This is a genomic window from Mesorhizobium hawassense (assembly GCF_003289945.1).
Taxonomy (GTDB): Bacteria; Pseudomonadota; Alphaproteobacteria; order Rhizobiales; family Rhizobiaceae; genus Mesorhizobium; species Mesorhizobium hawassense.
Genome location: NZ_QMBP01000014.1, coordinates 57,672 through 113,353, shown reverse-complemented (window position 1 = coordinate 113,353; position 55,682 = coordinate 57,672). Strand labels below are relative to the sequence as shown.

The 55,682-nt window shown below is 63.9% G+C and carries 53 protein-coding genes, 1 tRNA gene and 1 riboswitch (1 of these 55 only partly in view); of the genes, 26 read left to right on the top strand and 28 right to left on the bottom strand.

Annotation, left to right across the window (positions count from 1 at the left end; genetic code table 11):
• Positions 1-92: 92 nt before the first annotated feature.
• On the bottom strand, positions 93-2,195 hold the full coding sequence (locus tag DPM33_RS25350; protein ID WP_112100134.1) for a bifunctional rhamnulose-1-phosphate aldolase/short-chain dehydrogenase: 2,103 nt from the start codon (positions 2,193-2,195) through the stop codon (positions 93-95).
• A 189-nt stretch (positions 2,196-2,384) separates the two neighbouring features.
• On the opposite strand from DPM33_RS25350, the gene DPM33_RS25345 reads away from it, so the two are divergent.
• The 7 genes from DPM33_RS25345 to DPM33_RS25315 all read left to right on the top strand — a co-directional run bounded on the left by DPM33_RS25345 (position 2,385) and on the right by DPM33_RS25315 (position 9,530).
• The gene (locus DPM33_RS25345) at positions 2,385-3,194 is read left to right on the top strand and encodes a DeoR/GlpR family DNA-binding transcription regulator (RefSeq protein WP_112100133.1); all 810 of its coding nucleotides are present in this window, start codon (positions 2,385-2,387) and stop codon (positions 3,192-3,194) included.
• A gap of 55 nt (positions 3,195-3,249) precedes the next feature.
• Entirely contained in the window at positions 3,250-4,245 is a 996-nt protein-coding gene (gene rhaS, locus DPM33_RS25340; RefSeq protein ID WP_112100132.1) for a rhamnose ABC transporter substrate-binding protein, read from the top strand.
• An 84-nt stretch (positions 4,246-4,329) separates the two neighbouring features.
• Complete coding sequence (locus DPM33_RS25335) at positions 4,330-5,883, top strand: sugar ABC transporter ATP-binding protein (protein WP_112100131.1); 1,554 nt, start codon at positions 4,330-4,332, stop codon at positions 5,881-5,883.
• The gene (locus DPM33_RS25330; RefSeq protein ID WP_112100130.1) at positions 5,880-6,857 is read left to right on the top strand and encodes an ABC transporter permease; all 978 of its coding nucleotides are present in this window, start codon (positions 5,880-5,882) and stop codon (positions 6,855-6,857) included. Before DPM33_RS25335 ends, DPM33_RS25330 begins: the two co-directional genes overlap by 4 nt.
• The gene (locus DPM33_RS25325; protein ID WP_112100129.1) at positions 6,854-7,855 is read left to right on the top strand and encodes an ABC transporter permease; all 1,002 of its coding nucleotides are present in this window, start codon (positions 6,854-6,856) and stop codon (positions 7,853-7,855) included. Before DPM33_RS25330 ends, DPM33_RS25325 begins: the two co-directional genes overlap by 4 nt.
• Positions 7,855-8,169, top strand: a complete 315-nt coding sequence (gene rhaM / locus DPM33_RS25320) for an L-rhamnose mutarotase (RefSeq protein ID WP_208648451.1) — start codon at positions 7,855-7,857, stop codon at positions 8,167-8,169. Before DPM33_RS25325 ends, rhaM begins: the two co-directional genes overlap by 1 nt.
• The gene (locus DPM33_RS25315; RefSeq protein WP_112100127.1) at positions 8,166-9,530 is read left to right on the top strand and encodes an FGGY-family carbohydrate kinase; all 1,365 of its coding nucleotides are present in this window, start codon (positions 8,166-8,168) and stop codon (positions 9,528-9,530) included. Before rhaM ends, DPM33_RS25315 begins: the two co-directional genes overlap by 4 nt.
• Positions 9,531-9,538: 8 nt before the next feature.
• On the opposite strand, the gene DPM33_RS25310 is transcribed toward DPM33_RS25315, so the two are convergent.
• Both DPM33_RS25310 and galE read right to left on the bottom strand, forming a co-directional pair.
• Complete coding sequence (locus tag DPM33_RS25310) at positions 9,539-10,795, bottom strand: D-amino acid dehydrogenase (protein WP_112100126.1); 1,257 nt, start codon at positions 10,793-10,795, stop codon at positions 9,539-9,541.
• A gap of 99 nt (positions 10,796-10,894) precedes the next feature.
• Positions 10,895-11,890 (bottom strand): UDP-glucose 4-epimerase GalE, encoded by a 996-nt coding sequence (galE, locus tag DPM33_RS25305; RefSeq protein ID WP_112100218.1) that lies wholly within the window; start codon positions 11,888-11,890, stop codon positions 10,895-10,897.
• A gap of 279 nt (positions 11,891-12,169) precedes the next feature.
• Between galE and hemA the strand changes: the two genes are divergently transcribed.
• Complete coding sequence (hemA, locus tag DPM33_RS25300) at positions 12,170-13,447, top strand: 5-aminolevulinate synthase (protein WP_112100125.1); 1,278 nt, start codon at positions 12,170-12,172, stop codon at positions 13,445-13,447.
• 12 nt (positions 13,448-13,459) lie between these two features.
• On the opposite strand, the gene DPM33_RS25295 is transcribed toward hemA, so the two are convergent.
• Both DPM33_RS25295 and mscL read right to left on the bottom strand, forming a co-directional pair.
• On the bottom strand, positions 13,460-14,626 hold the full coding sequence (locus tag DPM33_RS25295) for a pyridoxal phosphate-dependent aminotransferase (RefSeq protein ID WP_112100124.1): 1,167 nt from the start codon (positions 14,624-14,626) through the stop codon (positions 13,460-13,462).
• 102 nt (positions 14,627-14,728) lie between these two features.
• A complete protein-coding gene (mscL, locus tag DPM33_RS25290; protein WP_112100123.1) occupies positions 14,729-15,151 on the bottom strand; it encodes a large conductance mechanosensitive channel protein MscL in 423 nt (140 codons plus the stop codon).
• 244 nt (positions 15,152-15,395) lie between these two features.
• On the opposite strand from mscL, the gene DPM33_RS25285 reads away from it, so the two are divergent.
• Positions 15,396-18,881, top strand: coding sequence for a PAS domain-containing hybrid sensor histidine kinase/response regulator (locus DPM33_RS25285; RefSeq protein WP_112100122.1), 3,486 nt, complete (start codon positions 15,396-15,398; stop codon positions 18,879-18,881).
• Between the two features lie 197 nt (positions 18,882-19,078).
• Here the strand turns inward: DPM33_RS25285 and DPM33_RS25280 are convergent, their stop codons facing one another.
• A complete protein-coding gene (locus DPM33_RS25280) occupies positions 19,079-19,738 on the bottom strand; it encodes a response regulator transcription factor (protein ID WP_112100121.1) in 660 nt (219 codons plus the stop codon).
• Positions 19,739-19,924: 186 nt separating this feature from the next.
• Positions 19,925-20,359, bottom strand: a complete 435-nt coding sequence (locus tag DPM33_RS25275) for a hypothetical protein (RefSeq protein WP_112100217.1) — start codon at positions 20,357-20,359, stop codon at positions 19,925-19,927.
• A 110-nt stretch (positions 20,360-20,469) separates the two neighbouring features.
• On the opposite strand from DPM33_RS25275, the gene DPM33_RS25270 reads away from it, so the two are divergent.
• Positions 20,470-20,817, top strand: a complete 348-nt coding sequence (locus tag DPM33_RS25270; RefSeq protein ID WP_112100120.1) for a DUF952 domain-containing protein — start codon at positions 20,470-20,472, stop codon at positions 20,815-20,817.
• Entirely contained in the window at positions 20,814-21,893 is a 1,080-nt protein-coding gene (locus DPM33_RS25265) for a quinone-dependent dihydroorotate dehydrogenase (protein ID WP_112100119.1), read from the top strand. Before DPM33_RS25270 ends, DPM33_RS25265 begins: the two co-directional genes overlap by 4 nt.
• On the opposite strand, the gene DPM33_RS25260 is transcribed toward DPM33_RS25265, so the two are convergent.
• Complete coding sequence (locus DPM33_RS25260; protein ID WP_245442366.1) at positions 21,886-23,220, bottom strand: MATE family efflux transporter; 1,335 nt, start codon at positions 23,218-23,220, stop codon at positions 21,886-21,888. The two genes, DPM33_RS25265 and DPM33_RS25260, sit on opposite strands and share 8 nt — an antisense overlap.
• A 126-nt stretch (positions 23,221-23,346) precedes the next feature.
• On the opposite strand from DPM33_RS25260, the gene DPM33_RS25255 reads away from it, so the two are divergent.
• A complete protein-coding gene (locus tag DPM33_RS25255) occupies positions 23,347-24,249 on the top strand; it encodes a histone deacetylase family protein (RefSeq protein WP_112100118.1) in 903 nt (300 codons plus the stop codon).
• Between the two features lie 12 nt (positions 24,250-24,261).
• On the opposite strand, the gene DPM33_RS25250 is transcribed toward DPM33_RS25255, so the two are convergent.
• The gene (locus tag DPM33_RS25250) at positions 24,262-24,525 is read right to left on the bottom strand and encodes a DUF6460 domain-containing protein (RefSeq protein ID WP_112100117.1); all 264 of its coding nucleotides are present in this window, start codon (positions 24,523-24,525) and stop codon (positions 24,262-24,264) included.
• Positions 24,526-24,667: 142 nt separating this feature from the next.
• On the opposite strand from DPM33_RS25250, the gene DPM33_RS25245 reads away from it, so the two are divergent.
• Together DPM33_RS25245 and DPM33_RS25240 are read left to right on the top strand one after the other, a co-directional pair.
• Positions 24,668-24,741 (top strand) — tRNA-Gly (locus DPM33_RS25245).
• Positions 24,742-24,789: 48 nt separating this feature from the next.
• The gene (locus DPM33_RS25240; RefSeq protein ID WP_112100116.1) at positions 24,790-25,023 is read left to right on the top strand and encodes a hypothetical protein; all 234 of its coding nucleotides are present in this window, start codon (positions 24,790-24,792) and stop codon (positions 25,021-25,023) included.
• Between the two features lie 210 nt (positions 25,024-25,233).
• Here the strand turns inward: DPM33_RS25240 and DPM33_RS25235 are convergent, their stop codons facing one another.
• On the bottom strand, positions 25,234-25,608 hold the full coding sequence (locus tag DPM33_RS25235) for a protamine-2 (modular protein) (RefSeq protein ID WP_245442363.1): 375 nt from the start codon (positions 25,606-25,608) through the stop codon (positions 25,234-25,236).
• A 79-nt stretch (positions 25,609-25,687) separates the two neighbouring features.
• Positions 25,688-26,677 carry a LysR family transcriptional regulator gene (locus tag DPM33_RS25230; RefSeq protein ID WP_112100115.1) on the bottom strand — a complete coding sequence of 330 codons (990 nt, stop codon included), beginning with the start codon at positions 26,675-26,677 and terminating at the stop codon, positions 25,688-25,690.
• A gap of 292 nt (positions 26,678-26,969) precedes the next feature.
• Between DPM33_RS25230 and chvE the strand changes: the two genes are divergently transcribed.
• The 5 genes from chvE (at position 26,970) to DPM33_RS25205 (ending at position 32,726) form a co-directional block, all read left to right on the top strand.
• Positions 26,970-28,040, top strand: a complete 1,071-nt coding sequence (gene chvE / locus DPM33_RS25225; protein WP_112100114.1) for a multiple monosaccharide ABC transporter substrate-binding protein — start codon at positions 26,970-26,972, stop codon at positions 28,038-28,040.
• Between the two features lie 185 nt (positions 28,041-28,225).
• The gene (gene mmsA / locus DPM33_RS25220) at positions 28,226-29,761 is read left to right on the top strand and encodes a multiple monosaccharide ABC transporter ATP-binding protein (protein WP_112100113.1); all 1,536 of its coding nucleotides are present in this window, start codon (positions 28,226-28,228) and stop codon (positions 29,759-29,761) included.
• Entirely contained in the window at positions 29,758-31,050 is a 1,293-nt protein-coding gene (mmsB, locus tag DPM33_RS25215) for a multiple monosaccharide ABC transporter permease (RefSeq protein ID WP_112100112.1), read from the top strand. The genes mmsA and mmsB overlap by 4 nt, the downstream gene beginning before the upstream one ends.
• A 206-nt stretch (positions 31,051-31,256) precedes the next feature.
• Positions 31,257-32,249, top strand: a complete 993-nt coding sequence (gene araD1, locus DPM33_RS25210) for an AraD1 family protein (protein WP_112100111.1) — start codon at positions 31,257-31,259, stop codon at positions 32,247-32,249.
• A gap of 24 nt (positions 32,250-32,273) precedes the next feature.
• Positions 32,274-32,726 (top strand): hypothetical protein, encoded by a 453-nt coding sequence (locus tag DPM33_RS25205; RefSeq protein WP_112100110.1) that lies wholly within the window; start codon positions 32,274-32,276, stop codon positions 32,724-32,726.
• Between the two features lie 125 nt (positions 32,727-32,851).
• On the opposite strand, the gene DPM33_RS25200 is transcribed toward DPM33_RS25205, so the two are convergent.
• On the bottom strand, positions 32,852-33,946 hold the full coding sequence (locus DPM33_RS25200) for a 2'-deoxycytidine 5'-triphosphate deaminase (RefSeq protein ID WP_112100109.1): 1,095 nt from the start codon (positions 33,944-33,946) through the stop codon (positions 32,852-32,854).
• A gap of 117 nt (positions 33,947-34,063) precedes the next feature.
• Positions 34,064-34,141, top strand: a riboswitch (SAM riboswitch).
• Positions 34,142-34,197: 56 nt separating this feature from the next.
• Between DPM33_RS25200 and DPM33_RS25195 the strand changes: the two genes are divergently transcribed.
• Positions 34,198-35,388 carry an O-succinylhomoserine sulfhydrylase gene (locus DPM33_RS25195; protein ID WP_112100108.1) on the top strand — a complete coding sequence of 397 codons (1,191 nt, stop codon included), beginning with the start codon at positions 34,198-34,200 and terminating at the stop codon, positions 35,386-35,388.
• Positions 35,389-35,420: 32 nt separating this feature from the next.
• Here the strand turns inward: DPM33_RS25195 and DPM33_RS25190 are convergent, their stop codons facing one another.
• Positions 35,421-36,566 carry a ceramide glucosyltransferase gene (locus DPM33_RS25190; protein WP_112100214.1) on the bottom strand — a complete coding sequence of 382 codons (1,146 nt, stop codon included), beginning with the start codon at positions 36,564-36,566 and terminating at the stop codon, positions 35,421-35,423.
• A 221-nt stretch (positions 36,567-36,787) separates the two neighbouring features.
• On the opposite strand from DPM33_RS25190, the gene apaG reads away from it, so the two are divergent.
• A complete protein-coding gene (gene apaG / locus DPM33_RS25185) occupies positions 36,788-37,180 on the top strand; it encodes a Co2+/Mg2+ efflux protein ApaG (protein ID WP_112100107.1) in 393 nt (130 codons plus the stop codon).
• Between the two features lie 87 nt (positions 37,181-37,267).
• Here apaG and DPM33_RS25180 read toward each other — a convergent pair whose 3' ends face one another.
• From DPM33_RS25180 to DPM33_RS25170, 3 genes are all read right to left on the bottom strand, one after another.
• Positions 37,268-38,299 (bottom strand): Hsp33 family molecular chaperone, encoded by a 1,032-nt coding sequence (locus DPM33_RS25180; protein ID WP_112100106.1) that lies wholly within the window; start codon positions 38,297-38,299, stop codon positions 37,268-37,270.
• Between the two features lie 113 nt (positions 38,300-38,412).
• On the bottom strand, positions 38,413-39,324 hold the full coding sequence (gene argF, locus DPM33_RS25175) for an ornithine carbamoyltransferase (RefSeq protein ID WP_112100105.1): 912 nt from the start codon (positions 39,322-39,324) through the stop codon (positions 38,413-38,415).
• Positions 39,325-39,340: 16 nt separating this feature from the next.
• Positions 39,341-40,540: an aspartate aminotransferase family protein gene (locus DPM33_RS25170; RefSeq protein WP_112100104.1), complete on the bottom strand. Its 1,200-nt coding sequence runs from the start codon at positions 40,538-40,540 to the stop codon at positions 39,341-39,343.
• A gap of 357 nt (positions 40,541-40,897) precedes the next feature.
• Between DPM33_RS25170 and DPM33_RS25165 the strand changes: the two genes are divergently transcribed.
• Entirely contained in the window at positions 40,898-41,416 is a 519-nt protein-coding gene (locus DPM33_RS25165; protein WP_112100103.1) for a GcrA family cell cycle regulator, read from the top strand.
• Between the two features lie 57 nt (positions 41,417-41,473).
• Here the strand turns inward: DPM33_RS25165 and DPM33_RS25160 are convergent, their stop codons facing one another.
• From DPM33_RS25160 to DPM33_RS25150, 3 genes are all read right to left on the bottom strand, one after another.
• On the bottom strand, positions 41,474-42,484 hold the full coding sequence (locus DPM33_RS25160; RefSeq protein WP_112100102.1) for a magnesium and cobalt transport protein CorA: 1,011 nt from the start codon (positions 42,482-42,484) through the stop codon (positions 41,474-41,476).
• An 86-nt stretch (positions 42,485-42,570) separates the two neighbouring features.
• Positions 42,571-43,293, bottom strand: coding sequence for a phosphate signaling complex protein PhoU (phoU, locus tag DPM33_RS25155; protein WP_112100213.1), 723 nt, complete (start codon positions 43,291-43,293; stop codon positions 42,571-42,573).
• 109 nt (positions 43,294-43,402) lie between these two features.
• Positions 43,403-44,668, bottom strand: a complete 1,266-nt coding sequence (locus DPM33_RS25150; RefSeq protein ID WP_167449206.1) for an ATP-binding protein — start codon at positions 44,666-44,668, stop codon at positions 43,403-43,405.
• Between the two features lie 202 nt (positions 44,669-44,870).
• Here DPM33_RS25150 and ppk2 point away from each other — a divergent pair, with 202 nt between their 5' ends.
• Positions 44,871-45,776, top strand: a complete 906-nt coding sequence (gene ppk2 / locus DPM33_RS25145) for a polyphosphate kinase 2 (RefSeq protein WP_112100100.1) — start codon at positions 44,871-44,873, stop codon at positions 45,774-45,776.
• A 114-nt stretch (positions 45,777-45,890) separates the two neighbouring features.
• Here ppk2 and DPM33_RS25140 read toward each other — a convergent pair whose 3' ends face one another.
• The 3 genes from DPM33_RS25140 to DPM33_RS25130 all read right to left on the bottom strand — a co-directional run bounded on the left by DPM33_RS25140 (position 45,891) and on the right by DPM33_RS25130 (position 48,295).
• On the bottom strand, positions 45,891-46,640 hold the full coding sequence (locus DPM33_RS25140) for an enoyl-CoA hydratase-related protein (RefSeq protein WP_112100099.1): 750 nt from the start codon (positions 46,638-46,640) through the stop codon (positions 45,891-45,893).
• An 11-nt stretch (positions 46,641-46,651) separates the two neighbouring features.
• Positions 46,652-47,290, bottom strand: a complete 639-nt coding sequence (locus tag DPM33_RS25135; RefSeq protein WP_112100098.1) for an acyl-homoserine-lactone synthase — start codon at positions 47,288-47,290, stop codon at positions 46,652-46,654.
• 273 nt (positions 47,291-47,563) lie between these two features.
• Complete coding sequence (locus DPM33_RS25130) at positions 47,564-48,295, bottom strand: LuxR family transcriptional regulator (protein ID WP_112100097.1); 732 nt, start codon at positions 48,293-48,295, stop codon at positions 47,564-47,566.
• A gap of 282 nt (positions 48,296-48,577) precedes the next feature.
• On the opposite strand from DPM33_RS25130, the gene DPM33_RS25125 reads away from it, so the two are divergent.
• A complete protein-coding gene (locus DPM33_RS25125; protein ID WP_112100096.1) occupies positions 48,578-49,399 on the top strand; it encodes an ABC transporter substrate-binding protein in 822 nt (273 codons plus the stop codon).
• Here DPM33_RS25125 and DPM33_RS25120 read toward each other — a convergent pair.
• Positions 49,396-49,809, bottom strand: a complete 414-nt coding sequence (locus DPM33_RS25120) for a tellurite resistance TerB family protein (RefSeq protein WP_112100095.1) — start codon at positions 49,807-49,809, stop codon at positions 49,396-49,398. The genes DPM33_RS25125 and DPM33_RS25120 overlap by 4 nt on opposite strands.
• Positions 49,810-50,021: 212 nt before the next feature.
• Here DPM33_RS25120 and DPM33_RS25115 point away from each other — a divergent pair, with 212 nt between their 5' ends.
• Complete coding sequence (locus DPM33_RS25115; protein WP_112100094.1) at positions 50,022-51,671, top strand: lysine--tRNA ligase; 1,650 nt, start codon at positions 50,022-50,024, stop codon at positions 51,669-51,671.
• Here the strand turns inward: DPM33_RS25115 and DPM33_RS25110 are convergent.
• From DPM33_RS25110 to DPM33_RS25100, 3 genes are all read right to left on the bottom strand, one after another.
• Positions 51,634-52,551 (bottom strand): thermonuclease family protein, encoded by a 918-nt coding sequence (locus DPM33_RS25110; protein ID WP_245442362.1) that lies wholly within the window; start codon positions 52,549-52,551, stop codon positions 51,634-51,636. The genes DPM33_RS25115 and DPM33_RS25110 overlap by 38 nt on opposite strands.
• A gap of 10 nt (positions 52,552-52,561) precedes the next feature.
• On the bottom strand, positions 52,562-53,203 hold the full coding sequence (locus DPM33_RS25105) for a S24 family peptidase (RefSeq protein ID WP_112100093.1): 642 nt from the start codon (positions 53,201-53,203) through the stop codon (positions 52,562-52,564).
• A gap of 123 nt (positions 53,204-53,326) precedes the next feature.
• Positions 53,327-53,629 carry a hypothetical protein gene (locus DPM33_RS25100; protein WP_112100092.1) on the bottom strand — a complete coding sequence of 101 codons (303 nt, stop codon included), beginning with the start codon at positions 53,627-53,629 and terminating at the stop codon, positions 53,327-53,329.
• Between the two features lie 205 nt (positions 53,630-53,834).
• On the opposite strand from DPM33_RS25100, the gene DPM33_RS25095 reads away from it, so the two are divergent.
• Entirely contained in the window at positions 53,835-54,458 is a 624-nt protein-coding gene (locus tag DPM33_RS25095) for a flavin reductase family protein (protein ID WP_112100091.1), read from the top strand.
• Positions 54,459-54,472: 14 nt separating this feature from the next.
• Here the strand turns inward: DPM33_RS25095 and DPM33_RS25090 are convergent, their stop codons facing one another.
• Together DPM33_RS25090 and DPM33_RS25085 are read right to left on the bottom strand one after the other, a co-directional pair.
• Positions 54,473-55,015, bottom strand: coding sequence for a thioesterase family protein (locus DPM33_RS25090; RefSeq protein WP_112100090.1), 543 nt, complete (start codon positions 55,013-55,015; stop codon positions 54,473-54,475).
• Between the two features lie 12 nt (positions 55,016-55,027).
• Positions 55,028-55,682, bottom strand: partial view of a 3-hydroxyacyl-CoA dehydrogenase NAD-binding domain-containing protein gene (locus DPM33_RS25085; RefSeq protein ID WP_112100089.1) — the 3' portion only. It continues 1,565 nt past the right edge of the window; 655 of the gene's 2,220 nt are visible here — the last part of the coding sequence; its start codon lies off the right edge, out of view; it ends in the stop codon at positions 55,028-55,030.

The following is a 55,682-nucleotide window of genomic DNA, read 5'->3' as shown; positions in this document are numbered from 1 at the left end:
CAATTCCTCCCAGTACTCGTTCGGCCGGCGCCGCCCCTCATCCGCCCTTCGGGCACCTTCTCCCCGTGAAGCGGGGAGAAGGAAGCGCGCGCCTATCGCGTAAAGCTTTGCGCGTTGCCGGCGTCGACGTTGACGATGTTGCCGGTCGACTTGGCCGACATGTCGGAGGCGAAGAAGTAGATCGCCTCGGCGATGTCTTCGGGGAAAACCGAGCGCTTCAGCATCGAGCGCGAACGGTAATGCTCCTCGAGATCGTCGGTCGACATCTTGTAAGCGGCGGCGCGCTGTTCCTTCCACTCGCCGGTCCAGATCTTGGAGCCGCGCAGCACGGCATCGGGATTGACGACATTGACCCTGATCTGCGCCTCTGCGCCCTCCAGCGCCAGGCAGCGCGCGAGATGGATCTCGGCCGCCTTGGCCGTGCAATAGGCGGCGGCGTTGGGCGAGGCCGCAAGCCCGTTCTTGGAGGCGACGAAGACGACGTTGCCGCCGATCTTCTGGGCGCGAAACAGCCGGAAAGCCTCGCGCGAAACGAGGAAATAGCCGGTGGACAGGATGTCCATGTTCTTGTTCCACAACGCCAGCGTCGTCTCCTCGATCGGCGCCGACGAGGCTAGGCCGGCGTTCGAAACCAGGATATCGACGCCGCCGAATTCGACCGACGACTCGGCGAAACCGGCGACGACCTGGTCCTCCGAGGTGACGTTGATCACGACAGGTCGGACGAAATCCTTGCCGTAGGCTTTGGACAGCTCCTCGTTGGCGCTGGCGAGCGCCGCTTCGTCGATATCGGCGAGCACCACGCAGGCACCCTCGCGCAGCAGCCGGTTGGCGGTGGCGCGGCCTATGCCGCCGGCGCCGCCGGTGACCAGCGCGATCTGGCCGGCCAGCGCCTTGGGCTTCGGCAGCCGCTGGAGCTTGGCTTCCTCGAGCTGCCAATATTCAATGTCGAAGGCTTCCTGCGCCGGCAGGCCGACATAGGACGAGACCGTCGAGGCGCCGCGCATGACATTGATGGCGTTGACGTAGAATTCGCCGGAGATGCGGGCCGTCGCCTTGTCGCCGGCGAAGGTGAACATGCCGACGCCCGGCATCAGATAGACGACGGCGTTCGGATCGCGGATGGCGGGCGAATCCGGATGCTTGCAGCTGTCGTAATAGGCCTGGTAGCCGACCCGATAGGCGGCAATGTCGTCGGCGAGGCGCGCGATGACGGCGTCGACATCCGGACCCTTCGGATCGAACTCGATCACCAGTGGCCTGATCTTGGTGCGCAGGAAATGATCGGGGCAGGACGTGCCGAGCGCCGCCAGCGGCCGCAGATCCTTCGAATTGACGAATTCGAGCACCGCCGGCTGGTCGTCGAAATGGCCGAGCTTGTGGCTTTTTTCGGAGATCAGCCCGCGGATCCTCGGCATCAGCTTGGCGGCGATGGCGCGGCGGGCGGAGGCGTCGAGCGATTGCACCGCCTCGCCGCCGAAGATCGCCACGCCTTCCGACCGGCGCTCGAACCACTCGATCGCCTGGTTGATCACCGAGATCGTGGTTTCGTAGCATTCCTTCGGCGTGTCGCCCCAGGTGAACAGGCCGTGGCTTTCCAGCACGACGCCCTTGGCATCGGGATTTTCGACGCAGAACTTCTCCAGCCACAGGCCAAGCTCGAAGCCCGGCCGCTTCCAGGGCAGCCAGCCGATGGCGTCGCCGAAGATCTCCTTGGTGATCGCCTTGGAGTCCTTGGCGGCGGCGATGGCGATGATGGCGTCGGGATGCATGTGGTCGACGCAAGCCTTGGGCACGTAGGCATGCAGCGGCGTGTCGATCGAGGCCGCGCGCGGATTGAGATTGAAGGTGCAGTGGGGCAGATAGCCCACCATCTCATCCTCATGCGCGAGCCCGCGATAGAGACCCTTCAGCGCGCGCAATTTGTCCATGTAGAGCGTGGCGAAGCCGTCGAGCTTGATCGAGGCGCTGTCGCCGCCCGAGCCCTTGACCCACAGCACCTCGACATCCTCGCCGGTCAGCGGGTCCTTCTGCCAGACCTTGGACGAGGTGTTGCCGCCGCCGTAGTTGGTGACGCGCTTGTCCGAACCCAGAGTGTTCGAGCGATAGACCAGGAGCTCGGGACCGCTCATCCCTTCGGCTTTTGCATCGTCCCACAGATTGGCGAGGCGCGAGCCGGAGCGCTTGTCGAGCATAGGTATCCTCCCTTGAAGCGCGAAGGGTGCGCTCCTCATTTCTCGCTCGGGAATGTCTACGCAAGCGCTCCGCTTGTCAATCATAAACGATCAAGACCGATCATATTGCACTGCACAATGAAAATATATGATCGGAAATGATTGACACTGCGCGTTTTCTAAGGCCTGATGGTCAGGCAGGGAGGAGCCATGCACGAAAAAGAGCGCCACAGGATCATTCTGTCCGCCGTCCAGGAAAAGCCTGTGGTGACGGTGCAGGAGATGGTCGAGCTGACGGACTCGTCCGAAGCGACGATCCGGCGCGATATCGCGGCGCTGCATGTGCAAAAACGCCTGCGCCGGGTGCGCGGCGGCGCCGAGGCGATCTCGCCGCCGCAGTTCATCGGCCTTGCCGGCCGGCCCTTCTCCGTCAACGAGACGCTCAACGCCGCGCAGAAGCGGGCGATCGCGCGGGAAGCAGTGAACCTTTGCCAGGACGGCGAGCCGATCATCATCAATGGCGGCACCACCACTTTCCAGATGGTGCATTACCTGACCGGGCGCCGGATGCCGATCTTCACCAACTCCTTCCCGATCGCCGAGCATCTGCTCAAGCATTCGAAGAACACGGTGATGCTGTCCGGCGGCACGATCTACCGCGAGCAGAACATCATCCTGTCGCCCTTCGACAATGACGTGACACGCAATTTCTATGCGCGCCGCATGTTCATGGGCGCGCAGGGGCTGGGGCCGCTCGGGCTGATGGAAGGCGATCCGCTGCTGATCCAGGCCGAGCAGAAATTGATCGACCAGGCCGACGAGCTGGTGGTGCTGGTCGATTCCTCGAAATTCCGCATGCGCTCCAGCCTGATCCTGTGCGGGCTGTCACGCATCGCAACCGTGATCACCGACGACGGCATAGAGGACCGCGAGGCCAAGATGCTGGAGACAGCGGGCGTGGCGCTGATCGTCGCCCGCAAACAGTCAAACGACAAGGAAGAATCTTCACTGCAGGCCTGAGGAAGACTCACGCCCGCAGCGGCGATGGAATGCAACGCTCAAGGGAGGATGTTCGATGAGCTTTTTGAAGAAACTGCTGGTTACGGCGGCCTTTTCCGCCGCCATGTTCGTGAATGCCGCCTATGCCGATAACGTCAAGATCGCGCTGGTCGTGAAGTCGCTCGGCAACGGCTTCTTCGACGCCGCCAACAAAGGCGCCGAGGAAGCGGCCAAGGAACTGGGCGATGTCGACGTCATCTACACCGGCCCGACCAAAGCGACCGCCGAAGCGCAGATCGAGGTGATCAACTCGCTGATCGCGCAAAAGGTCAACGCCATCGCGGTTTCGGCCAATGACGCCGACGCGCTGGTGCCGGTGCTGAAGAAGGCGATGGAACGCGGCATCACGGTCATCTCGTGGGACTCCGGCGTCGCCAAGGAAGGCCGCCAGCTCCACCTCAACCCGTCCGACACTGGCCTGATCGGCGAGACCATCATCAAGCTCGCCGCCGACTATCTGCCCGAAGGCGGCGACGTCGCCATCCTGTCTGCATCCTCGACCGCCACCAACCAGAACGCCTGGATCGAAGCGGCCAAGAAGGTGCTGCCGGAGAAGTTCCCGAAGATCAAGCTGGTCGCCACCGTCTATGGCGATGACGACTCGGCCAAGAGCACCGACGAAGCCAAGGGCCTCTTGAAATCCTATCCGAACCTCAAGGCGATCATCGCGCCGACCACGGTTGGTGTTGTTGCGGCTGCGCAGGTCGTCACCGACGAGAACCTGATCGGCAAGGTCAATGTGACGGGTCTCGCGCTGCCGTCGGAGTTCAAGAAGTTCATCGACAACGGTGCCAGCCAGGCGGTCGCGCTATGGAACCCGATCGACCTCGGCTATTCGGCTATCTATCTCGCCCATGACCTGGCGGTGAAGAAGGAAGAGGCCAAGCCCGGCGCCACGCTGTCGATCGGCCGCGTCGGCAAGGTGACGCTCGACGACACCAACTCGGCCGCGATGGCGCCGCCCTTCCAGTTCGACAAGACCAACATCGAGAAGTTCTCCAAGATCTATTGATCCTGGTCGACTTCAAGCTCATGCGGCGGGACAATTGTCCCGCCGCATCTTCAAACGGACCTTCTTTCAGGGCCTGATACGGATATGGACACGACAGCCCAGCGCAAAGTGGAAACGGAGCAGTCACAGGCTTCACACCCGGCTCTGAGCGCTCGCCTGACACTCGCAGGCATTTCCAAGAGTTTCCCGGGTGTCCGCGCGCTGCACAATGTCAGCCTGTCGCTCTATCCGGGTCAGGTGACGGCGCTGATCGGCGAGAACGGCGCCGGCAAGTCGACGCTGGTCAAGATCATGACCGGCATCTACCAGCCGGATTCCGGCGAGATCGGCATCGACGGCCAGGTCACGACACTGCCCAGCGCGCACGCCGCCTTCGGCCACGGCATCACCGCCATCCATCAGGAAACCGTGCTGTTCGACGATCTGTCGGTCGCCGAAAACATCTTCCTCGGCCACGCGCCGCGCAGCCGCTTCGGCACCATCGACTGGCGCACGATGCGAAAAAATGCGCGCGAGGTGCTGGAGACGATGCGCGCCGGCCATATCGACGCCGACGCGCGGCTGAAGGATCTCGGCATCGCCAACAAGCATCTCGTGGCCGTCGCCCGCGCGATGTCGATCGACGCGCGCATCGTCATCATGGACGAACCGACGGCGGCGCTCTCGATGAAGGAGATCGAGGAGCTTTTCCTCCTGATCGAATTCCTGAAGAGCGAAGGCAAGGCGGTGCTCTTCATCAGCCACAAGTTCGACGAGATCTATCGCATCGCCGATCGCTACACCGTGTTCCGAGACGGCGAGATGGTCGGCGAGGGAATGCTCAAGGACACCGGCCAGAACGAGATCGTGCGCATGATGGTCGGGCGCAATGTCGACCACATCTTTCCGCAGCGCGAACCGAAGATCGGCGCGCCGGTGCTTTCCGTCTCGGGCCTGTCGCATCCGACCGAATTCGACGACATCGGCTTCGAGCTGCGCAAGGGCGAGATCCTCGGCTTCTACGGTCTGGTCGGTGCCGGGCGAAGCGAAGTCATGCAGGCGATCGCAGGGATCACCCGCACGAGCCGAGGCGCGATTTCCCTCGACGGCAAGGCGATCGCGCCGAAATCGGCGGCGGATTCGATCGAGGCCGGCATCGTCTATGTGCCGGAGGAGCGCGGCAAGCAGGGTGTGGTGATCGGCCTGCCGATCTTCCAGAACGTGTCGCTGCCATCGCTTGCGCGCACCTCGAAATCCGGCGTGCTCAAGCACGCGGAAGAGTTCTCGCTCGCCCGCTCCTACACCGAGCGGCTCGATCTGCGCGCCTCTTCGCTCAGCCAGGATGTCGGCACGCTGTCGGGCGGCAACCAGCAGAAGGTGGTGATCGCCAAATGGCTGGCGACGACGCCGAAGGTGATCATCCTCGACGAGCCGACCAAGGGCATCGACATCGGCTCCAAGGCCGCAGTGCACGGCTTCATGGCCGAGCTTGTCGCGCAAGGGCTGTCGGTGATCATGGTGTCGTCGGAACTGCCCGAGATCCTCGGCATGTCGGACCGGGTCGTGGTCATGCGCGAAGGCCGTATCGCGGCGACCTACGACAACAAGGGCCTCGATGCCGAGACGCTGGTTCGAACGGCAGCGGGGATCGCGGCATGAAGAGCTTCCTCAAATATCGCGAAATCTGGCTACTTGCCGGTATCGTCGTGCTGATCGGCCTGATCTCGACACGCTTCCCAGGCTTCGCCGACCCCAGCAATCTGCGCCAGGTGTTCAACGACACGTCGATCCTGATGATCCTGGCGCTGGGACAGATGGTGGTGATCCTGACGCGCTCGATCGACCTCTCGATGGCGTCTAATCTCTGCTTCACCGGCATGGTGGTGGCGATGCTCAACGCCGCGCATCCGGCGATCCCGATCCCGGTGCTGATCGTCGTCGCCCTCGCCGTCGGGTTGGTGCTCGGCGCGATCAACGGCTTCCTGGTGTGGCGGCTGAACATTCCTTCCATCGTGGTGACGCTGGGCACGCTGACCATCTATCGCGGCACCACCTTCGTCGTCTCCGGCGGCGCCTGGGTCAATGCCGACCAGATGAGCCCCGACTTCATCAATTTCCAGCGCGTCGCCTTCCTCGGCCTGCCGGTGCTGTCCTGGATCGCGATCATCGTGATCGCGCTGTTCTTCCTGGTGATGACGCGGACCGCGATCGGCCGCTCGATCTACGCCATCGGCGTCAATCCGACCGCCTCGGTCTATGCCGGCATCGATGTCGGCCGCACCAAATTCATCGTCTTTTGCATCTCCGGCATGATCGGCGGGCTCGCCGGCTATCTTTGGATTTCGCGCTACGTGATCGCCTCGGTCGAAGTCGCCAATGGCTATGAGCTCAACATCATCGCCGCCTGTGTGATCGGTGGCATCTCGATCGCTGGCGGCATCGGCTCGGTCGGCGGCGCGGTGCTCGGCGCGCTGTTCCTCGGCATCATCTCCAACGCGCTGCCGGTCATCAACATCTCGCCGTTCTGGCAGATGGCGATCTCGGGCAGCGCCATCATCCTGGCCGTGGTGCTCAACGCACGCGGCGAGCGCCGGCAAGGCCGCATCATCCTGAGAAAGGCGGAAGCGGCATGACCGACACCCCTGCCCCGCGCCACATTCCCGACCGGCTCGACAAGCCGCTGTCTTCGGCCATCTTCTCCTGGGAAGCGCTGCTCGTCATTATCGCGGTTGCCATCTTCGCGGTAAACAGCGTCGCGTCGCCCTATTTCCTCGACCCGTGGTCGCTGTCGGACCTCACCTTCAACTTCACCGAAAAAGGCCTGATCGCGCTTGCCATGGCGCTACTGATCATCTCCGGCGAGATCGACCTGTCGGTCGCCGCCATCGTGGCGCTCGCCTCGACGATGATGGGCATGGCCGTGCAGGCCGGCGCCGGCACGCCGGTGCTAGTGGCGATCGGCGTCGTCGTCGGGCTTGGCTGCGGCGCGTTCAACGGGCTGTTGGTCACCCGGCTCGGCCTGCCGTCCATCGTCGTCACCATCGGCACGATGAGCCTGTTTCGCGGCATCGCCTTCATCATCCTCGGCGACCAGGCCTATAAGGGCTATCCGGAAAGCTTCGCCTTCTTCGGCCAAGGCTATGTCTGGTGGGTCTTCTCGTTCGAGCTGGCGCTGTTCCTGGTCGCGGCAGCCATCTACTGGTTCGTGCTGCACCGCACGAGCTTCGGTCGGCGCATCTTCGCCATCGGTAACAATCCAGTCGCCTGCCAGTTCTCCGGCGTGCGCGTCGACCGCATCAAGTTCATCCTGTTTTGCCTCACTGGCCTGATGTCAGGCATCGCCTCCGTGCTGATCACCTCGCGGCTCGGTTCGACAAGGCCGTCGATTGCGCAGGGCTATGAGCTCGAGGCGATCACCATGGTGGTGCTCGGCGGCGTCTCGATCCTCGGCGGCGCCGGCAGCATCCTCGGCATCGTGCTCGCCGCCTTCATCATGGGGCTGGTGACTTTCGGGCTTGGGTTGCTCAACGTGCCGGGCATCGTCATGTCGATCTTCATCGGCCTGCTGCTGATCATCGTCATTGCGCTGCCCATCCTCTGGCGGCGGCTGCGCGAAGGGCGCTTCGCCTGATGGAAAAATACGCCTTCAAGATGAAGCTCAACCCCGGCATGAAGGCAGAGTACAAGCGCCGCCATGACGAGATCTGGCCCGAGCTGGTTGCCCTGCTGAAACAGGCCGGCGTCTCCGACTATTCGATCCATCTCGACGAGGAGACCGACATCCTGTTCGGCGTGCTGTGGCGCCGCGACGACCACGGCATGGCCGACCTGCCCAGGCATCCGGTGATGCAGCGCTGGTGGGCGCATATGGCCGACGTGATGGAGACGAAAGCCGACAACGAGCCGCTGGCGGTGCCGCTCGAAACGATGTTCCATATGGCATGATCCGCCACGTCGCCGTCATCGATATCGGCAAGACCAACGCCAAGGTGGCGCTGGTCGATCTCACGACGCTGAGTGAGATCGCGCTGCGCCGCATGGCGAATGCTCCGGTACGGCACGCTCCCTACCCGCATCACGATGTCGAGGCGCTGTGGACGTTCATCCTGAACAGTCTCGCCTATCTCAACGGTGAAAGGCGGATCGATGCGATATCGGTCACCACGCATGGCGCGACGGGCGTGTTGGTCGATCAATCGGGCGAACTGGCGCTGCCGGTGCTCGACTATGAGTTCGACGGCCCCGACCGGCTGGCACAGGAGTATGACGCCATCCGCCCCTCCTTCGCCGAGACCGGGACGCCGCGGTTGCCGGTCGGCCTCAATCTCGGCGCGCAGCTCTTCTGGCAGCAGAAGCGCTTCCCGGCGGAATTCGCCAGGGCGGCCGCGATGCTGATGTATCCGCAATATTGGGCGCTGCGGCTGACCGGCATCGCCGCCAACGAGGCGACTTCGCTCGGCTGCCATACCGATTTGTGGAACCCCTGGGCGTCCGACTATTCGTCGCTGGTCGACAAGATGGGCTGGCGCCAGTTGATGGCGCCGGTGCGGCCGGCAAAAGAGCGGCTTGGTCCGATCCTGCCGGTGTTTGCCCGGCGCACTGGGCTCGATCCGCAGACGCCGGTGTTCTGCGGCCTGCACGATTCCAACGCCTCGCTGCTGCCGCATCTTCTGTCCGACGCACCGCCCTTCTGCGTCGTTTCGACCGGCACATGGGTGGTGTCGATGGCGGTCGGCGGCAGGAAGGTCGAACTCGAGCCGGCGCGCGACACGCTGGTCAATGTCAACGCGCTCGGCGATCCCGTGCCTTCGGCCCGCTTCATGGGCGGACGCGAATTCTCGCTGCTGACCGACGGCCAGCCGCAGGAGTGGATCGATGACGATGTCGCCGCGGTGCTGGCGCGGCAAGCCCTGCTTCTGCCTTCCACGCAACAAGGGTCCGGACCCTTTCCGCATCGTGACGCGCGGTGGGTCAATGCCGAGGACTTGAGCCCCGGGCAGCGCTTCGCGGCCATTTCGTTCTATCTGGCGCTGATGACCGCGACCTGCCTGGAGCTGATCGGCGGCGACGGGCCGACGACCGTCGAAGGACCGTTCGCGCGCAACCCGCTTTTCAACTGCATGCTGGCGGCGGCGATGGAGCGGCCGGTCATCGCATCGGAGACCTCGACCGGCACAAGCATCGGCGCCGCGCTGCTGGCGTCGGACGAAACGCCCGCGATGAGCAAGGGTGAGCGGACCGAGCCGCCGACCGATCCGGCATGGCAAGCCTATACGCGAGCGTGGCGGAAGATCGCCACCGCGTAAGCCATCGCTCAGCGTATTGTCCCGTAAAGCAATCCCCGCGGGTCGATCCGCGGCTTGCGGCCGGCAACGACGTCGGCCAGGAATTGGCCCGAGCCGCAGGCCATGGTCCAGCCGACATGGCCGTGGCCGGTGTCGAGATAGAGATTGCGGTACTTAGCCTGGCCAATCACGGGAACCGAGTTCGGCATCATCGGCCGCAAGCCGGCCCAAAACACGGCCTTCTTCTCGTCGAAAGCGCCCGGGAAGAGGTCCTTGCCGGTTTCCAGGATGGTTCTGAAATCGCGCGGCTTGAAGCTGCGGTCGAAGCCGGTGAACTCGGCGGTCGAGGACATGCGCAGGCGATTGCCGAGCCTCGAATAGCCGATCAACCGGTCCTCGTCGGCGCCGCCCATGGTCGGCCCCTTGCTCTCGTCCTGCAGCGGAATCGTCGCGGTGTAGCCCTTCACCGGATAGACCGGCAGGTCGATGCCGTAGCGGCGGCCGAGCAGGCCGCTTTCCGGCCCCATCGAGATGACGACGGCATCGCCGACGACAGGGCCGGCCGAGGTCATCGCCGCGCGCACCCGGTCGCCCTCGATATCGAGGCCCTCGACCGTCGTGCCGAAGAGGAATTTCACGCCGAGCTTTTCGGCGGCATAAGCGGCAAGGTTGTCCGTGAACTGCTTGGAATCGCCGGTCTGGTCGATCGGCGAATAGATGCCGCCGGCGATCTTCTCCTTGACGCCGGCGAGGCCGGGCTCCAGTTCGACCAGGCGCCCGCGCCCGACGATCTCGATCGGCAGGCCGTGCTCGGCGAGATAGCGGTAGTTGTCGGTGCCCGTGTCGAGGCTTTTCTGCGAGCGGAAGAAGTAAATGATGCCCTTCTTGCGCTCGTCGTAGTGGATGCCGGTCTCCTCCGAAAGCGCATTGATGCAATCGCGGGAATGGAGCGCGAGCCTGAGCTTGATGTCGGTGTTGGCGCGCAGCCGCTTCACCGTGCATTCGCGCAGGAAGCGCAGGCTCCAAAGATAGAAATAAGGGTCAAGGCGCAGCCTGACCTTGATGCCGAGATCGTGGTTCCAGAGCGCGCGCAGGAAGGTCTTCAGCGCGGCGGGGGAAGCCCAGGCGGTGGCGTCGCCAGGCGAGACCAGGCCGGCATTCGACTGGCTGGTGCCGCGCGCCGCCGCCTCATGGCGATCGATCACGATCACCTCGTGACCGTCCCTAGCCAGATAGTAGGCGGCCGCCGTGCCAACCACGCCGGCGCCGAGAACCAGGACCTTCATGCCGTCCCCTCAGGATCGAACGGGGCGCCACGCTTTGACAGCGCCCCGGCGATCCCATAGCGCGTCTCGATGCGCCGGACGAGTCCTTGGCCCAACAGCTTAGTTTCGAACGGAGTTCTTGGTCGTCAGAATGCGTTCCCAGGCCAGCGCGTCGTTGACGATCAGGTCGAGATCGTCGCGCTGCGGCGTCCAGCCGAGCTCCTTGCGGGCAAGCTCGGAATTGGCAACCACCGCGGCGGCGTCGCCGGGACGGCGTTCGCCCATGCGGACGTCGAAATCATGGCCGAAAGCGCGGCGCACGCTGTCGATCACTTCCAGCACCGAATAGCCATGGCTGTAGCCGCAATTGGCGACGAGGCTGTTGCCCCCGTCGCGTAGCCGCTGCAGCGCCAGCCGGTGCGCCGCGGCGAGATCGCTGACATGGATATAATCGCGCATGCAGGTGCCGTCCGGCGTCGGATAGTCGGTGCCGAAGACCTGCATGAAGGGACGCTTGCCGAGCGCGGTCTCGCAGGCGACCTTGATCAGATGCGTGGCGCCGGGCGTCGACTGCCCGGTGCGGCCCTTGGGATCGGCGCCGGCGACGTTGAAATAGCGCAGCGCCGTATAGTGGATGTCGTGCGCCAGCGCCGCGTCGCGCAGCATCCATTCGCTCATCAGTTTGGAAAGGCCGTAGGGCGATTCCGGCGCCAGGCGGGCATCCTCGCGCACCGGCTCCAGCCCGGCGCCGCCATAGACGGCGGCGGTGGAGGAGAAGATGAAATGCGGCACGCCTTCGCGCACCGCGGTTTCGATCAGCGTGCGGGTCTTGCAGGTGTTGTTTTCATAATAACCGAGCGGATCGGAGACCGATTCCGGCACCACGATCGAGCCGGCGAAGTGGATAATGGCGTCGACATGATTGTCGCGGATGATCCGGCCCACGAGGTCGCGGTCGGCGACGTCGCCGACGACGAGCTTTGCTTCCGGGGCGACCGCCCATTCGAAGCCCGTGGAAAGCCGGTCGAGCACCACGACGCTTTCGCCGGCGTCGAGAAGCTCCCAGACCATGTGGCTGCCGATATAACCGGCACCGCCCGTCACCAAAACCGTCATCATCTACCTCGCTGATCAAGATTTATCGGAAACTGTCTCAACAGCCACCGTGCTGGAAACCCCGCCGCAAGCCCACTAGCCTCTCTGCTATGTTAAGTCCGTAACAGTTCCTGCCGCCCGAGGCATCGTACTGAAACAAAGCTGGTTCACATCCCAGGGAATAGGCCACGATCCGGCATCGTTAGGAACAGGGCAAGGGCGTGGCATTTTGACCGGTTGGGTCTGGTGGACGCGGCATAGGGCAGTGACTATGATCCGGCTCAAAATTGGGAAGCCGATATGAACTACCAGCGGTTCTTCGAGGATGCGATCGACCAGCTCCACGCCGAGCGTCGCTACCGCGTTTTCGCCGACCTCGAGCGCATCGTGGGCAAGTTCCCGCGCGCCATCTGGCGTTCCAACGGCCGCGCCCAGGAAATCACCGTCTGGTGCTCCAACGACTATCTCGGCATGGGCCAGAACCCGGATGTGATTGCCGCCTTCCAGAGCGCCGCCGGCAGGATGGGTTCGGGCGCCGGCGGCACCCGCAACATTTCCGGCACCTCGAACCCGCTGGTCGAGCTCGAGCATGAGCTCGCCGACCTGCACGACAAGGAAGCAGCGCTCGTCTTCACCTCCGGCTTCGTCTCCAACGAAGCCTCGATCTCGACCATTGCCCGGCTTCTGCCCAACTGCCTGATCATCTCGGACGAGCTGAACCATGCCTCGATGATCGAGGGCGTGCGCCGCTCCGGTGCCGAGAAGAAGATCTTCCGCCACAACGACGTCGCGCATCTGGAAAGCCTCTTGCAGGCGGCCGGCCGCGAGCGCGCCAAGCTGATCGTCTTCGAAAGCGTCTATTCGATGGACGGCGACATCGCGCCGATCAGGCAGATCGTCGAGCTCGCCGAGCGCTACAACGCCATGACCTATATCGACGAGGTCCATGCGGTGGGCATGTATGGACCGCGCGGCGGCGGCATCACCGAACGCGAAGGCCTGGCCGACCGCATCGACATCATCGAAGGCACCCTCGCCAAGGCCTTCGGCACGCTGGGCGGCTACATCACCGGCACCAGCGCCGTGATCGACGCGGTGCGCTCCTATGCGCCGGGCTTCATCTTCACCACCGCGCTGCCGCCGGCGATCGCGGCCGCCGCCACCACCTCGATCCGGCATCTGAAGCGCTCGCAGGCCGAGCGCGACGCGCAGCAGCGCCAGGCATCGCGAACCAAGCAGGTGCTTGCCGCTGCCGGGCTGCCGGTGATGGAATCGGCCACCCATATCGTGCCGGTCTTGGTCGGCGACCCCGAGCTTTGCAAGATGGCCAGCGACCGCCTGCTCGGCGTGCACGGCATCTACATCCAGCCGATCAACTATCCGACGGTGCCCCGCGGCACCGAGCGGCTGCGCATCACGCCGACGCCCTTCCACTCGGACGCGCTGATCGCCGAATTGCAGGACGCGCTGGTCGAGACCTGGGATGCGCTGGGCATCCCCTATGGCGCCGCCGGCCGGCCCGCCGTTGCGAAAACCGACCGGATCATTCCGCTGCTCGTTCCGAAGTCAGGCGGCTGAAGCCCGCCTGCCTCACACCGTCTTCATCCATTTCGCCAGGCGACGCGCCGCCTCCTCGAGCTGATCGAGGCGGCGGTGGAAGCATAGTCTGAGGAAAGCCTCGCCGCCGGGGCCGAAGGCGGTGCCGGGCGCCAGGCCGACATTGGCGTTATCGACGATATCGAAGGCGGCGCTGCGGGAATCGGTGATGCCGTCGACGGTGAAGAACAGATAGAAGGCGCCCTGCGGCACGGTGAAACGCGCCTTTCCGGTGGCGCCAAGAATGTCGCAGACCAAATTGCGTGCCGCCCGCGCCCGCTCCACTTGTTCGACGATAAAGCCGTCGCCCTCGTCGAGCGCGGCGACAGCGCCGCGCTGCATGAATTGCGCGACACCTGAGGTCGAGTACTGGATCAGGTTCTCGAACACCTGCTGCAAGGCAGGATGGGTCTTGATCCAGCCGACGCGCCAGCCGGTCATCGCCCAGTTCTTGGAAAAGCTGTTGACGAAAAGGATGCGGTCTTCGGCCGTGGCGACGTCGAGGAAGGACGGCGCGCGGCCATGGCCATAGTGGAACAGCGAATAGATCTCGTCGGCGATGATCCACATGCCCTTTTGGCGGGCGAGATCGAGGATCGCTTGAAGCGTCTCCCTGTCCGCGGTCCAGCCGGTCGGGTTGGACGGCGTGTTGATGAACAGCAGCTTCGTGCGCGGCGTGATCGCCGAGGCGATCTTGTCGACATCGCAGGACCAGCCATTGCCGGACTGATCGAGCGTGACCGGCACCGGCACGGCGCCAGCCACGCCCGCGGCCGCTGCGAAATTCGGCCAGGCGGGCGAAAGGTAGATCACCTCGTCGCCGCTGCCGGCGATCGCGTCGATGGCCAACTGGATGGCATGCATGCCGGAGGCGGTGACGATGAACTCTTCCTCGGCGAAGGTCTTGCCGAAATGACGGGCGTAGTAGCGGGAGAGCGCCTGCCTGAGGGCGGGAATGCCCTTCTGCCAGGTGTAGAACGTCTCGCCATCGGCCAGCCCCTTGGCGGCGGCATCGCTGATGAAGGAGGGCGTCGGCAGGTCGCCCTCGCCGGCCCAGAGCGGGATCAGGCCTTCGCGCAGGCGGCCGTGATTGACGACGGCGACGATGCCGCTTTCGGGCGCGGCGCGGGCTTCGGTGCGCAAAGTCTGGATCAAAGTCATGGCAGTTCCGTTTCGTAGTCAGTTGCGCTCTTACCAGATAGCGAAACAGAAAACCCCGGCCGTGAATGGCCGGGGTTTTGGTCCAGAATGGCTCGCGCCGCGTTATCTCTTGGCGAGCAGGTCGCGGATTTCGGTCAGAAGCTGCACATCGGCTGGCGGCGGGGCCGCAGGGGCGGCAGGCTTCTCGCGCTCGACCCTCTTGCGCAGATTGTTCACCGCCTTGACCATCAGGAAGATGATGAAGGCGAGGATGATGAAATTCAGCACCACGGTGATGAAGCTGCCATAGGCGAAAACGGCGCCTTCTTTCTTGGCATCGGCCAGCGCGGCCGAATGGACGTTCGAGGACAGTCCGAAGAAATAGTTGTTGAAGTCCAGCCCGCCGAAAATCGCACCGACGATCGGCATGATGATGTCGTTGACCAGTGAATCGACGATCTTGCCAAAGGCGGCGCCGATGATGACGCCGACGGCCAAGTCCATGACATTGCCCTTGGAGATGAATTCCTGGAATTCTTTCAGCATTCGTCCCTCCTTGCCGTAACAGGCCGCGCTGCCGCCTCACCCACTTTCCTTCGGCGCCGGTCAGCGCTCACAATAACAAAAACCCCCGGTTGCAAAACCTGAAAAAAGGTCAAAGCACCGGTTTGTGTTTACGCTGCGTCATCAAGCACATATGCGCCGAAAGCCGCGATGGACTCAGGCCCCAAGCTGTGATTGCGTCTAGCGTCAGCCGGATGGGAGACCGGCCAGGGAGGAAGTGCGGACCGTGCAAGGCTGGTTCGTCGTCATCATCGCGATCGCCTATGTGACGCTGCTTTTCGCCATTGCCAGCGTCGGCGACCGGCGCGCGGCGGCCACCGGGTTCGGCCGCGCGCGGCCCTTCATCTACGCGCTCAGCCTCGCCATCTATTGCACCTCCTGGACCTTCTTCGGCTCGGTCGGTCTTTCGTCCGAGCGCGGCCTTGAATTCCTCGGCATCTATACCGGACCGGTGCTGGTCTTCGTGTTCGGCTTCCCGCTGCTCAACCGCCTGGTCCGGCTGGCGAAAAGCGAGAAGATCACCTCCATCGCCGACCTTCTCGGCGCTCGTTACGGCAAGAGTTTTGTCGTCGCGGCGATCGCGACAGTGATCGCGACTGTCGGCGCGGTGCCTTATATCGCGCTGCAGCTCAAGGCGATCTCAGGCTCGGTCAGCCTGATGGTCGAGCACTATACCGGCTCGCCGCCCTCTTTCGATCCGTTCGTCAGCGATATCTCGCTTGTGGTGGCAATGTTGCTGGCGCTCTTCGCGGTGCTGTTCGGCACCCGCCATGCCGACGCCACCGAGCATCAGGACGGGCTGGTTCTGGCTGTGGCGGTGGAAACCGTGGTCAAGCTCGCCGCGTTCATCACCATCGGCCTGATGGTGACCTTCCTGATCTTCGGCGGTCCCGGCGACATGTTCGCCAAGCTCGCCGCAAACGGCGAGGTGCGCCAGGCGATGGGCTACAACACCTCCTTGGCCACCTGGCTGGTGCTGACCGGCTTGAGCGGCTTTGCCATCCTGATGCTGCCGCGGCAATTCTACGTCACCATCGTCGAGAACCGCAGCGAGGCGGAGCTGCGCACGGCGACCTGGGTGTTCCCGCTCTATCTCGTGGCGATCAACCTGTTCGTGCTGCCGATCGCCTTTGCCGGCCTGTCGCTGGTCGGCACCAAGACCAGCAGCGACCTTTACGTGCTGTCGCTGCCCTTGCTCAGCGGCCATGACCTGCTTGCCATGGCCGCCTTCATCGGCGGTCTGTCGGCGGCGACCGCCATGGTGATCGTGGAAAGCGTCGCACTGTCGATCATGATCTCCAACGATCTCGTCATCCCGCTGTTCGTGCGCCGCGTGCTCAAGACCAGCGCTTCGGAGAATGAGGACTGGTCGACGCTGATCCTCAATGTCAGGCGCGCGTCGATCTTCATCATGCTGTTCATCGCTTTCCTCTACTACCGCGAGAGCACCAACAGCGCGCGGCTGTCCTCGATCGGGCTGATGTCGTTCGCCGCGATCGCCCAATTCGCGCCGGCGCTGATCGGCGGCCTGATCTGGCGCCGCGCCAATGGCCGGGGCGCAGCGCTCGGCATGGTCGCCGGCATCGCCGTCTGGTGCTACACGCTGCTGCTGCCGTCACTCGCCGGTCCCGATTCCGACATCGTCGTCCACGGCCTGTTCGGCTTCGAGGCGCTGAGGCCGCAGGCGCTGTTCGGCACCGTCGGCGAACCGCTGAACCACGGCGTGCTGTGGAGCCTTTCGGTCAACGCGCTGTTCTTCGTGCTGGGCTCCCTCTCGCGCGCGTCCCTACCGCTGGAGCGCATCCAAGCGGCGATCTTCGTGCCGCGCGAGTCGAGCCCGATGCCGAGCCTGCGCCGCTTCCGCACCGCCGTCACCGTCAACGACCTCAAGGATACGATCTCGCGCTATCTCGGCGTCGAGCGCACCGAGCGCTCCTTCCAGTCCTTCGAGAGGGACACAAACGTCTCGCTGCACGGCAAGGAGCAGGCGAGCATGGACGTCATCCGCTTCTCGGAGCAATTGCTGGCAAGCGCGGTCGGCTCGTCGTCGGCGCGGCTGATCCTGTCGCTGCTCTTTCGCCGCAACGACCGCGATTCCAAGGATGCCTTCAAGCTGCTCGACGACGCCACCGAGGCGCTGCAGCACAATCGCGACCTCTTGCAGATCGCGCTCGACCAGATGGAGCAAGGCATCACCGTCTTCGACCGCGATCTCCGGCTGATCTGCTGGAACCGACAATACCGGCTGCTGTTCGACCTGCCGGACGAGATGGGCCAGGTCGGCGTGTCGCTCGACCGGATCCTGCGCCATCTCGCCGAGCGCGGGGACTTTCCCGCCGACCAGCGCGTGACGATGCTCAACCGGCTGACTAGCTTCGCCGGCCCGTGGCAGATGGAGCTGAAGACCAGCGGCCGTATCCTCGAGCTGCGCTCCAACCCGATGCCGGACGGCGGCATCGTCGCCACCTATGCCGACATTTCCGGCCGCGTCGAGCAGGACCTTGCGCTGAAGCGGGCCAATGAATCGCTGGAACAGCGGGTGAAGACCCGCACCATCGAGCTCACCCGCGTCAACGAGGAACTGGCGCAGGCGCAGATGCTGGCCGAGGAGGCGAACCTCGGCAAAACGCGCTTCCTCGCCGCCGCCGGCCACGATATCCTGCAGCCGCTGAACGCCGCCCGGCTCTATTGCTCGTCGCTGATCGAGAAGGCCGGCAAGGGGCCGGCCGGCAAGGCGGCGGTCAACATCGAATCCTCGCTGGAATCGGTCGAGACCATCCTCGGCGCGGTGCTCGATATCTCGCGGCTCGACGCCGGCGCCATGAAGCCGGAGGACACCGCCTTCAACCTCGGCGGGCTGCTCGCCCAGATCGGCAATGATTTTCGCCCGCTTGCCGCCGAAAAGAAGCTGGAGCTCAAGATCATGCCGTCCTCGCTCGGCGTCATGACCGACCGCAACCTCTTGCGCCGGCTGATCCAGAACCTCGTTTCCAACGCCATCAAGTACACGCGCCAGGGCCGCATCCTGGTGGGTGTGCGGCGGCGCGGCGAACTGGCCGAGGTCCAGGTTATCGACACCGGTATCGGCATTGCCGGCGACAAGCTCAACACCGTCTTCCACGAATTCACGCGGCTCGACGAAGGCGCGCGCGAGGCCGAGGGCCTTGGCCTTGGCCTCTCGATCGTCGACCGCATCGCGCGGGTGCTGCGGCTTGAAATCCGAATCTTCTCAAACCTGGGCAAAGGCACGCGCTTTTCCGTCCTCCTGCCGGTCGCGGCGGTCGCGGCGCCGCCGCGCGAGGTCGGCAAGGCGCCCGCCCGATCCGCTTCGACGCTGGCCGGGCTCAATGTGCTGTGCATCGACAATGACGCGCGCATCCTCGACGGCATGCGGCTGCTGCTCGAGGGCTGGGGCTGCCGTGTCGAGACGGCTTCGGGATCAGGCGATCTCGTGAGGGCCGGCGCGCCAAAGCCGGACCTCGTGCTTGCCGATTACCATCTCGACGGCAGCACCGGGCTCGATGCGATCGCCACGCTGCGCGCCGCTTACGGGCAGGATCTGGCCTGTGTGCTGGTCACCGCCGACCGCTCCAGCGAGGTGCGCACCGCGGCGGGCAAGCTGGACATTCCCGTGATCAACAAGCCGCTGAAGCCGGCCGTGTTGCGCTCGATGATGGCGCGGGTCAGGCCGCTGGCGTCGGCGGCGGAGTGAACGCCGTCAACGCGCGGGCGCCGGCTTCGCGGCGCGCGCCTCCTATCGCCTCGCTTGGCCTTGGCGCCGCGATCGGACGGGCGCGGTTTCGTTCGGACACAGCCGTATCCGACGCCGAAGCAGATAGGGCGCCGGAGGCTTCGGTGCCCCAAGGTGCTTCGGTCGTCGAGAATTATCGCTGAGAAAGGCGCTGGCGATCAGCCCACCGGCTGCAGCGGGTCGCCGCCGATCTTCGACAGCTGGATGACCGCCTGGGTACGGCTGTCGACGCCGAGCTTCTGCAGGATGGCCGAGACATGCGCCTTGATGGTCGCCTCGGAAACGCCGAGCTCATAGGCGATCTGCTTGTTGAGCAGACCTTCGGCCAGCATGCCGAGCACGCGCGTCTGCTGCGGCGTCAGCGCCTGCAGGCGCTTGATCAGGTCGGAGATTTCCGGATCGCGCTCGACGCCGAGCTCGATGCCGGTGGGTGCCGCGATATCGCCGGCAAGCACCGCCTGCACGGCGTCGCGGATTTCTTCCATGCTCGCCGATTTGGAAATGAAGCCGGAGGCGCCGAGATCGAGCGCGCGACGGATGGTTACCGGATCGTCATGCGCCGACACCACCACCAATGGCACCGTCGGATGGATGCCGCGCAGCGAGATCAACCCTGAGAGGCCGCTGGCGCCGGGCATCGACAGGTCGAGCAGCACCATGTCGATGTCCTCATTGGCCAGCACCAGCGCCTTGGCGCTTTCGAAATCGCCGGCCTCGTGGATGGCGGCAACGTCACCGATGCCGGCAAGCGCCTCCTTCAAGGCGCCGCGAAAAAGTGGATGGTCGTCGGCAATGACGAAGGTGTGGCCCGACGGCAAGTATCCCTCCCCCGATCCCATCATGATTTTCTGCTTCTTGCGGGGACGAAAATGATTATGCGGCGGCGCGGCGCGTTTTCAAGCGGCAAAGGCCGCGCGAAGGGTTTTTCCTAACGGTTCGGCTGTCGTTTTGCGCAATTCCAGACGGAAAACCGCGATGCGCTTCTCCTGGAATTGGCCGCGGGTTCAGGTCTTCTGGTTCAGCTTGGCGCCACCGTCGCCCTCTTCCTTGTCCATGTCCTTGACGATATCCTTGAAGGTGCGGAAGAACTGCTGCATGTAGCCCATCGTCTTGTTGAAATCCTCTTGGCTGGGCAATTGCGATTCCAGCCGGGCAGACAGCGAATTCTCTAGTTTGGCGACACGCGCGTCGAGCGCCTTGACCGAATTGTCCAGCCGGTCGATCTCGTCCTGGTAGGCGGCACGCTCGTCGGCCGCCATCTTGCAGACGAGCTGGCCGGAGCGCTCCTCGCAGATCGACATGGCGCCGGTCTGGGTGTCCATGCGGACATAGCCGGTGGCGGACTTCTCCAGGCGGTAGTGGTCGGTTTCCTCGGAATAGGCGGAAGCGGCAACCAACGAGCAGAGCGCCGCGGGGATCAGGATGTGCTGAAGACGCATGTTGTCCTCCATGAGCCGATAAGCGCAACCTGTCACAGCTTTGCGCCGGAAATGGGGAAGAACGCGGCTCAACCCTTCCCCATGCTTCAGCTTCGGACTATAGCGCGGGAATGTCTCAAATTATCTACAAGATCGCGCCCGAGGCGCTTTGGCGCGAAGCCGTGAAGTACGGACGCTTCACCGGCGCGCCGATCGACATCGCCGACGGCTTCATCCATTTCTCCACCGCTGCCCAGGCGCGCGAGACGGCGGCCAAGCATTTCGCCGGGCAGACCGACCTGCTGCTGATCGCGATTGACGGGGCACAGTTGGGCGATGCCTTGAAGTACGAGGTACCGCGCGGAGGCGCCCTGTTCCCGCATCTCTACGCCCCGCTCGCTCTCGACGCGGTTCTCTGGGTGAAGCCGCTGCCGCTCGGCGCCGCCGGCCACGACTTTCCGACGCTGGAGGGCGAATGAGCGTGCTCGACCGGATCGGCCAAAAGCTGCTTTTCTCCTTCGATCCGGAAACCGCGCACGGCATGTCGATCGCGGCTTTGCGCTGCGGGCTGCCGGTCGGCGCGACGGCGCCGCGCGACGCGCGGCTCAAGATGAGCCTCTGCGGCCTCGATTTCCCGAATCCGCTCGGCATGGCGGCCGGTTACGACAAGAACGCCGAAGTGCCGGACGCGCTGCTTGGGCTTGGCTTCGGCTTTGCCGAGGTCGGAACCATCACGCCGCTGCCGCAATCGGGCAATCCAAAACCGCGTATCTTCCGGCTGACGGCGGACGAGGCGGTGATCAACCGGCTGGGCTTCAACAATGAAGGCCATGCGGCCGCCGAGAAACGCCTTGCCGCGCGCAAGGCGCGACCAGGCATCGTCGGCGTCAACATCGGCGCCAACAAGGACAGCGCCGACCGGATCGCCGACTATGAGCGCGGCGTCACCCGCTTCGCGCCCTATGCGAGCTATCTGACGGTCAACATCTCGTCACCCAACACGCCGGGCCTGCGCAACATGCAGGCACGCGAGCAGCTCGGCGAATTGCTGTCGCGGGTGATGGCGGCGCGTGCCGCGGCGTCAGCGCAGCCGCCGGTCTTCCTGAAGATCGCACCGGACTTGGTCGAAGCCGAGATGGAAGACATCGCGGCTGAGGTCCTGGAGAAAAAGATCAATGGCGTCATCGTCTCCAACACGACACTTGCGCGGAGCGGATTGCGGAGCGCGACAGGGACCGGTGAAACCGGCGGCCTTTCGGGCAAGCCGCTGTTCGAGCGCTCGACCGCCGTGCTCGCCCGCATGCGCAAGTTGCTCGGGCCGAACATGGCCATCATCGGCGTCGGCGGTGTCGATTCCGCCGAGGCGGCGCTCGAGAAAATCCGCGCCGGCGCCGACCTCGTCCAGCTCTACACCGGCATGATCTATGCCGGGCCGGCGCTGCCCGGGCGCATCATTGCCGGTATGGCGCGGTTTGCGGAGCGCGAGCGACTTGGCTCGATCCGCGGCCTGCGCGACTCCGCCTGCGAGCGCTGGGCCGCAAAGCCATTCAGCTGAACGCTGTCCGCACCCTGAGCCTGAGCATGGTCAGCAGGCTCAATCCGCGTACCAGCAGGAACACGTGCAGCGATGCCCACAGGCCACTGTTGCCGAAGGCCGGCGCCAACGTGATCAGCGCGGCGCTGAAGGCGAGGAACGATAGCAGCATCATGTTGCGCATGTCGCGCGACCAGGTGGCGCCGATGAAGACGCCGTCCATCTGGAAGGCGAGCACGCCGCTCAGCGCCGTGAAAGCCGCCCAGGGCAGATAGCTGTCGGCAACGGCGCGGACTTCCCGAGACGTCGTCACCAATGCCACAAGGCCGGCGCCGGCGGTCAGCAAGACGAGCGTGGCGACACCCGCGAGGCCAAAACCCCAGATCAATGTCAGCCGCACGGCCTGCCGGAACGGGGCAGGCGCCCGCGCGCCGATTGCGCGGCCGGCGAGCTGCTCGGCGGCGGTGGCAAAACCGTCGAGGAAATAGCCGGCGATCAGGAAGAAGTTCATCAGCACGGCGTTGGCGGCGAGCGTCACCGTGCCGAACTGCGCGCCCTGGCGCGTGAACAGCGCGAAGGCGGCGAGCAGCGAGAAGGAGCGGATCATGATGTCGCGGTTGAGCGACAGCATGTGCCGGTAGGCCGGCAGGTCGAGGATGCGCCGGCGCGAAGGCCGCTCCAGCCTGCGGAAGCGGCTGAGCACGATGGCGAGGCCGAGCAGCATGGCCAGGAACTCGCCGGTGACCGTCGCCCAGGCGACGCCGGCGACCCCCCAGCCGAGCTTGAGGCCGAGCAGGAAGCAAAGCGCGATGTTGATGCCGTTGAGCACCGCCTGCAGCATCAGGCCGAGCCCGCCCTCGCCACGGCCGAGCACGTAGCCCAGTATGGCGTAATTGATCAGCGAAAAGGGTGCTGCGAGCAGCCTGATGCGGATATAGACCGACATCGCCGCGCTGACGCGCGGTTCGGCGCCCATGAACCATTGGCCGCCGATGGCAAAGAGTGGCGAAAGGGCGGCAAGGATGACGCCGGCGACGACCGCGATCAGCACGGCGCGCCACAGCACCGCCTGCTCTTCCAGCGCGTCGCCGCGCCCGAAAGCCTGGGCGACGAGACCAGTGGTGCCGGAGCGCAGGAAGTTGAAGGTGGTGAAGACGACGTCGAAGACCAGCGATCCCGCCGCCAGGCCGCCGAGCAGCGCCGCGTCGCCGAACTGTCCGACCACCGCCGTGTCGACGATGCCGAGCAGCGGCGTCGTCAGATAGGCGAGCGTCATCGGCACGGCGATCGCCAGCACCGAGCGGTTGGTGACGGCAAAGGATCTGCTGTTGGTCTGGATTGCATCCAAGAGGATTGCTGCCTGGCTGATTGCGGCTTGATCGAGGAGCCGATGTGCCCCAGTTTGCCGGCGCCACGCAACCGCTATCCACCGACAGCCAACCGAAATTCAGAGCTGGCTCAGGCCGCCCCACCCATGCCGCTCCAGATTGTCCATCACCCCGACTATGACGCCGGCTTCGCCGTCAATCATCGCTTTCCGATGAGCAAGTATCCGCTTTTGATGGAAGCCTTGCGCGTACGCGGCTTGGCTGTGCCGGAGACGCTATCGATGCCCGACCCTGCATCGCCGGAATGGCTGAAGCAGGCGCATGCGGCCGACTATGTCGACCAGGTGATCGCCTGCCAGGTGCCGGAGAAAATTGAACGCGAAATCGGCTTTCCGGTCGGTCCGCGCGTGTCGCTGCGAGCGCAGCTAGCCACCGCAGGCACCATGCTGGCCGCCAGGCTGGCGCTAAAACACGGCATTGCCTGCAATGCCGCCGGCGGCAGCCATCATGCCAGACGCGCGCAAGGCGCCGGCTTCTGCACCTTCAACGATGTCGCCGTCGCCTCGCTGGCGCTGCTGGCCGAAGGCACCGCCGAGAACGTGTTGATCGTCGATCTCGACGTGCACCAGGGCGACGGCACGGCCGACATATTGAAGGACGAACCCCGCGCCTTCACCTTTTCCATGCATGGCGAGCGCAACTACCCGGTGCGCAAGATCGCCTCCGACCTCGACGTCGCCTTGCCGGACGGTACCCGCGACGATGCCTATCTCGAGCGGCTCGCAGCCATCCTGCCGGAGCTGACCCGGCAAAGGCGCTGGGACATCGTCTTCTACAATGCAGGCGTGGACGTCCATGCCGAGGACAGGCTCGGCCGGCTGGCGCTGACCGACGATGGCCTCAGCACTCGCGAAGACATGGTCATCGGCCATTTCCGCAGGCACGGCGTGCCGCTGTGCGGCGTCATCGGCGGCGGCTATTCGACCGACGTGCCGGCGCTGGCCGCGCGCCACGCCATCCTGTTCGAGGTTGCCTCGCGATATACCTGATCCTGGCCCCGGCTATTTCCTGTAGCTGGCGATCCGAAGCAGAATGAACACCGGCACGACGATCGCGGCGCCGAGCAGAATATAGCCCAGGAAGCGGTCGATGGCGTGGAAGCCGAGATTCCACAGATCGGCGAAGAACTGGCGGATGCCATCGAAGACATCCATCGGCGACCAGCCGAAGGCATGCATGACGAGGCCGACGAGGAAGGAGACGACGAGCAGCTTCAGGAACACCCTGAGTGGCGAGTCGCCAAGAAAGCGCGTCAGTGCGGACAAGGCCATTCTCCGGTTCGAACCGCCCCGATTCGGGCGCAGGCCCAGAAATATGCGCTCGATTGTCCGCCATCAAGCAGTACCGCCGCCGATGCAGCTTTGCCGATTGCTTGCAGCACGGGCCTCATGTTAACGAGGTGCCGACGCGGGTATGATGTAATGGTAGCCTGTCAGCTTCCCAAGCTGAACGCGCGGGTTCGATTCCCGCTACCCGCTCCAGTCTGCGCAGCCGCAAACCCTGAGAATTTTTGGCGGGACAGCGCGGTCGTGGCTCGCAAGCCAAAGCTTTCAGGGGTGGATCTGGATGCGTTTCATTCCCGCCTCCAGAAGATCGTGTCACTTTTCAGCGACGAGAGGCCGCCGTCGCAGATAGCGCCCGAGCGGCGTGGCAAATGGGTCGAGGCCTATGAGCAGTTCATGCAGCGGAAGTACCCCATGACGCTCAGCCGGGCGATCAGCAAGGCTATCAGGCGACCCAGCAAGATTTACAGACGAGCGTGATCCTGACCGCCGAGGGCTCGAGCAATTCCAGGAAAAGTGTGAGCGGTTGGGCCCGGCGACTTCGCCGTAGCCTTTCCGCTCCAGCGTCCGCACCTGGCGGCAAGCGGATGCGACAGAACCCAAACCGCTGCAACAACATGGGCCTTGCGCGCCAGCGCAAGACCCAATTTAAACGTTTATGCTGTAAAGGGCGTTGCGCCCAGCAACACCTTACAGCCAGATGCCGATCCAGTAGCGCTCGCGCCGGCAGCGGCGGCGCCAGCGGCCATGATGCCAGTAGCGGCGGCAGACATGCCTCCAGCCGCGGCGACGACCACGGCGGCGGTGACGCCAGCGCCAGTGCCCATGGCCGTGGCGGTGCGAGACCAGCTCTACTTCAGCCTGATCGTCGCCTTGGAAAACCGCCTCTTCCGGGAGCAAATCCGGCTTGTCGAGTTCGTCCAGAATTCCATTGCCGGCGGGAATTCCGGCAACGGCCTTGCTGGGTCCGGCCAGGCTCGCAAGTGCCGCCGCCCCCGCAACGCCAAGCATTCCAGTCAGAAATAGCCGACGTTCCATCAAAAAACCTCCCGAGCTGTTGAGCATCGGCGGCCCTTCCCTCACCCGCAACAGGCTCCAGCGAGCCGCCGATCGGTTTGAACGTACAAGTGGCATTCTCGTTCCATCACCCCACTTCCCGCAAGATGAAGTCGTGCAACATTTTCGCGGCGGGCGAGAGCACGCGGTTCTTGACCGTTATCAGGCTGTAGGGCCGAACCTCGATGTCGAACTCGGTCTGCACGACATCGATGGCGCCGGCGAGCCCGTCGCCGCCTTGAATGAACTTGGCGACCTGGATCGACACCGGCGCGATGGCGTCGGACTGCGCCACCATCACCAGGGTAAGCAGCAGCGAAGAAGTGTTGAGGATGCGGTCGGGCAGCGCAATGTCGCGGTTCAAGAAGTTGCTTTCCATCGCCTGGCGCAACGGCGAGCCGCCGGACTGGAACACCCAGTCATAGCCCGCCGTCTCTTCCAGCCGCACCATCTTGCCGTTCGCCAGCGGATGGCCGCGGCGCACGATGAGACAGGCCTTCTCGACGCCGATGACGCGCGATTCGAAAAGCCGCGGATTGAGGTCGTCGGGAATGCGGGCGATGATGAAATCGTGGCGGGACGCGATCAGCTCGCGGGCGAGCACGTTCGAGGTTTCGACCTGCATGGTGATCTCGATGCGCGGATAGATGCGGCGGATTTCGCGGATAGCCGGCACCGCGAGTTCGATCGCCGGCGCCGTCACCGCGCCAAGGAAGACCGAGCCGCCCTTGCCGGCCTTGAGTTCGGAAATCTCGCGATCGGCCTCCCGCATCTCGAGCAGGATCGAGCGGGCGCGGCGGGCAAGCGCCTGGCCATAAGGGGTCAGCGTCACGCCGCGCGGCAGCCGTTCGCACAACTTAACGTCGAGCACCGCCTCCATCTCGGCGATCATGCGCGAGGCGGCCGGCTGCGAGATGTTCATGACCTGGGCGGCGGCGCTCACCCGTCCGTGATCGTCAATGGCCGCGATCATGCGCATGTGGCGGAGGCTCAGCCCGCTGCGAAGCAGCGTTTCGCCGTCGCCCGGCAACTTCTCGTAACCACCTGAAATCGCATCGGATTCGCGCAATGCCGCCATGATTTTCGGGCCCCTCCGCAGGTTTCCATCAGTCCTTTTAGCTATACCACTTTCGATATAGCAACCAGCAAAGATCGCATTTGACAGTTATGTCAAAGGGACCCACCCTTCGCACGTTCCGGGGCGCAACGGTCGGCAACGAGCGAATTCGTATCGATTGAAACTGCGTCGCGGGACCGATTGGGAGGATACCGGAGATCGATAAAGCCGACAGGAGCGCGCCAGCGCACCTGCTCGACTGCGCGGCCCGCGAAGCCCCGAGGTGTCGCGTCCATCAACCAGGGAGAGTAATGTGAAGATCATCAAGACACTGGCCGCCGTCGCGGCCCTTGGCATCGCTGCCATCAGCTATTCGGCGCACGCCGCCGACAAGGGCCTGGTCGGCGTGCTGATGCCGACCAAGACCTCGCAGCGCTGGATCAACGACGGCGATGCCGTCAAGTCCCAGCTCGAGGCCCTCGGCTACACCGTCGACCTGCAATACGCGCAGGACGACATCCCGAACCAGCTCAGCCAGCTGGAAAACGAAATCACCAAGGGCCCGAAGGCGCTGATCATCGCTTCGATCGACGGCACCACCATGGCCGACGCGCTGCAGAAGGCCAATGACGCCGGCGTCGTCGTCGTCGCCTATGACCGCCTGATCAAGAAGACCAAGAATGTCGACTACTACACCACCTTCGACAATTTCGGCGTCGGCGTGATCCAGGCGAATTCCCTGGTCAAGGGCCTCAAGGAGCGCTTCCCGAACACCAAACCGTGGAACGTCGAGCTGTTCGGCGGCTCGCCGGACGACAACAACGCCTTCTTCTTCTACAACGGCGCGATTTCCGTCCTGCAGCCGCTGATCGACGACGGCTCGATCAAGATCAAGTCCGGCCAGACCGGCATGGACAAGGTCGGCACGCTGCGCTGGCTCGCCGCCACCGCCCAGGCGCGCATGGACAACCTGCTCTCCGCCAACTACTCGGACGGCAGCCGCGTCGATGGCGTCCTGTCGCCCTATGACGGCCTGTCGCGCGGCATCACCGCCTCGCTGCGCGCCGTCGGCTACGGCACCGACGCTCAGCCCTGGCCGATCGTGACCGGCCAGGACGCCGAGACCGCCTCGGTCAAGCTGATCATCTCGGGCGAGCAGTATTCGACGGTGTTCAAGGATACCCGCGAACTGGCCAAGGCCACCGTGCAGCTGGTCGACAAGGTGCTCTCCGGCGGCAAGCCGGACGGCCTCGACGAAAAGACCTACAACAACGACGTCAAGGTCGTTCCCTCGATCCTGCTGACGCCGCATGAGGTCGACAAGTCGAACTACCAGGCGCAGGTGGTCGATTCCGGCTACATCAAGGCCGACGAGCTGAAGTAATCCAGCCTCAAAGGAGGGGTCCTGCGCGACGCAGGGCCCCTTTTCGTTCACAAGCGACCCCGGTATTGTTTTTGCCGGCTTCTGCAGCGATGCGCCGTCGCGGCGCGAACCAGACTGCAGTATGTTGATTTCGCGCATGACGCTTCCGGGAACCGGAAGGCCTGCGCCAGGGAGCGGAATTCCTGATGACCTCGACGATTTTGGAGATGCGCGACATCACCAAGACGTTCCCCGGCGTGAAGGCGCTGTCGAACGTCAACCTCAGCGTCGAGGAAGGTGAGATCCACGCCATCGTTGGCGAGAACGGCGCCGGCAAGTCGACGCTGATGAAGGTGCTGTCGGGCGTCTACCCGTCCGGCACCTATGAAGGCCAGATCGTTTTTCGCGGCCAGGAATGCCATTTCAAGGGCATCCACGACAGCGAGCATATCGGCATCGTCATCATCCACCAGGAGCTTGCCTTGGTGCCGATGCTGTCGATCGCGGAAAACATCTTCCTCGGCAACGAGCACGCCACCTATGGCGTCATCGACTGGAACGCCAACGAGAAGCGCACCAAGGGGCTGCTCGACAAGGTCGGCCTGAAGGAAGATCCCAAGACGCTGATCACCAATATCGGCGTCGGCAAGCAGCAGCTGGTCGAGATCGCCAAGGCGCTCAGCAAGGAAGTGAAGCTGCTGATCCTCGACGAGCCGACCGCTTCGCTCAGCGAAAAGGACAGCCAGGCGCTGCTCGACCTCCTGCTCGAGTTCAAGCGCCAGGGCATGACCTCGATCCTGATCTCGCACAAGCTCAACGAGGTGAACCGGGTCGCCGACAAGGTGACGGTGATCCGCGACGGGCGCACCATCGAGACCTTGCCGCGGAAAGACATTAGCGAAGACCGCATCATCACCTCGATGGTCGGCCGCTCGCTCGACGACCGCTATCCGCCGCGCGAGCCGAAGATCGGTGACGTGGTCTTCGAGGTCAAGGACTGGTCGGTCTACCACCCGATCCACGCCGAGCGGCAGGTGATCAAGAACGTGAACCTCAATGTGCGCAAGGGCGAGGTGGTCGGCATCGCCGGGCTGATGGGCGCCGGCCGCACCGAATTCGCGATGAGCCTGTTCGGCCGCACCTACGGCCGGCACATCACCGGCGAGGTTCTGCACCGTGGCAAGCCCGTCGATCTTTCGACGGTGAGCAAGGCGGTGGAAAATGGCGTCGCCTACGTCACCGAGGACCGCAAGACCTACGGCCTCAACCTCATCGACCATATCAAGCACAATGTGACACTTGCCAACCTGGGCGGCGTTTCGAGCCGCGGCGTCATCGACGACATGCGCGAAATGAGCGTGGCGAACGACTACCGCAAGAAGACCAACATCCGCGCCTCCAGCGTCTATCAGCTGACCGGCAATCTCTCGGGCGGCAACCAGCAGAAGGTGGTGTTGTCGAAATGGCTGTTCGCCGACCCGGAGCTGCTGATCCTCGACGAGCCGACGCGCGGCATCGACGTCGGCGCCAAATACGAAATCTACACGATCATCGCCCGCCTCGCCGCCGAGGGCAAAGCGATCATCGTCATCTCGTCGGAAATGCCTGAACTGCTCGGCATCACCGACCGCATCTATGTCATGAACGAAGGGCGTATCGTCGGCGAAATGGCGGCAAGCGACGCCAGCCAGGAGAAAATCATGCGCGCCATCGTTCGCGGAGAAGGAAAAAAAGCATCATGAGCACAGAAAGCGCTCCCGCGCCGCAGAGCGGCACAGCCGAAGACGTGAAGCAAGGTCCGCGCATCGCCGTCTCGGCGCTGACGACGAACCTGCGCGAATACGGCCTGATCATCGCGCTGATCGTCATCATGCTGTTCTTCCAGTACACGACGTCGGGAACGCTGTTCAAACCGGTGAACCTCTCGAACCTGGTGCAGCAGAACTCGTTCATCATCGTGATGGCGCTCGGCATGCTGCTGGTGATCGTCGCCGGCTATATCGACCTCAGCGTGGGATCGGTCGCGGGCTTCATCGGCGCGTTGGCGGCGATGATGATGGTGATCTGGCCGCTCGGGATATTCTCGAATCCGCTGGTCGTCTCGATCGTCTGCCTCATCGTCGGCGCGCTGATCGGCGCGGCGCAAGGCTACTGGATCGCCTATCACCGGATACCGAGCTTCATCGTGACGCTGGCGGGCATGCTGATCTTCCGCGGCATCTGCCAGGCGCTGCTTGGCGGTGGTTCCTCGGTCGGCCCGCTGCCGGACAGCTTCAAGGCGCTGAGCTCCGGCTTCATCCCGGACGTCATCGGGCCGCTGACGCTGATCCCGCCGACGGTGAATGCCGCCGGTAAGACCATCGTCGGCAGCGGACTGACGCTGCACATGACGACGATCGTGCTCGGCCTGATCGCGGTGCTCGCCTATGCATATTTCGGCTTCAGGACACGGCGCAAGCGCGAGCAGCATGGCTATGAGGCCGAGCCCTTCCCGATGTTCGTCGTCAAGACGCTGGTGGGCAGCGCGCTGGCGCTGTTCCTGGTCTTCCAGTTCGCGAGCTACAGGGGCCTGCCGGTGGTGCTTCTGGTGATGGGCGTGCTGATCTCGCTGTTCGTCTTCGTCACCAAGCGCATGACCATCGGCCGGCGCATCTATGCGATGGGCGGCAACGCCAAGGCCGCGCAGCTTTCGGGCATCAACACCGAAAGGCTGACGCTGCTCGTCTTCATCAACATGGGCGTGCTTTCGGCACTCGGCGGCCTGATCATCGCGGCGCGCCTCGGGCAGGCCGTGCCGGCTGCAGGCCTCGGCAGCGAGCTCGACGTCATCGCGGCCGTCTTCATCGGCGGCGCCTCGGCAATGGGCGGCGTCGGACAGGTGATCGGCGCCGTGGTCGGCGGCTTCATCATGGGCGTGATGAACAACGGCATGTCGATCATGGGCGTCAATGTCGACTGGCAGCAGGTGGTCAAGGGCCTGGTGCTGCTCGGCGCCGTCATCTTCGACGTCTACAACAAGAACAAGGCCTGAAAGCCGCAAGCGAGCATTTCAGGAGGCATACGGGTTCTAGATCGCGACGCTGCCGGCAACCCGTCGGCGCCAAGAAGTCCCAGGCAGGGACCAAGCTCGCGAGCGCAATCCGGACGAAGCGTTTCAACCGTGGCGCGGATTGCTTCGCGCCGCGCCGGTAAGGGCTTGCCCGCGGGCAGCCAGGCAAGATGAGAGAGGATTCAAACATGCTGATCTCCCAGATCCTCGACGACGCCGAGACGATCCGCGTCGTCGCTCGCAATGGCGGCGGCAAGACCAGGGTCATCAACGGCGCGCGCAGTGTCTATTCCCTGGCGATGGAGGCCGCGCGGACAGGCACAGGCCTCGAGGCATTGATCGAGCGCAAGGGCTATGGCGAGGCGGTCGATCTCGATGCCGCCTACAAGAGGGGCAGGCTGGTATCGCCGATCAACCATCCCGATCCCGCGCATCTGCATCTCACCGGCACCGGCCTCACGCATCTAGGCTCCGCGGCGACGCGCGATTCCATGCACAAGAAGCTCAACGATGGCGAGGAGCAGCTCACCGATTCCATGAAGATGTTCCGCATGGGGCTCGAAGGCGGCAAGCCCGCCAAGGGCCAGGTCGGGGTGCAGCCGGAATGGTTCTACAAAGGCAACGGCACGATGGCGGTTGCGCCGGGCGCGCCTTTGATGTCGCCCGCCTTCGCGCAGGACGGCGGCGAGGAGCCGGAGATCGCCGGCATCTATGTCATCGGTGATGACGGCGCGCCGTTCCGCGTCGGCTTCACACTGTCGAACGAGTTTTCCGATCACGTCACCGAGCGGGTGAACTATCTGTTCCTCGCTCATTCCAAGCTGCGCAATGCCTCCTTCGGTCCCGAAATCCTGATCGGCCACCTGCCGGCCGATATCCGCGGCGCATCGCGCATCTGGCGCGACGGCAAGCTTTTGTGGGAGAAGCCGTTTCTCTCGGGCGAAGCGAACATGTCGCACACCATCGCCAATCTCGAACACCACCATTTCAAGTATTCGGCCTTCCGCCAGCCAGGCGACGTGCATGTGCATATGTTCGGCACCGCGACCTTGTCCTTCGCCGACGGCATCAGGACCGAGGAAGGCGATACTTTCGAGATCGAGGCGCAGGATTTCGGCCTGCCGCTGCGCAATCCGCTGGAGATCGAAAAGCCGGTGAAGGTGGCGGTGAAGGCGCTGTAGTAGCGTCAAGGACCGGGAGACGACATGGACCGGAAGCGGATCGGCACTTTGTTGATGGGCTTGGCGCTTGCCGTCGCCTGCATGTCCTCCACGGCTTACAGCGCCGCCAAATGCAGCCCGGTCTCCTACCGTCAAGCCCGATCGGCGATGACGAACCGGCTTCTCGCCGCCGGTTACTCGAAACCGCAAGTGGGCTTCCTGATGCGCAACACGGATCGCATGACGTCCGCGCTGCGCGCCGACAAGTTGAACGACAAGGCCAAGGCCTGCGGCATCGACTCCGCGCGAGCCTATGTCCTCGGATGCCTCGACAAACAGTTGTTTCCGTTGGGCGCGGGTTCAAGCTCCCCGCTTGATGAGACGAAACAAACCAAAGGATTTTGGGGCAGAAAGCGCCTGACCGTGCGCGAGCTGTTGTTCATCAGTGAGTTCCACGGCTGCCTTGGCGCTGCGAAGGAATATCTGTTTCGCAGGTAGAGCGTTTCATCGTTTCACGGGAACGGCTAACCGCTCTATCTCTTTGTTTTGACGCAATTCCGGACGGAAAACCGCTCACACTTTTCCTGGAATTGCTCTGGTGCCAGCGAGCTGAGCAGTCGCGGTCAACGCGCGGCGCGAAAATGCTTTGAGAGCTTCAGACCCTGCGCCTGGTAGTTCGAGCCGAGATCGGTGCCGTACAGCGCCTGGGGGCGCTTCAGCATGTGCTCGTAGACGAGGCGGCCGACGATCTGGCCGTGGTCGAGGATGAACGGCACCTCGTGGCTGCGCACTTCGAGCACCGCGCGGCTGCCGGTGCCGCCGGCGGCGGAGTGACCGAAACCCGGATCGAAGAAGCCGGCATAGTGGACGCGGAATTCGCCGACCAGCGGATCGAAGGGCGTCATCTCGGCGGCGTAGAGCGGCGGCACGTGCACCGCCTCCCGGCTGACCAGGATGTAGAATTCATCGGGATCGAGCACCAGCTCGCCGGCGCCGCTCTTGTAGATCGGCTCCCAGAAATCGACGACATCCTGCGCGGCGCGCTTGTCGACGTCGACAAGACCGGTGTGGTGCTTGCCGCGATAACCGACGAGGCCGTCCTTGTCGCCATCGAGATCGATGGAGAGGGCGATGCCGCCGCCGGAAATGTTGGGCGGCTCGGTGGCGACCAGCATCTCGGCGCGGTGAAGGTCGCGCAGTTCGCTCTCAGACAGCACCGCATTGCCGGTGCGGAAACGGATCTGCGACAGCCGCGAGCCGGCGCGCACGACGATCGGGAAGGTGCGCGGGCTGACTTCGAGATAAAGCGGCCCATGATAGCCGGCGGCGATCTTGTCGAACTCGTGGCCGCGGTCGGTCATGACGCGTGTGAAAATGTCCAGCCGGCCGGTCGAGCTCTTCGGATTGGCCGAAGCGGACACGTTTGAGGGCAGCGCCAGACTTTCGAGCAACGGCACGATGTAGACGCAGCCGGTTTCCAACACCGCGCCCCCGGCCAGGTCGATCTCGTGCAGCTTCAGCCGCTCGAGCTTGTCGGCGACCAGATGATCGGGTCCGGGCAGGAAGGAGGCGCGCACCCGGAAGGCTTTGTCGCCGAGCCGCAGGTCAAGGCTGGCCGGCTGGACCTGGTCGGCGTCGAGCGCGCGCGGCGACTTCAGCGCACCGGACTGGAACAGCGCGGAAATATCCTGGTCGGGGAGAATGCCTGTCTGCCGCAAAGGCGGGCTCCGTTCGCAAGGCCGGGCGAGGACCTAAGCAAGCCTCTTGCCACCCGGCTGGTACAAACCTCTTAATGAAGCCGGCAATTGACGCAAGCGCGGCGCTCATTTAAAGGGTCGTTATCCCGTGGTGATTTGGCCGGTCGGCTTGCAGCCACGTTAAACAAGTCGCTAAAGGACCGTCGAGCCGCAAGGCTATATGGACCGGTTGCGACTTCGCGGCCGGTTTTTTTGTGTCTGGAAGCAGGGCTATGAACACCAAGAAGCGTAACTGGAAACCTCAGACGGCACTCGTGCATGGCGGAACGCTGCGTTCCGGCTTCGGCGAGACCGCCGAGGCGATGTATCTCACCCAGGGCTATGTCTATGAGACGGCGCAGGCCGCCGAGGCCCGCTTCAAGGGCGAGGAGCCGGGCTTCATCTATTCGCGCTACGCCAATCCGACCGTCGACATGTTCGAAAAGCGCATGTGCGCGCTGGAAGGCGCCGAGGATGCCCGCGCCACGGCCTCCGGCATGGCGGCCGTCTCCGCAGCATTGCTCTGCAGCGTCAAGGCGGGCGACCATATCGTCGCGGCGCGTGCGCTGTTCGGCTCCTGCCGCTGGGTGGTCGAGACGCTGGCGCCGCGCTACGGCATCGAGGCGACGTTGGTCGACGGCACCGACATCGGCAATTGGGAGAAGGCGGTCAGGCCGAACACCAAGCTGTTCTTCCTGGAGAGCCCGACCAACCCGACGCTGGAGGTGGTCGACATCGCCGCGGTTGCCGCTTTGGCCAATTCCATCGGCGCCAGGCTGATCGTCGACAATGTCTTCGCCACGCCGTTGCAGCAGAAGCCGCTGCAGCTCGGCGCGCATATCGTGGTCTATTCGGCTACCAAGCATATCGACGGCCAGGGCCGCTGCCTCGGCGGCGTCATCCTGTCCGACAAGAAGTGGATCGACGAGAACCTGCACGATTATTTCCGTCACACCGGCCCGAGCCTGTCGCCCTTCAACGCCTGGACGCTGCTGAAAGGCCTGGAGACGCTGCCGCTACGCGTGCGCCAGCAGACCGAGAGCGCCGGCAAGATCGCGGACTTCCTGGCCGGACGGCCGGAGATCGCGCGCGTCATCTATCCGGGCCGCGCCGACCATCCGCAGGCCGATGTCGTCAAGAAGCAGATGTCGGGCGGCTCGACGCTGATCTGCCTCGACGTCAAGGGCGGCAAGCAGGCGGCCTTCGCCTTGCAGAACGCGCTCGACATCGTGCTGATCTCCAACAATCTCGGCGACGCCAAGAGCCTGATCACCCATCCGGCGACGACGACGCACAAGAACCTGAGCGACGAAGCGCGCGCCGAACTCGGCATCGGGCCGGGCACCCTCCGGCTCTCCGTCGGCCTGGAGGACACCGACGATCTGCTGGAAGACATCGAGCAGGCGCTGAAGGCGGCGAGATAAGACCCTGGCGCGGCGCAGGCCGCACCAGCGCTTCAGGCGACTTCTTCCAGCTCGGTCATCGCCTTGGCGCGGATGGTCATCGCATTGCCGCGCCAGTCGACGGCGCCGCCGAACCAGGCGCGCGCCCAGATGGCCGGCAGCATTACGTCGCGCACGATCATCGCGGTGGCGCTGCGCGGCGACAGGTACCAGCCTTTGGCCCAAGCCAACAGGCATTCCGGCAGATAGGCGATCGCGAGCACGCACAAGGCCGTGCTGGGCAAGCTGACACCGGCACCTGCCGCGGCGATCAGCGCCAGCAGCAGCGGCACGGCGGCGCCCGTCAGGATCTCGGGTGCGAAGAACAGCGGGAATGTGACCCGGCGCAGCCTCGCCCAGCGCGCCTGCCGTGCCCAGATCTCGGCGAACATGCGCTGGCCGAGCGGCTGCTCGAAGGGCGAAGCGACGAGATTGACACGCAGTCCGAGGCTGTTGACCAGCTTGGTAGCTGCCGCGTCCTCGGCGCTCTCGGCGCCAAGCGCTTCAATACCGCCATTGGCGTCCAGCATCGGCTTGTTCCACAGCATGCTCTTGCCCTGGGCAAAGCCGAGGCCAAGCGCCTCCCCGGTATACTGCCAGCGCGCCTGCAACGAGTTGAGGAAGGCGCATTCGACCTCGGCCCAAAAACCGTCCGGCCGCGAGCCGATCGGCGTCGAGCAGACGAGGCCTGTATCCAGGCGCCATGCCGCCATCAACTGCTGGATGTAGTCTCTCGGCATCAGCACGTTGGAGTCGGCAAGGATGACCCAATCGTGCCGCGCCGCCTGCCAGCCCTTGACGCAGTTGTTGAGCTTGGGATTGGCGCTGACGCGGTCCTCGCCGATCAGAAGCCGCGCCGAAACCTTCGGATGGCGCGCGATCGCCGCGTCGATCAGCTTGACCACCGGATCGTCGGCATGCGCGATGCAGAAGATCAGCTCATAGCGCGGCCAGTCGAGCGAGAAGGCGCGCTGCAAGGTTTCTTGCGTGAACGGCTCGACGCCGCGCGAAGGCACGATGATCGTGACCGGCGGCTGCGCACCGGCGGGTGGCGTAGTGACACGCCGCCGTTTCAGCCGCGACGCGGCGAGCATGATGCTGGCGAGATTGGAAAGGAGAAGGGCTGCCGAGGCAAGCGCCGCTGCGATAGTCAGTTCCATCGAGATCTGGTCACTCCAGAAAGGCCGCATGCGGCCGTTTCATCAGTCGACAGAGCGCCCCCGAGTCGCCCGGCATGGTTTGCGCACACCATCATTGTCATGTGTCACTTAAATGACATTGTTTTTCGGCACCTGCGCTTAAAGGCTGGCAAGATGGTCGGCGCTTCGCCTACTTAGAGTGGAGCGTGGCAAGTGTTCCGCGGTGGCAACCGGAGTGGCCCATGTATCGCGCCGTGACGCGCAACATCGAAGTGCTGGTCAGGCCCTTCTATCTGGAGGACCGCTCCGATCCGTCCGAAAACCGCTATGTCTGGGGTTATCAGGTGACGATCGACAACCGCTCCGACGAATTCGTGCAGCTTTTGTCGCGCTACTGGCACATCACCGACGGCAGGGGCCGTGTCGAGGAGGTACGCGGCGCCGGCGTCGTCGGCGACCAGCCGGAACTCAACCCCGGCGACAGCTATCAATACACCTCGGGCTGCCCGCTCTCGACGCCGTCTGGCATCATGGTCGGGCACTACACGATGCGCAATAAACGCGGCGAGACGTTCGATATCGCCATTCCCGCCTTCTCGCTCGACATGCCGGGGACCAGGCGCACGGTGAATTAGCGAGAGGCGCGCCAACCGCCAAAGTTGGCGTCGCCTCTCATCCGCCCTTCGGGCACCTTCTCCCGCGGAATGCGGAGAAGGAAGGCGTTATTCCGCCGCGAACTCGGCCGGGTCGAAGTCGTACTGCGTCGAGCAGAACTCGCAGGCGACATGGATGCCGCCATCCTCGGTCGAGTCCTTGATCTCCTCAGCCGAAAAGCCTTCGAGGATGCCGCGGATCTTGTCGCGCGAGCAGGAGCACTGGTCGGCGACAGGCACGTCACGGAAAACGCGCACGCCATGTTCGTGGAACAGCCTGTAGAGCAGCCGCTCGGCGCCGATCGTCGGGTCGATCAGTTCGGTCGGCTCGATCGTGCCGAGCAGCGCCAGCAATTCCTGCCAGGAATTGTCGGCCGGATGGTCCGTCACCTCGCGATCATCGCCGTCGCCGCCCGAAATGTCCGGGACGCGCATGCGCTCCGGCGACTGCGGCAGGAACTGCGCCAGGATGCCGCCGGCGCGCCACTGCTCGCGCGCGCCGCCCGGGCCAGGCGTGACCAGCTTGGCGACCGACATCTTGACCTCGGTCGGGATCTGCTCCGACTGCCGGAAATAGGTGCGCGCGGCATCTTCCAGCGAAGTGCCGTCTAGTTGGACGATGCCCTGGTAGCGCTGCGTATGCGCACCCTGGTCGATGGTCAAAGCCAGCACGCCATTGCCGAGCAGCGTCTGATGCGAGGTCTCGCCGGCGGCGATCAGCGCCTGCAGCCGGTCGGCGTCGAAGCGCGCATAGGCGCGCAGCGCATGCGGCGTGCTGAAATCAGCCACCAGCATGTCGACCGGCCCGTCGGTGCGGGTCTGCAAGATGAACTTGCCCTCGAATTTGAGCGAAGTGCCAAGCAGCACGGTGAGCACGCAGGCTTCCGCCAAAAGGCGGGCGACCGGCTCGGGATAATCGTGGCGGCTCAAAATAGCGTCGAGCATCGGCCCGAGTTGCACGGTGCGGCCGCGCACGTCGAGCGGCGCCACCTCGTAGGGCACGACGTGGTCGTCGCCGGCGAAGCCGAATTCACCGAGTTGGGGTTTATGCTCAGCCAAGATCTGGGTTTCCAACATGACAATACTCCGGGGCGCAGCCATGCAACCCGATGAGCCGCATGCGTCGAAGCGCGTTCAATTTACGTGATGGCCCGCAAATAGGCATCACATATCCCCGGATCAAGTCGACATATCCCCGTGCTAGTCGCGTCGGATCAAGCGCCCAGGCACCAGGCCAGCACCGCCTTCTGGGCGTGCAGCCGGTTCTCGGCTTCGTCGAAGACCACCGAATGCGGCCCATCGATCACCTCATCGGTGACCTCCTCGCCACGATGCGCCGGCAGGCAGTGCATGAAAAGCGCGTCCGACTTGGCCTTGGCCATCAGCGCGGCATTGACCTGATAGGGCAGGAAGACGTTGTGGCCGCGGGCGCGATGCTCCTGGCCCATCGAGACCCAGCTGTCGGTGACGACGCAATCGGCCTGGTCGACGGCTTCCTCGGCCGAACGGGAAAAGCGAACCTTGCCGCCATTGGCCTTCGACCAGTCGACATATTTCTCGAAAGGCTCGCTGCCTTCCGGCACCGCGACATTCAGGTTGAAACGGAACCGCGCCGAGGCTTCCAGAAGCGAGTGCAGCACATTGTTGCCGTCGCCGGTCCAGGCAAAGGTCTTGCCCGCCACCGGACCGCGATGCTCCTCATAGGTCATGATGTCCGCCATGAGCTGGCACGGATGCGTGTCGTCGGTCAGCCCGTTGATGACGGGAACGGTGGCATTCTCGGTGAGTTCCAGCAGCCGGTCATGCGAGGTGGTGCGGATCATGATGGCGTCGACATAGCGCGACAGAACCTTTGCCGTGTCGGCGATGGTCTCCGAGCGGCCGAGCTGCATCTCGGTGCCGGTCAGCATGATGGTCTCGCCGCCGAGCTGGCGCATGCCCACGTCGAAGGATACGCGGGTGCGCGTCGACGGCTTGTCGAAGATCATGGCCAACACCTTGCCATCGAGAGGCTTCGAACGCTCGCCTGCCTTGAGCCTGGTCTTTCGCGCCACCGCGTCGTCCAGCATGACGCGCAGGTCGCCGGCGGAAACGGCGGATAGATCGGTGAAGTGGCGAACACTCATCGGCAGGTTCCAGAAATTATTTCGCGGCTTCGGCCGCAATCGCGTCGGTCAGGCCCTTGGCGCCACCACGGATGCGCTTCAGCGCCTCGCCGATCTCCTCGTCGGTGACGGTGAGCGGCGGCAAGAGACGAATGACGTTGTCGCCCGCCGGGACGGCAAGCAAATGCTGGTCGCGCAGCGCCATGTTCACCTTGGTGTTGGGCATTGCGCATTTGAGCCCGAGCATAAGACCGGTTCCCCTGATGTCTTCGATGACATCGGGAAATTCGTCCGCGACCGCCGCCAGACCTTGTTTCAGGAGTAGCGCCTTGCGCTGCACATCCTCGAGGAAACCGTCTTCCAGCACCACGTCGAGCACCGCGTTGCCGACGGCCATCGCCAGCGGATTGCCGCCGAAGGTGGTGCCGTGCACGCCGGCGGTCATGCCAGTTGCAGCTTCATCGGTGGCAAGGCAGGCGCCCATCGGGAAGCCGCCGCCGATGCCCTTGGCGATCGCCATGATGTCGGGCGTGACGCCCGTCCATTCATGCGCGAACAGCTTGCCGGTGCGGCCGATGCCGCACTGGACCTCGTCGAAGATCAACAGCAGGCCGCGCTGGTCGCAAAGCTGGCGCAGGCGCTTCAGCGATTGCGTCGGCACCGGACGGATGCCGCCCTCGCCCTGCACCGGTTCGATCAGGATCGCGGCGGTCTCCGGCGTGATCGCCTTCTCGGCGGCATCGATGTCGTCGAAAGCGACCTGATCGAAGCCCTCTACCTTCGGCCCGAAGCCTTCGAGATATTTGTACTGGCCGCCGGCGGCGATCGTCGCCAGCGTACGGCCGTGGAAGGCACCCTCGAAGGTGATGATGCGGAAGCGCTCGGGATGGCCTTTGACGAAGTGATAGCGCCTGGCCGTCTTGATGGCGCATTCCAGCGCCTCGGCGCCCGAATTGGTGAAGAACACCTTGTCGGCGAAGGTGGCGTCGACCAGCCGATCGCCCAGCTTACGCTGCTCCGGGATCTCATAGAGATTGGAGACGTGCCAGAGCTTGGCGGCCTGCTCGGTGAGCGCCGCGACCAGGTGCGGATGGCTGTGGCCCAGCGAATTCACCGCGATGCCGCCGGCGAAGTCGAGATATCGCTCGCCCTTGTCGGTGACCAGCCAGGTCCCCTCCCCGCGGTCGAAAGCCAAGGGTGCGCGAGCAAAGGTCTCGTAAAGCGCCGAACCGCTCATTATATGCGTCTCCGGTACCGGAAATCAAAAAAGCCGCCAATGCGGCGGCCTTTGCGGCTTATCATGTTTTTCGGCCATGAAGTCAACGAAAACGTCACGCAGAAGCGCGTGGCACCCCCTGGCGCCACGCCGGCTCATCAGTGGTCAGGCAAGTTGGGGAAAACCGTAAAAACCGAATCGGTGTTGCCTTTGGGACTCTTGTCACCGAGTCAGCGCATAAGGTAATTGTAGTCGAGAAATAACTATATTTCGTGCGGCGGACCTAAATCACCCGGTACATGTGGTGTCGTTTGCCCGGCGAGAGCCGGCTCGGGGAAGGATTCTGGTTGCCGCACGCTTAAGCAGGAGCGCGGTCTCATGAACTGGACTGACGAGCGGGTCGAACTTCTCAGGAAATTGTGGTCGGAGGGTCTGAGCGCCAGCCAGATTGCCGCACAGCTTGGCGGGGTGAGCCGCAACGCCGTCATCGGCAAGGTGCACCGCCTGAAGCTGTCGGGCCGCGGCCGCGCGACGGCTGCCCCGGCGCGCCAGAAGAAGGTGGTGCAAGGCGCCTCGATGCAGAAATCGGTGACCCGCGCCGCAAATGCGACGCGCCATGTGACGGCGACCATCGGCGCCACCGCACTGCAGGTGCAGTTCGACGCCGAGCCGGTCGCGCGCCACTATATCCGCCCGGTCGAGAACGTGGTCGTGCCGATCTCGCGCAACCTGCAGCTCGTCGAGCTCACCGAACGCACTTGCAAATGGCCGAACGGCGACCCGCTCTCGGAAGATTTCAGCTTCTGCGGCAACGACGCCGCCGAGACGGGACCGTATTGCAAATACCACTCCCGCGTGGCGTTCCAGCCGGCGGCGGAGCGGCGGCGGGCAAGATAGGGATTAGGCAGTAGGCAATAGGGCTTTGAGCTGCGCTTCTTTTGCCTATTGCCTTCTTCACAGCCACCCATTCTTCTTGAACCGCCAGTACAGGAACGCGCAGATCAGCGCGATCGCCGCGAGCACGGTCGGATAACCGTATTCCATCTTCAGTTCCGGCATGTCGGAAAAGTTCATGCCGTAGATGCCGGCGAAGGCCGTAGGCACCGCCAGGATGGCGGCCCATGAGGCGAGCTTCTTGGAGATCGCGGTTTCCTGGCTCTGGCCGACCAGCAAGCTGGCTTCAAAGGCGAAGGCCAGAACCTCGCGCAGGCTGTCGATCTTTTCCTGCACGGTGCGGATGTGATCGGTCACGTCGCGAAACAGCGGATGCATGGCGGCATGAATCTGCGGCAGTTCGGCGCTGGTCAGCCGGCGGCACACCTCGACCAGCGGCAGCGCTGCATTGCGCAGCCGCAAAAGGTCGCGGCGCAGCATGTAGAGCCGCTCGATATCCGAGCCGGTCATCGGCTTCAAGAGCACCTTGTCCTCGATCGCCTCGACCTCGTCCTCGATCTGTTCCAGCACCGGCATGTAATTGTCGACGATGAAATCGAGGATGGCGTAGAGGACGAAATCCTCGCCCTTGGCCAGCGAGTGCGGGCAGCTTTCCCAGTGCTGGCGCACGGCGGCGTAGGAGGTCGACGGGCCATGCCGGACACTGACGATGTAACCGGTGCCGACGAAGAGGTGCGTCTCGCCGAAAGTGACGCGGCCGTCGATCAATTGCGCGGTGCGGGCGACGATGAACAGGGCATCGCCATACTGCTCGATCTTCGGGCGTGCATGCGGATGCTCGGCATCCTCGATCGCCAGGTCGTGCAAGTGGAACTGCGCCTGCACCCTGAGCAGAAGGTTGCGATCGGGCTCGAGCAAGCCGATCCAAACGACATGGCCGGGTTTTGCCGCCCATTCGCCGGCCTGTTCGATCGCGATATCGGCGACGCGCTTGCCGCCCGAGTAGACGCTCGAGGCGATGATGCCCGATGTCGGCTGCGGAGCTGGAGTCAGGTTTCGAACTTGTTCCATCGCAAACCTCCCGAGACTGCGACTGACAAATCGCTGTGCCGGGAGGAGCTTAGCCTAAATTAGAAGGTCGTTCGAGAGGCGCCTGTTCACTTAGCCGGGACCATGCCGGGAAGCACGATCTGGTCGGTCTTGTCGCCTTTCGGGCGGTCGGGGGGCATCTGATCGCCGGTGACGATATAGTAGATGGTCTCGGCGATGTTGGTCGCGTGATCACCGATGCGCTCGATGTTCTTGGCGCAGAACAGAAGATGCGTGCAGGGCGTGATGTTGCGCGGATCTTCCATCATGTAGGTCAAAAGCTCGCGGAACAGCGAGGTGTACATGGCATCGATCTGGTCGTCGCGGTCGCGCACGAAGCCGATCCTCTCGACCGAGCGAGAGGCATAGACGTCCAGCACTTCCTTGAGTTGCGTCAGCGCCAGATTGGCAAGGGCCTCCAGGCCGCGGAACAGGCTGTTCGGCTGACGGCCGTCGACCGAGGCCACGCGCTTGGCGACGTTCTTGCCGAGGTCGCCGACCCTCTCGATATCGGCCGAGATGCGGATGGCGCCGACGATCTCGCGGAGATCCGTCGCCATCGGCTGGCGCCTGGCGATGATGATGATGGCCTTGTCGTCGATCTCGCGCTGTCCTTCATCGAGGACCAGATCGTCCTGGATGACCTTCTGCGCCAAGCCATGGTCGATATTGACCAGGGCCGCGACCGCCTGTTCGACCATGCGCTCGGCATGGCCGCCCATCGCGGCGATGCGCTTGGACAGGAATTTCAGTTCTTCATCATAGGCACTGGCGATATGGACGGACTGCATGGACATGCCTTCCCGGTTTTGTACCGGCTGGTGCGCTCCCTCAATCTGTCGCTGATACGCGAACCGCATGACAGAAAGAAGAAAATCCCGGTTGGCAACCGGTACACGATCAGCGAGCCGGCAAATGAACCGTGAACGCCGCGCCCTTGCCGACTTCCGACTTGATCGACAATCTTGCGTTATGCCGGCTCAATATATGCTTGACGATCGAAAGGCCAAGCCCGGTGCCCTTCTGGGTGCGGCTGTTTTCGACATCGACGCGGTAAAAGCGCTCGGTTATGCGCGGGATATGCTCTTCGGCGATGCCCGGACCGTAGTCCCTGATGGTGACGTCGAAGCCCGGCTGCTGGGCGTCATCGGCGCCCGCAATCGATACGGTGACGTGTCCGCCTGACTGGCCGTATTTGCAGGCATTCTCCAGGAGATTCTCGAAAACCTGGAACAGTTCGTCGCGGTCGCCGGGAACGACAACCCGCCCATCGGCGAACTCCCGCCCGATGACGACGCCGTTCTCGGCGGCCAGCGGTCCGAGCGAATCGATGACGCTGTCGATCGTCTGGCGAAGATCGACCTCGGTGCCCGGCTTCAGATAGGGTTTCATCTCCAGCCGCGACAGCGAGAGCAGATCGTCGATCAGGCGGGCCATGCGGCCGGTCTGGTTCTGCATGATCTGCAGGAACTGGTCGCGCGCCGCCGGATCGTTGCGGGCCGGGCCGCGCAGCGTCTCGATGAAACCTGCGATCGAGGCCAGCGGCGTGCGCAGCTCATGACTGGCATTGGCGATGAAGTCGGCCCGCATGCGATCGATCCGGCGCGTCTCGCTCTGATCCTTGAACACCAGCACATAGAGGCCGGTGGCATGGCCGACCGTGGACGCGCTGACCCGGTATGTGCGCTCCACCGGGAGCTTTTCGGTGTAGTCGACCGCATCGGCGGCGACATCGCCCGACAGGATGCCGTCCAGCAGCGCCTGCATTTCCGGGGCGCGAAACTTCAATGCCAGCGACATGCCAGGCGCCAGGCCGCCGAAGGCAGCGAAGGCCGCGGCGTTGGCGTGAACCATCGCGGCCGAATGATCGAAGATGATCAGCGGATCGGCTACCGCCGCCGCCAGATATTCGCCGGAGAGACGTTGCAGCCCGCCGGCCTCGATCGCGGCAGCCGCATCGGCCGACTGACGCTCGGCATCGGCGGGTAGCATCGCCGCGGCCGCCAACAGAGCCAGGGCCAGCAGCGGCAGATAGACGGAAGCGCCGGCGAAAGAGTAGACCGCGAAGACGTCGACAACGCAGGCGGCAAGCAGCCAGCGGTTGCGCCAAAACCGCGCCGCCAGGGTTTGCCCCCTGCTCTCTTGCCCCGTGCCGGTCTCTGCCATAAGGCCCACGCCACCCCGCATCCCGTCGACCGGTCAGCGGCTCGCTGGACTGGCCTGGCGCATCGGCCTCTTGAAAATCAGGATCGATTTTCGCGAAGGTTCATGCGCAAAATCAAAATGCTACGACGTGCCTGCGTCCGGATGGGCGCTACGCCGCCAAGGCTCCATAGCATGAGTCCGCAAACTGAAAAGGTTCGTCTGGATGAAAAAAGCCAAGGAAACGGCTGAAGCGGTGCCGGCCACGGGACCGATCAAGATCAGGATCGGCGGCAAGGAACGCGCATTCGACATCGACAATCCGGTGCTGCCGGACTGGATCGAGGACAACAAGCTCAGCGCCGGCGGCTATCCTTACGACAAGAAGATGAATGGCGAGGAATACGAGCAGGAGCTCGAGCGGCTGCAGATCGAACTCGTCAAGGCGCTGACGTGGCTGCAGGCGACCGGCAAGCGGGTGATGGCGCTGTTCGAGGGCCGTGACGCGGCCGGCAAGGGCGGCACCATCTTCGTGTTGCGACAGTACATGAACCCGCGCACGGCGCGCAACGTAGCGCTGACCAAGCCGACGCCGACCGAGGCCGGGCAATGGTATTACCAGCGCTATGTCGACCATTTCCCGACTTCTGGCGAATTCGTCACCTTCGACCGCTCCTGGTACAACCGCGCCGGCGTCGAACCGGTGATGGGGTTCTGCACGCCGGAGCTGCACGAGAAATTCCTCGACGAGACACCGCATTTCGAGCGCATGATCTCCAATGAGGGCATCCATTTCTTCAAATTCTGGCTGAACATCGGCCGCGAGACGCAGCTCGAACGCTTCCACGACCGCCGCTGGTCGCCGCTGAAGAACTGGAAGTTCTCGCCGATCGATATCGCCGGCATCAGCAAATGGGACGATTACACCAAGGCGCGCGACCAGATGATCGAGCGAACGCACAAGGCGTTCGCGCCCTGGATCATCGTGCGCGCCAACGACAAGCGCCGTGCCCGGCTGGCGGTGATCCAGCGTATCCTTCTGTCGCTGCCCTATGAGGGCCGCGACCTCGACGCCATCGGCAAGGCCGACAAGAAGATCATCGGCGTAGGGCCCGATTTCCTGAAGGACTAATGCATGTCGCCCAAAAGTGCGCAGCGGTTTTGGGAGAACGACATCATCGAGAGAAACATTACAGCGCCGCGCGGCTTTCGGCTCGCGCGGCGCTGAGACTTTCATGCTGGCCGGTCAGGCCGCCAGGCGGGCGATCCGCTGCAGCCGCTTCAGCGTGGTGTCATCCTGAAGCGCCTGCTGGAACAGCGTGATCTCGTGGTCGATGCGGTCGCACAGCACGTCCGTATCGCCCTTGAGCAGGCTGCGCGTCTGCAGCAATGCCGCCACCGGCTTCTTGGCGAGATGTTTCGCCCTCGCCAGCGTCGCTTCCTCGGCACTGCCTTGCGTCACGATCTCGCCGACCAGGCCGAGCGCCTTGGCATCCTCGACGCCGAGCGTGTCGCCCAGGCAGAAGAAGCGGAAGGCGCCGGCATAGCCGAGCTTCTGGGGCGCGAGAATGCTGGTCGCCGCATCCGGCACCAGGCCGAAATCGACGAACGGGACCCTGAAGGTGCTGCCCTTGGAAGCGATCACCATGTCGCAATGGAACAGGATGGTGCAGCCGACGCCGACGGCATCGCCGTCGACACAGGCAAGCACCGGCTTGGGGAAGGTTGCCAACACGCGGAACATGTCGGTGACGGCGGCGATCAGCTCTCGGTGCTTGGTGGCGTCGAGGAACTCCGAGAAGTCGCCGCCGAGGCAGAAGCAGCCGGCCAGGCCACGCAGCATGACGACGCGGACCTCGTCATTGACAGCCGCCTCGTGCAAGGTCCTGGCAAGGCTCGCATAAGCCTGCCGGTCGAGCACCGGCCTTCCGTCATGCGAGGACACGGTGACCACCAGCGTGTGGCCGCGCAGTTCCGGTTCGGGATGGAAGCTCATGACCGCCTCCCTCACGAAGCCTGCTTCAGGCCGAGCAGACCGGGATAGCCCCGGTTCAGCACCGGCAGGAAGTGGTTGCGGCGGGCTCGCACGATATCGAGCGTATGCTCGGTGAAGGTGAGCAGCGTCGCCACGACCTGCTGGTTGCCATACGTGCGCTGGTAGCCGAGCGGCTTTGCCAGGAAGTGCAACTGCAGCGCCCGCAGCACCCACATCGGCTCGAACTCGATGATGACCTGGTTGACGTTGCGCTTGAGACCCCATTCGACGAAACCGGCGATCAGTTCGGTGCCGACCGTCGAGACGCCGCGCTTGCCGTCACGAAAGCCAGGGGCCACCGCGTAGCGGGTCAGCTCCCAGACATTCGGTCCCGAGGGCGACGGGCCCTCGCAGAGGTCCGACAGCACGTCGGTCAAAAGATGCGGCCGAGTGGTCGGCAGCATGCGCTGGTAGCCTGCCAGTTCACCGTTGCGGATGACGAGGTGGTGCTGCGCCTCGTCATGGTCGAACTGGTCGATCTCGAGCTGGTCCGGACGATCGAGATCGGTCCATCCCATCTCCTCGACGAAAATCCTGTAGCGCAGGCGGTGGACGGCCTCCCAAAGGTCGGGACGTTCCATCAATTCTTGAGTGGTAAGGGCGAAAAGCATTAGCCGTCTCCTAGGCTTAAGAGGAAGATACGGCCGGGCTTTCCCGAAAATATTACGCGAACGCGTAGGCAAGAATTCTAGGCCAGCACGGCCGACCTGGCTAATATAGCCACGCCTAATCGCCTGCGCGACTGCCTGCACAGGGTTGGTGGGACCCAGTTTGCTTTTGGCGTTAAGAAATCATTAGCCCTCTCCCAAGAGGGAGATTCGGCTGCGCTTTTCCAAAAATATCACGGATCGCGTAAGCGTGAATTGTAGGCCGGCACGGCCGGCCTAACTGATATAGCCGCGCCTAATGGCCTCCGCGACTGCCTGCACCCGGTTGGCTGCGCCCAGTTTGCTTTTGGCGTTAAGAAGGTGTTTCTCGGAAGTGTGCTCCGAGATTCCGAGGATTTGGGAAATCTCCCATTCGGACTTGCCGACGGCCGCCCATTGCAGGCATTCCCGCTCACGCGCCGTCAATTCAATGTGATCGATGATGGTCTCGGCCTTGGTGTGCAGTTGCATGGCACGGCCGATTGCATAGGTCGACGCCAGCGAGACCATTCCGAATTCGGTATCCGACAATTCAACCGACTCGCCGCCCAGCGAGACCATGACGATCTGGCCGTCGAGCGTGACCAGCGGAAACGCCAGGCCGTCGCGCAGCTTGAACTCGCGCGCGTCGCCCATGACTTCGTCGCTACTCTTGTCGATCACCGCACTCTTGGAAGCATCGCGCCATTGGAACGGCGCCTGCAACTGCTTCATGTGGCTGACCACCGGATCGTGGTCGACATAATTGCGCGCCACATAGCGCTTCAGCCAATCGCCGGGCCAATCGCAAAGCATCACATGCTGTTTCTGCAGGCCGCGTGGCGTGCCCGGTTGCGGCACGGTTCCCGCCATCAGGGCGGTCAGGCCGAAATTCGAGGTGATGCCAAGCAGCCGCTCGCAAACCGCGGCCGCGGTGCCGGCATTCTGCAACTGGTCTATATATTCCAGAGTTCTGTCAAACAGGCCCATCGCAACATCTACCCCATGTTGCTTCTGCTTTTTCGTTACCGACGGTAGATGCCCTAACCGCCCTTCGCCATCAACCCCCGGATCGCAATCTCCCCTGCAAGCCGGTAGCTTCCCCCTTCCGGCGCGCGCGAGGTTATTTGCAGACGCGCTAAACCATACGCCTAATTTGGCCGCTTGAAATCAAAAACCGTTGTGCCTGCCGCATTTTCATACGAAAAGCCTTCGAACGGGGGGCGGGCGCGGAGCCATATCGTGATCTTGCGGTGGATATTTCTGGCCCTAATGTCCGTGCTGGGCGGCGCATTGCCGTTTGCCGGCGCGACTCAGGCAGCGGAGCCGCAGGTGCCGGTGCTGTGGGACGCCAAGGAGCGGCTGCCGAAACCCGATCTGTCGGCGCTGCCGCGGCTGAGATTCCTCACCACCACCGATTTTCCGCCCTTCAACTTCCTCGACGGCTCGGGCCGCCTGTCGGGTTTCCACATCGATCTGGCGCGGGCGATCTGCGCGGAACTGGGCGTCGTCGAGAAATGCCAGGTCCAGGCCCTGCCATGGAACGAACTGGACGATGCTCTCCAGAAGGGCGAGGGCGAGGCGATCATTGCCGGCATCGCCGCGACACCGGAGAGCCGCGAGAAATACGCCTTCTCGCGCTCCTATATGCAATTCCCGGCGCGGTTCATCATGCTGAAGGCGAAGGCCTTCGCCGAGCCGATCCTCGACAAATTGCGCAGCAAGCGGGTCGGCGTCGTCGCCGGATCGGCGCATGAGAAAATGCTGCGCGATTACTTCAAGACCGTGCAGGTCGTGACTTTCGACAAGCCCGAGGATCTCTATGCCGATCTCAAAGCCGGCAAGGTCGACGCCGCCTTCGGCGACGGCATGCGCTTTGCCTTCTGGCTGGGCGGCTCCGACGCCGCCAGCTGCTGCCGCTTTGCCGGCGGGCCGTATCTGGCGCCGGAATATCTGGGCTCGGGCATGGCGATCGCCACCCGCAAGAGCGACACCGCACTTGCTGCCGCCTTCGACTACGCGCTGCAGGAAATCTCGATCAAAGGTACCTTCGCCGAGTTCTATCTGCGCTATTTTCCCGTCAGCTTTTTCTAGGTCAGCGTGCGCAGCCGCGCCTTCGCCGCTCGCGCGATCGCCGCCACGGTCAGCGTGTCGAGATCGAGCTTGAGGCGGATGAGCTGCAGGACGCGCACTTCCTCCATGCGCATTTCGAGATCGACGGCGGCGACTTCGAAGGCGGCCGCATAGGCCGTGTCGCGCAGACGCTCGGGCAGCGCTTCGGCGACGCGCGCCAGCACGCCTTCCAGCCCGTCCTTTTCATGCAGCGCCTTCTGACAGGCCTGTGCCACCGCAACCAGCCTGTCGTGGTTGAAGTCGACGAAGACCGGCCAGGTGCGAACAACGTCGCCGATCCGCGCCAGCTCGACATCGGTCATGTCGCGGTCGGAAGCCGATGTGATGACCATCAGGTGGATCAGGGCTTCATGCGTCGTCAGCAAAGGCATTCAAAACTCCTAGCAGCGTGCATGTCATTCCCCCAATATCGCGACGCGCTTTTGGGTGACATGCGCTTGAAAGCGAGGCTCGAACGTAGGGATGCGATTGTGGCGCCGCAAGGAAAACCGCCGCAAATCGTTGACGCTCCGGCCTGTCACGCCTAGAGACCGGGCGACAATTTTCATCCGCCGCGCAAGACGGCCTTGACCGGAACTTTGACATGACGGGATCAAACATCATCGATCTCACGCCCGAGATGCTTGCGGCGGCGGCCGAGAGCAAGGCCTGGCCGTTCGAGGAAGCCAAGAAAATCATCGCCCGCTACAAGAGCAAGGAGTTTCCCGAGACCGTGCTGTTCGAGACCGGCTATGGCCCGTCCGGCCTGCCGCACATCGGTACCTTCGGCGAGGTGGCGCGCACGACCATGGTGCGGCATGCCTTCCGGGTGCTGACCCAAGACAAGGTCAAGACCAAGCTCCTTTGCTTCTCCGACGACATGGACGGCATGCGCAAGATCCCGGAGAACGTGCCGGACCGCTCGGCGTTGGAACCCTATCTGCACATGCCGCTGACCTCGGTGCCCAATCCGTTCGGCGGCGATTATGCGAGCTTCGCCGACCACAACAACGCGATGCTGTGCCGCTTCCTCGACACGTTCGGCTTCGACTACGAGTTCGCCAGCGCGACGCAGTACTACAAGGCCGGCCGCTTCGACGAGATACTGCTGCGCGCCGCCGAACGCTATGACGAGATCATGGGCGTGATGCTGCCGACGCTCGGACCGGAGCGTCAGGCGACCTACAGCCCGTTCCTGCCGATCTCGCCGAAGAGCGGCCGCGTGCTCTACGTGCCGATGATAAATGTCGACGCGAAGGCCGGCTCCATCACCTTCGACGACGAAGGCACAGAAACCACGCTGCCGGTCACTGGCGGCCATGTGAAGCTGCAGTGGAAGCCGGATTTCGGCATGCGCTGGGCAGCGCTGGGCGTCGATTTCGAGATGTTCGGCAAGGACCACCAGACCAACGCGGTGATTTACGACCGCATCTGCAACATCCTCGGCGGACGCGCCCCGGAGCATTTCGTCTACGAGCTGTTCCTCGACGAGGAAGGCCAGAAGATCTCCAAGTCGAAGGGCAATGGCCTGACCATCGACGAATGGCTGACCTACGCGCCGACGGAGAGCCTCGGCCTTTACATGTACCAGCGGCCACGGCAGGCGAAGAAGCTCTATTTCGACGTCATCCCGAAGGCGGTGGACGAGTATTACGCCTTCCTCGGCGCCTATCCGCGCCAGGACTGGAAGGAGCGGCTGGGCAATCCGGTCTGGCACATGCATGACGGCAACCCGCCGGCCATCGACCTGCCGGTGCCCTTCGCGCTGCTGCTCAACCTGGTGAGCGCTTCCAACGCACATGACAAGTCGGTGCTGTGGGGCTTCATCTCGCGGCACGCGCCGGGCGTGACGCCGAAGACGCATCCCGAGCTCGACCGGCTGACCGGCTACGCGATCCGCTATTTCGACGACTTCGTGAAGCCGACCAAGGTTTTCCGCGCCGCCGACGAAGTGGAGCGCGAGGCACTGGCGAAGCTTTCCGCGGCGCTTGGCGCGCTGCCGCCAGGCGCTGACGGCGAGGCGATCCAAAACGCCGCGCTCAACGTCGCGCGCAAGATCGAGCGCTACCAGGATCATTCCAAGCAGAGCCCGGAAGGCGGGCCCGGCGTGTCGGTCGCCTTCTTCCAGATGATCTACCAGGTGCTGATCGGCCAGGAACGCGGCCCGCGCTTCGGTTCCTTCGCGGCACTCTACGGCATTGCCGAGACGCGCGCGCTCATTGAGCGGGCGCTGGCTGGTCAACTGGCGGCGTAGCGGCCTGATCGACCGGCGGCATGACCGCGCCGCCGTCGGCCGGCAGGATCGAATCCGGCGCAACCGGCGCCGGTTCCGCGGCGGCTGGCAGCGCGGGCAGGCCGCCAAGGTTTGGCGCCGGGCCGAAAATGCCCTTCTTCGCGGTACGCGCCTTGTTTTCCGCCTCGACATAGGGGCCGCCCTGCGCGGCGCGTGCCCAGCCGTTCTCGACCAGCCACTGGCCGACGTCCTGGTTGCCGATATGGCAGTCGGCCGAAACGGTGTCGCGACCGCCTTCGGGCGGCAGCGTGCAAGCGACGGCCCGCCCGCGCAGGAAAGCGCGGAAGGCTGTCCTGGCGCGAGCGCCGCAAGCCCAGTCCTTGCCCGCGTCGCTGCAGGTTTCGTCCGCTTTGACGACGTCGACGCCGGTGATGGTGACCGTAAAGCCCTTTGCCTCGATCAGCCCGGCCGCCGTTGCGACCGGCTGGAAGAGCTTGGTGCCGTTCCAGTCGCCCGGCATCTTCAACTTCGGCGGCTTGGGCGGCCCGGCCAAGGCCAGATCGCTGAGCGGCGCGCGCGGCTCCACCCGTTCGAGTTCGTCGTCCGGGAGAGCGGGCGGTGCCACAACGTCAGGATCAATCGCCCTCGAATGGACGGCCGGTTTGGGTGGCTGCGGGGCGGAGGGCTCGGGAATGGCCGATGTCGCCGGCCCCTGCGGCACATCGGAACCGGAAGCGGAAAGCGTGTCGCCGCCGGCGGTGGGGAGCGCATCGACGATGGGATCGATCTGATCGACGGTGACGACACTCTCATGGCCTTTGATCGTACGTCCGCCGGCGACCACAAGAGCCGCCATGACCGGAATTGCCAGAACCGTCAGGATGATTTGAAGAAGCCGCACCGGCCCGGCCCTATTGGCTCGCCCAGACGATGCGCGCCACCCATTCGATCTCGCGCGTCGGGATATCGCGGTCCGGATGCGCGGGATTGAGCGAGACCAGCACGATCGACTTCACCGTCTGACGGTCGAGCACCTTGGCCATCACCTCGCCCGCGGTGGTCTTGACGACGACACGGTCGCCCTTGCGCGTCGGCGCGTCCGGCTCGACGATCAGCACGTCGCCGTTGCGGTAGAGCGGCAGCATGGAATCGCCCTGCACCTGCAGCGCATAGGACGTCTCGGTCGCCCGCGCCGGAAGCTCGACCAGATCCCAGCCCTGCCCAGCCGGATAGCCGGCATCGTCGAAGAAGCCGCCGGCGCCGGCCTGGGCGAAACCAAGCAAGGGGACAGCGCTGCGCTGTTGAGCGATGGACGCGCCGACGCGGCCCTCGACCAGTCCGGTGAATTCCTCGAGCGACGCGCCGGTGGCCTCAATGATCTTGGCCAGCGACTCGGTCGAGGGCCAGCGCGGCCGGCCATCGGACGACAGGCGCTTCGACTTGTTGAAGGCCGTCGAATCGAGGCCCGCGCGCCGGGCGAGACCGGAAGCCGACAGCGAATAGCGCTCGGCGAGAGCGTCGATTGCGGCCCATACGCGATCGTGTGAGAGCACACGCGCTCTCCTTCAAACAGGAAAAAATGCCTCTGCCTGTCTAGCGCGCGGTCACGCCCTTGTCCACCGGCGCGGCCGGCGGATCGTCAAGAATGCCTCATGACCTTCTTGCTCGTAAGCGGTCTATCCGATCCCGGCCAGGGCTCTGGGCAGACCCTTCTGGAGTTCCTCGGCATTCATGACCGGCACGAACTCCACGGCGGCGTTGAAAGCCAGGAAGAACCGCTCGCCATAATAGGGCATCTCGGAGCTGTCCTTGATGTCGACGAACAGATAGGCGGTCCGCTGCCCCTTGTCGGCGGTGAAATAGGCGGCCTCCGGCTTCAGCTCGGACAGGCTGTGTTCGATGAACTTCCCCATGCTGCCGTCCTTGAGCGCCTTGTTGCCTTCCACGGTCGGAACAGTAATTTTCAGCATCATGCGCATGCGATCGCTCCCTCCGTTATCCGTTAGAAGCTTCTAATTTATCACTCGCGGCCACTGCAAAAAAGCTGATCGACCCGGCTTCCCGAAAGCGTGATCAGGCGTGCATGGGGCTACGCCGGTTGACCGCGACCATTCGAGCGCGACCAAAACGTCAGCGTGGGCAGGCTTGGTAGGGTCTAGCCTTCGAATACCGAAGGACCTGTTCATGTTGCCGGACCACCAATCCATCGCCCCGTCGGTTCTCTATTTTGGAACACCCGTCGTCCTGATGGTCACCCGCAACCGCGATGGCACAGCCAACATCACACCCATGTCGTCCGCATGGGCCCTGGGTTCATGCGTGGTCCTCGGCTTGAGTTCGGCGGCGCAGGGGGCGGTCAATCTCCTGCGCGACGGCGAATGCACGCTCAACTTTCCGTCGGCCGGCCTGTGGGCGAATGTCGAACGGATTGCACACACCACGGGTGTGAATCCGGTTCCGTCCCACAAGGCGGAAATGGGCTTCGTCCATGAATCCGACAAGTTCGCCTTGGGCGGTTTCGCCGACCAGCCGAGCGAGTTGGTCCTGACGCCGCGTATCGCGCAATGCCCCTTGCAGTTCGAAACACGCCTGCTGACCAGTCACAGCAGCGCGAAGCAACGCCACGGCGCGTCCTCGACGCATCTGATCATGGAGGTGGATATCCTGCGCGTTCACGCGCACCGCAACATCGTCGTGCCGGGAACGAACCACATCGACACCGCTCAATGGAATCCGCTGTTTTACGTGTTTCGCCACTATTTCGGCGACTCGGTCGATCTGGGCAAAACCTTCCGGGCCGAACATTGACGGCGCCTGCCCGATCAGGTCGCCTTGGCCTGCTCGCGCAGATTCCGGTGCGAGGCCATGAATGTGCGCTCGGCCTCCGTCGGCGGGGGTGGACTGACGGCGTGGCCGAGCGCCGCAACGACCTCGTCGATATTAAGGAAGCGGCGGCCGCCACGGTCATAGACGCCGCCGGTGGTCAGGATCAGCGCCGCCGTCTCGCCGCCATCGAGGACGAAACGGTGCCTGCCGATGACAGATGTGCCTTCCCAGGTCTCGATCGACGACACCACCTCGAAGCGGCGCCACAGCTTGATCTCGCGCACATAGGCGACCTGCAGCCCGCCGATCATCGGCGCCCAGCCTTTTTTGCGCGCCAGCGCGATGAGGCCGACGCGCAGGAAGATGTCGATGCGGCCGAGGTCGGCCAGCATCATGTAGCGCGCATTGTTGAGATGCAGGTTGAAATCGATGTCGATCGGCAGGCAGCGAAAGGCCAGCCGGCTTTCATCGCCGACCCGATAGGGGCCACGGCTTGACGCCGTGGCCATGGTGCGGGCCATTCGCCCCCAGACATACATGGTCGGGTTTCGTCAGGCGGCCTGCTTAACCTCGCCCTTCTGATAGGGGTCGAAGCGCCGGTAGAAGGTCTCGCCCTTCTCGGCCATGTCGAGCAAAAGCTTCGGCGCCTTGAACTCGACGCCGTATTTCTTCTGCAGGCCCTTGGCGATCTTGACGAAACGCTTGGCGCCGATGCCGTCGATGTAGGACAGCGCGCCACCGGTGAAGGGCGCGAAACCGAACGCCAGGATCGAGCCGACATCGGCCTCGCGCGGATCGGTGACGATGCGCTCTTCCATCACCCGCACTGCTTCCAGCGCGATGGTGACGAGCAGGCGCTGCTTCAGCTCCTCATAATCGACATTGTCGGGGTTGAGTTGCGGGTAGAGGTCCTTCAGGCCCGGCCACAGCTTCTTCTTCGCCGGTTTCGCCGGATAATCGTAGAAACCCTTGCCGTTCTTGCGGCCGAAGCGCCCATGCGTGTCGACCATGGTGTTGATCAGCGCCATCTGCTTGGGATCGACCGCCTTCTCGCCCAGATCCCTGATGGTCTGCTTCATGATCTTCTGGGCAAGGTCGACCGCCGTCTCGTCGGTCAGCGCCAGCGGGCCGACCGGCATGCCGGCGGCCTTGGCGGCATTCTCGATCATCGGCGCCGGCACGCCTTCGATCAGCATCTTGTAGGCT

Bases quoted from the DNA above. Each gene is read 5' to 3' on its own strand.
- DPM33_RS25350 (WP_112100134.1), bottom strand. From the start codon at position 2,195: ATGCTCGACAAGCGCTCCGGCTCGCGCCTCGCCAATCTGTGGGACGAT.
- DPM33_RS25345 (WP_112100133.1), top strand. From the start codon at position 2,385: ATGCACGAAAAAGAGCGCCACAGGATCATTCTGTCCGCCGTCCAGGAA.
- rhaS (WP_112100132.1), top strand. From the start codon at position 3,250: ATGAGCTTTTTGAAGAAACTGCTGGTTACGGCGGCCTTTTCCGCCGCC.
- DPM33_RS25335 (WP_112100131.1), top strand. From the start codon at position 4,330: ATGGACACGACAGCCCAGCGCAAAGTGGAAACGGAGCAGTCACAGGCT.
- DPM33_RS25330 (WP_112100130.1), top strand. From the start codon at position 5,880: ATGAAGAGCTTCCTCAAATATCGCGAAATCTGGCTACTTGCCGGTATC.
- DPM33_RS25325 (WP_112100129.1), top strand. From the start codon at position 6,854: ATGACCGACACCCCTGCCCCGCGCCACATTCCCGACCGGCTCGACAAG.
- rhaM (WP_208648451.1), top strand. From the start codon at position 7,855: ATGGAAAAATACGCCTTCAAGATGAAGCTCAACCCCGGCATGAAGGCA.
- DPM33_RS25315 (WP_112100127.1), top strand. From the start codon at position 8,166: ATGATCCGCCACGTCGCCGTCATCGATATCGGCAAGACCAACGCCAAG.
- DPM33_RS25310 (WP_112100126.1), bottom strand. From the start codon at position 10,795: ATGAAGGTCCTGGTTCTCGGCGCCGGCGTGGTTGGCACGGCGGCCGCC.
- galE (WP_112100218.1), bottom strand. From the start codon at position 11,890: ATGACGGTTTTGGTGACGGGCGGTGCCGGTTATATCGGCAGCCACATG.
- hemA (WP_112100125.1), top strand. From the start codon at position 12,170: ATGAACTACCAGCGGTTCTTCGAGGATGCGATCGACCAGCTCCACGCC.
- DPM33_RS25295 (WP_112100124.1), bottom strand. From the start codon at position 14,626: ATGACTTTGATCCAGACTTTGCGCACCGAAGCCCGCGCCGCGCCCGAA.
- mscL (WP_112100123.1), bottom strand. From the start codon at position 15,151: ATGCTGAAAGAATTCCAGGAATTCATCTCCAAGGGCAATGTCATGGAC.
- DPM33_RS25275 (WP_112100217.1), bottom strand. From the start codon at position 20,359: ATGCGTCTTCAGCACATCCTGATCCCCGCGGCGCTCTGCTCGTTGGTT.
- DPM33_RS25270 (WP_112100120.1), top strand. From the start codon at position 20,470: ATGTCTCAAATTATCTACAAGATCGCGCCCGAGGCGCTTTGGCGCGAA.
- DPM33_RS25265 (WP_112100119.1), top strand. From the start codon at position 20,814: ATGAGCGTGCTCGACCGGATCGGCCAAAAGCTGCTTTTCTCCTTCGAT.
- DPM33_RS25255 (WP_112100118.1), top strand. From the start codon at position 23,347: ATGCCGCTCCAGATTGTCCATCACCCCGACTATGACGCCGGCTTCGCC.
- DPM33_RS25235 (WP_245442363.1), bottom strand. From the start codon at position 25,608: ATGCTCAACAGCTCGGGAGGTTTTTTGATGGAACGTCGGCTATTTCTG.
- DPM33_RS25230 (WP_112100115.1), bottom strand. From the start codon at position 26,677: ATGGCGGCATTGCGCGAATCCGATGCGATTTCAGGTGGTTACGAGAAG.
- mmsA (WP_112100113.1), top strand. From the start codon at position 28,226: ATGACCTCGACGATTTTGGAGATGCGCGACATCACCAAGACGTTCCCC.
- mmsB (WP_112100112.1), top strand. From the start codon at position 29,758: ATGAGCACAGAAAGCGCTCCCGCGCCGCAGAGCGGCACAGCCGAAGAC.
- araD1 (WP_112100111.1), top strand. From the start codon at position 31,257: ATGCTGATCTCCCAGATCCTCGACGACGCCGAGACGATCCGCGTCGTC.
- DPM33_RS25205 (WP_112100110.1), top strand. From the start codon at position 32,274: ATGGACCGGAAGCGGATCGGCACTTTGTTGATGGGCTTGGCGCTTGCC.
- DPM33_RS25195 (WP_112100108.1), top strand. From the start codon at position 34,198: ATGAACACCAAGAAGCGTAACTGGAAACCTCAGACGGCACTCGTGCAT.
- DPM33_RS25190 (WP_112100214.1), bottom strand. From the start codon at position 36,566: ATGGAACTGACTATCGCAGCGGCGCTTGCCTCGGCAGCCCTTCTCCTT.
- apaG (WP_112100107.1), top strand. From the start codon at position 36,788: ATGTATCGCGCCGTGACGCGCAACATCGAAGTGCTGGTCAGGCCCTTC.
- DPM33_RS25180 (WP_112100106.1), bottom strand. From the start codon at position 38,299: ATGGCTGCGCCCCGGAGTATTGTCATGTTGGAAACCCAGATCTTGGCT.
- argF (WP_112100105.1), bottom strand. From the start codon at position 39,324: ATGAGTGTTCGCCACTTCACCGATCTATCCGCCGTTTCCGCCGGCGAC.
- DPM33_RS25170 (WP_112100104.1), bottom strand. From the start codon at position 40,540: ATGAGCGGTTCGGCGCTTTACGAGACCTTTGCTCGCGCACCCTTGGCT.
- DPM33_RS25165 (WP_112100103.1), top strand. From the start codon at position 40,898: ATGAACTGGACTGACGAGCGGGTCGAACTTCTCAGGAAATTGTGGTCG.
- DPM33_RS25160 (WP_112100102.1), bottom strand. From the start codon at position 42,484: ATGGAACAAGTTCGAAACCTGACTCCAGCTCCGCAGCCGACATCGGGC.
- phoU (WP_112100213.1), bottom strand. From the start codon at position 43,293: ATGCAGTCCGTCCATATCGCCAGTGCCTATGATGAAGAACTGAAATTC.
- DPM33_RS25150 (WP_167449206.1), bottom strand. From the start codon at position 44,668: ATGGCAGAGACCGGCACGGGGCAAGAGAGCAGGGGGCAAACCCTGGCG.
- ppk2 (WP_112100100.1), top strand. From the start codon at position 44,871: ATGAAAAAAGCCAAGGAAACGGCTGAAGCGGTGCCGGCCACGGGACCG.
- DPM33_RS25140 (WP_112100099.1), bottom strand. From the start codon at position 46,640: ATGAGCTTCCATCCCGAACCGGAACTGCGCGGCCACACGCTGGTGGTC.
- DPM33_RS25135 (WP_112100098.1), bottom strand. From the start codon at position 47,290: ATGCTTTTCGCCCTTACCACTCAAGAATTGATGGAACGTCCCGACCTT.
- DPM33_RS25130 (WP_112100097.1), bottom strand. From the start codon at position 48,295: ATGGGCCTGTTTGACAGAACTCTGGAATATATAGACCAGTTGCAGAAT.
- DPM33_RS25125 (WP_112100096.1), top strand. From the start codon at position 48,578: ATGTCCGTGCTGGGCGGCGCATTGCCGTTTGCCGGCGCGACTCAGGCA.
- DPM33_RS25120 (WP_112100095.1), bottom strand. From the start codon at position 49,809: ATGCCTTTGCTGACGACGCATGAAGCCCTGATCCACCTGATGGTCATC.
- DPM33_RS25115 (WP_112100094.1), top strand. From the start codon at position 50,022: ATGACGGGATCAAACATCATCGATCTCACGCCCGAGATGCTTGCGGCG.
- DPM33_RS25100 (WP_112100092.1), bottom strand. From the start codon at position 53,629: ATGCGCATGATGCTGAAAATTACTGTTCCGACCGTGGAAGGCAACAAG.
- DPM33_RS25095 (WP_112100091.1), top strand. From the start codon at position 53,835: ATGTTGCCGGACCACCAATCCATCGCCCCGTCGGTTCTCTATTTTGGA.
- DPM33_RS25090 (WP_112100090.1), bottom strand. From the start codon at position 55,015: ATGTATGTCTGGGGGCGAATGGCCCGCACCATGGCCACGGCGTCAAGC.